Below are 57,671 nucleotides of genomic sequence, written 5' to 3' on the forward strand. Positions count from 1 at the left end.
CTACCGCGCGCTTAGAAGCAAGAACAAGAGCAACTGCAACTGCAATGTTTACAGGTCGAGAAGTCTACCGGAATAGTTAGCAGCCGACATCTTCACCGACTAGAAGAATGCTAGTTTACTCAACCAGGTGTGCTCGGTGTGCTTTTATGCCCCAGAACTTTCAGACAAACCCCAGGATTATCCCGCAGGCCGCGCCGGCACCCGTAAGACCACCCTCAACCCATCACTTCGGCTATCGAACTTCAGGCTGCCTGCACAGCGCTGCACGATTGCCTGGACAATGGCCAGGCCAAGCCCGCAGCCGCTGCTCTGACCATGACGCCAGAAGCGCTCGGTCAGGTGCCCGAGGTCGGCCTCGGCGATGCCCGGCCCGTGATCGCGCACCATGAAGCCCACCTGCCCTTCAGCTGCCTGTACCTCCAGCTCCACCGCCTCGTCACCGCCATGGCGCAGGGCGTTGTCCAGCAGGTTGCGCAGCGCCGCCACCGCTAGCGGTGCGGGCATGCTCAGGTAGACCAGGGCAGCCTCGGGCGGCAAGTTCAGGACGATCCTGCGGTTGTCACCACCCCCGGCGTCCTGCACCGCCTGACGCGCGACTTGCTCGGCACTGCACTGCACACCGTCGTCGAACGACAAGCTACCCTCGACCCGTGCCAGCATGAGCAATTGCTCCAGGGTCCGGTGCATGCGATCGGCACCCTGTTCGGCATGTTCGAGCGCTTGTTCGCGCACCGCGCCCTCGGTCATGCGGGCGACCTGCAGGTGGGTCTTGATGGCTGTCAGCGGGCTGCGCAGTTCATGGGCGGCATCGTCGGTCAGGCGTCGCTCGCGCTCGATGGTCTGGGCAATGCGCACGAACAGCTGGTTCTGGGTTTCCAGCAACGGCTGGAGCTCACTGGGCATGCCCGCCACCTGCAACGGCTCGACACTGTCGGGGCGCCTGCGGCGCAGGGCATCGCGCATGCGATTGAGCGGTTCAAGGCCCTTTCCCAGCCCGATCCAGAGCAAGCCCAGGCTGCCCAGCAAGGCCATCAGCACCGGCGCCGAGGCAGCGAGCAGGATGGACTGATTCAGGGCTTCGCGCTCCATGCGCCGGTCGGCCGTGGTGATGCGCACATCGCCATGGTTGTAAGTAAAGGTGCGCCATGAGGCATCGTCGATGGTCTGGTCACGAAAACCACTGCGCCCGTCATCCATGACGCCATCGTGCTTGTGGTTGCTGGCCAGGATTTCCCCGCGCAGCGAGCTGACCTGGCAGGCCATGCCGTCCGGTACGCTCAACTGGTCGGCCGCGTAGTGGGTACCTTCGCCCTTGACGCTGAGCGGCTGGGGCAGTTGGTCGATCAGGCCGGCCACCATGCGTGCAGATGCCACCAGGCGCTGGTCGAGGGAGAACATCATCTGCTGGCGCAGGTCGCGCAGCATCCAGGCGGCAGCCAGCGCCCAAATGATCACGAAAGCGCTGCCCAGGATCAGGCTCAAACGCACACGTAGGCTCATGTTGGCGTCTCGGTTGGCGCATTGGCAGGGCCCAGGCGATAGCCTAGCCCGCGCACGGTCTCGACGATGCCGTTGCCCAGCTTGCGGCGCAGGTGATGGATATGCACGTTCAGCGCATTGCTTTCCACTTCGTCGTTGAACCCGTACACGCAGTCCTTCAATTGCTCGCTGGATAGCACGCGCCCGGCGTTCTGCAACAGGGCCTGGAGCAAGGCTTGCTCACGACGGGACAGGTCCACGGGTTTGCCGGCCAGGGTCGCCTCGCAGCTGCTGGGGTCGTAACGCAGCGGGCCATGCTCGATCACGTTCACCGCACGGCCGGCGACACGGCGCAGCAGGGTGTGCAGGCGCGCGGCCAGTTCGCGCAGGTCGAACGGCTTGAGCAGATAGTCGTCGGCCCCCGCCTGCAGGCCGTCGACCCGGTCAGTGACCGCATCACGGGCGGTGAGCACCAGCACTGGCAAGGTCTCGCCTTGCTGACGAAGGCGGCGCAGCAGCTTCAGGCCGTCCTCGTCGGGCAGGCCAAGGTCGAGGATCATCACATCGAATTGCGCGGCCTGAAGCATGGCCCGGGCGCCGGCGGCATTGCCCACCCGGTCAACGGTCAGGCCCTGTGCGGCAAGGCCTGCACAGATGCCAGCAGCGATGAGGTCGTCGTCCTCGCAAAGCAGAACGTGCATGGGTGGGGGCTCCCGCAATGGTGTGGCCGGCATTGCAGCGTGAATGGATTAAGGGGGAATTATGGACGCAGGCACAGGGTTTGGGGAAAAGGATTGGGCGGGGATACGTGCAGATTGCCTGACAGTCAACGAGCGGTCTTGCCAGAGCGCCGGACCATGCGGTGCTTAACTTTGTGGGGTCAACTGTCATGCACCACATCTGGAGCCTAGCGGCTTCCCGTGTGGGAGCGGCCCTTGTGCCGCGATGGGCCGCAAGGCGGCCCCGGCACTATAAGCTGCGAAGCTTAAACCTTAAAACAGCGCACTCCCCCCATGGCTGATCCAGCCAGGCCCTTTTTACAGAGATCGCTATCTTCCAGATACAGCGCAGCACAACGTGCCCCGCCCTGCTCAACGCCCTAAGAAGCCCAGCGCCTGGGGCGTATCCACATCCATCAGCACCCCGGCATCTGACACCTCGATCACCGTGCAACTGGCGCGGTTGGCATGCACCACTGCTCTGGCGCCTTCGTCACCGGTCAGCCCTAACAGCGCCGGCCAGAACGCGCGCCCGAAGATCACCGGATGCCCCTGCTGCCCAGCATGACGCGGCAGCACGATGGTAGAAGTGTGGGCGGCCTCGGCTAACTGCCTGAGGGTCGCGGCCTCAATCCACGGCATGTCCCCCAGCAGGATGGCCACCGCCTGCGCATCGCTGTCAGCCAGGGCGGCAACGCCTGCCGCCAGGCTGTGGCCCATGCCCGAAGCCGCCTGGTCACTGACCACCCAACCACAGGCGGTACCCAGGTCGAAGTCCTCGCGGCCCTCGTGCTCGCGCACCACAACGCGCACATCCTCGAACACCGCCTCGGCCCGTTGTACACACTGGGCCAACAGGCCGCGCCCGTCGGGCAGCAAGGCCCGGCGCTTGTCGGCACCGAAGCGCCTGCTGCGCCCAGCGGCCAACACCAGCGCCGCCACCTTCACAAGGCGGCTCGGTCGAGGCCGTTGCGCACCCGCAGTACATCTGCCAACACCGCCAAAGCGATCTCGGCCGGTGTCTTGCTGCCCAGGTTGAGGCCAATGGGCGCATGGATACGGTCCAGCGCATCGGCATTCAGGCCGCCGATGCGTTGCAGCCGCTCGCGGCGCTTATCGGAAGTGGCACGCGAACCCATCACGCCGATGTAGAACGCTTCGGTGCGCACGGCCTCGAGCATGGCCAGGTCGTCGATCTTGGGGTCGTGGGTGAGCGCGACCACGGCGGTGTCGGCATGACAACCGCCATTGAAGATGAATTCCGAAGGCAGCTCGCGGCGTATCTCGATACCGTCGATCTGCACCCCGTCGAGCACCTCCTCACGTGGCTCGCACAGCACCACTTCAAACCCCATGGCTTTGGCGAATTCGGCGCAGTACTGGGCAACACTGGAATACCCCGCCAGCAGCAGCCGCTGGGCGGCACCCACGCGCAGGTGCACGCAGTCGCCGTCACGGTGCACACGCGGCCCTTGACCGGCAGCGTCCGCCAGCCCCTGGATGCCGCTGGGCACCTTCACCTGGCGCAGCACCCGGCGCTGACCCAGCAGCGCGCTTTCCAGCTGGCGCAGATGGTCTTGCACCTGGCAACTGGACGGCAGGCTTTCCACCAGCACGTCCAGCACGCCGCCACAGGGCAAGCTGACCCGCGAGCGCGGGTCGCTGCCATCGCCGTAGCGCACGATGGCTGCCGGTTGCACGAACTCGCCCAGGGCCACGCGTTCAAGAAAATCGTCTTCGACGCAGCCGCCGGACAACGACCCCAGCCACTGGCCCTGCTCGTTGACTGCCAGCAACGAGCCCGGCGCGCGGGGCGCCGAGCCGTAGGTGGCGAGCACGGTGCACAACCACACCGCCTGACCTGTGCTGGACCACTGCAACGCCTGACGAATCACCTGTAGATCGAGATGCTGCACGCTTTACTCCGCTTTCAGCTCGGCCAGCTGTTGTTCACTGAGATCACCGGGCAGCCCGCCCCATGCCTGACGCAGGTAGTTGACCATGTCGGTCACCTGGCGTTCATCGAGCTTATCAGCGAACCCTGGCATCGGCTGCATGCGCTCGAAGCCGGTGAACTGCTGTTCGCGGATTCCGTCGAGTATCACCTTGACCAGGTTGCGCGAATCGGCCTGGCGCAGCACCGTATTGCCCTGCATCGCCACGGCGATGTGCGGCTTGCCCTGGCCTTCCACGCCATGGCAACCGGCGCACACGTTCAGGTATTGCTGGCGGCCGCGCTGGGCACTGTCGCTCATCTGCGCCAGCGGCACGGGCGCGATCACCTTGGCCGCCGGGGGGTTGTCGCCCAGCAGGTAAGTGGCCATGGCGGCAAGGTCGGCGTCTTCCAGGTGCTGAGTGCTCAGGTGCACCACCGGGAACATCTCATTGAACATGCTGCCCTGGGCGCTGATCCCGTGCTTGAGGAACGTGGTGAGGTCCGGTTGCGACCAGCCGCGCTCGGCCAGGTCGGTGGCCAGCAGGCTTGGGGCGAGGTAGCCGTTGAGCAGACCGCCACTCAGGCGCAGGTCCTGCTGCAAGGCGCCGACCGCGTTGCGCGGGGTGTGGCACTCGCCGCAGTGCCCCATGACCTCGACCAGGTACTGGCCACGCTGCCAGGCGCGGCTGCTGCCTTCGACAGGCTGGGCCTGCACGCTCTTGCCGTACAGCATGTTCCAGCCGCTCAGACCCAGGCGCACGTTGAACGGAAAGCGCAGGGCCGTCTGTGGTGCCGGGCGATGGACCGGGGCGATGGTCTTGAGGTAGGCGAAGATTGCATCGGAGTCTTCACGCCGCATCAGGTGATACGAGGTATAGGGCATGGCCGGATACAGGTTGGCGCCGTCCTTGCGCTTGCCTTGGGTAACGGCCGCGAAGAACTCCTCGGCGCTGTAGTTGCCGATGCCGTACTGCTTGTCGGGGGTGATGTTGGTGCCGTAGATGGTGCCAAACGGCGAATGAATCGGCAGGCCCCCGGCAAACGGCGCCCCGCCCTCGGCCGTGTGGCACGCCATGCAGTCGGCAGCCCGGGCCAGGTACTGGCCGCGCTTGAGCTGGGCGTCATCACTGGCCAGCGCCGAGCACGTTGCGGCAAGGCCGAACGCCAGCGCCAGGGCGCTACGGAAAAAGCCCATGCTCAACCCTCCTTCACCAGGCCGAGGTCATCGAGCACCGTGCGCGTGGCCTGGTAGTAACGCACATAGCCGGTGCAACGGCAGATGTGGTGGCCAAGGCTGGCTTCGATACGTGCTTGCACCTCGCTCTTTTTCAGCGGTTGGCGCTGGGCGGTTTCCACCAGCACCGTGGCGGCGTTGACGAAGCCTGGTGCGCAGTAGCTGCACTGGAACGCGAACAGGTCGACGAACTTCTGCTGGATCGGGTTCAACGTAAGGTTGCCGGCCTCGTCCTGCTGGGCGTGGCCCTCGATGGTACGGACCTTCTTGCCTTCGAAGTAATGGGCGCCGGTGATACAGGTGCGCACTTCTTCGCTGGTACCGTCGGGGTTGTCGACGATCACCACGCAGGCGTGGCAGATACCCTGCCCGCAACCCAGACGCGAGCCGGTGAGGTTCTGGTGCTCGTGCAGGTAGTCGATCATTGCCAGGTCGTCAGGGACTTGGACCGGGCCGACCGGTTGACCGTTGAGGGTCAGTTGCAGTGGACGGTTAGCCATTGAGGGCCTCCTGGATACGGGCTGGGGTAATGGGAAGATCGCGTACGCGCTTGCCGATGGCATGGGCCACGGCATTGCCGATGGCACCGACGATCGGGATCATCACCACCTCGGCGATGCCTTTGGACGGGTCGGTGGGTGAAAGCGGCGGGAGGATCTCGCTGCTTTGCGTCCATACCGCCACATCACGCGCGTGCGGCAGGCGGTAGCGGTTGAAGTTCCAGTCGCCCTCCCCCGGCCCGCCTTCGTACAACGGCATTTCCTCGGTCAGCGCATGGCCGATGCCCATGGCAATGCCGCCTTCGAGCTGGCCCTTGACCAGTTCAGGCACCAACACGCGGCCGCATTCGACCCAACTGTGGTGATCGAGCACCTGCACCTGATGCGTGCCCTTGTTCACCTTGACCTCCACCAGGGTGGCGACCGGGCTGTAATAGGTGACCATGGCGTTGTTCAACTGAGTATCGGGGTAGGCGGGGTTCTGACGGTCGAGCAGGTGGTAGCCGCTGCTGGTCATCTGCGCCTTCTTGGCATTAGCGGCGCCGTCGCCGTACTTCACGGCCAACGCGTCGAGCGGGAAACGTTCACGCACGCCGTCGATGACGAAGTCGGACTCAGCCCAGCTCCAGCGGTTGAAGCCGTGCACGCTCACGCCTGTCACCAGGCCCATGGCATGGGCCTTTTCGGCCAGCTGCGCAAAGGGAATAGGCGCCAGGCCGTTGCCGGTCAGCTCACCGTTGACCCACACAGCGTTTTCCCGACGCACCACCAACGGGTTGGCCTGGCCGCCATGCGGGCCCTGGGTCCAGATAGCCATGGCAGCAGGCCATAGGCCGTGATTGAACAACGCGCGAGCTGCCTCGCGAGTGGCATGGCTGAAGTAGAACGCCGAGTTGGTCGCCGACGAGGGTGAGGCCAGTTTGCCAACCCAGCGCGGGTTACGCAGGGCGGCATCCTGTTCGGCCTGGCTGATCAGGTACGGGTTGCCGCTGGTGGACAGTTGCAGCTCGGGCCACTCGGTGACGGCCGTGAGCACGTCGTCGGCCGAACGGCCCAGGAAATCGCTGACCACCAGCGCCTGGGAGGTGGACATGCCGGTGCCCAGCTCGGTGCCGATGTGGCGCAGGCTGATGCGCCCGTCGCGGCTGAACTCGATGCTGGCCATCGGCGCTTCGGCGCCGGTGCCGAAGTCTTTCTGGCAGATGGCAAAGCCGGTGCCGTACCAGTGATCCGGGTCGCTGGCCTCGCGCCGTTGCTTGCGGGCATCACGTTCACGCCAGCCTTCGTGCTGAGCCGCCTTGTCGAGGATCTCGTGCAGGCGCAATGCACCGGCTGGCACCGCACCCTGGGTGTTCTTCATGCCCGACTTCAGGGCATTGTTGCGCCGCAGGTCGATGGCATCGACGCCCAGGCGGCCGGCCACTTCGTCGACCATCATCTCGGTGGCGGCCATGCTTTGCAGGGTGCCGTAACCGCGCATGGAACCGGCTTCCACTGCCCGCGAATGATAGGCAGTGACTGCCAGATCGTTCTGCGGCATGTAGTAGATCGACTGGGCAGCGGTCGCGCCCACGGCGGCGACGGAGGGGCTGTAGTTGATGCGACCGCCGCCGTCACAGCTCATGTCGGCACGGAAGATCTTGAAGCTGTTGTCCTTCTTGTCCACCGCCAGTTGGTAGCGGATGTCGAAAGCGTGGCGCTTGATGCCGCTCTGGAATTGCTCGTAGCGGTCGTTGGCCAGGCGCACCGGCACGCCCTCGCCGTACAGCGCCGCCACGGCAGCGTAGAAGACGAAGATGTTGTTGTCCTTGGAGCCGTAGCCAACGGTGTAGCCTGGGTGCATGTTCAAGTGCTTGAGGCCAAAGCGTGACGGCTTGATCATGTGCACGCATTCCTGCGCGGCCTCGAACGGGCACTGGGTCGCCACGACGAAATGCAGGGTGCCGCTGGCCACGTCGAACCAGCCGTTGCCGTTGTCTGGCTCCAAGGCCGCCGGCTCGATGGAGGGGGTCTTGAAGCGCTCGTCGAAGACCAGCCAGTCCTCGGGCGGGTTGGCCAGCTGTTCGGCCATGCGGTTGGCGTAGAACAGGCCCTGCTGGGTCAGGTCGCCGTGTTGGTTGGGCGACTTGGACCACACCGGCTTGCGGTTGAGGATAGTGGGAAACAGCGGCGAATCCTTCAGGCTGGAGAATTCGTCCTCGTCGAACGGGGTGGCACCGCCAACGCGCACGAAACGGAAACTGCCGTAGGGGTCACGCTGGTACAACGGCGCCTGGGCACCGTAGCGAATCACCTGGTCGTTGAATTGCAGCAAGCGCTTGGCCTGACGGAAGCGCTCGAAGTCGTGCCAGATCAGCAGCGCGACCGGATGGCCGATGAACATCGGTACCTTGCCAGGGGGCAAGAGTGGGTCTGGCGAATGCGCCTCGGGCCAGGCTATGCCGTCGCGCTCCAGGTCGGCAGCGGTGACGATGCGGTCCGGCTGCAACTCGGCACCCAGCAGGCTGAGGTCGTGGCCTTCGTAGAGGCGGTCGGCCTTGGTGGCCTTGAGCAACAGTGCATGGCCTTGCTGCGCAGGCCAGCCGGGCATGTCCTTGGCACGAATGTCACGGGCGAAGACCTTGTTGCCACAGACTTTCGACAACGCGTCGTTACGAAAGCGCGCCTTGCCATCATGGTTCATCCATTTGAGCGGCGAGGCGGTAACCCGGTCCTCCATCAGCGCGGCGAACGCCTGGCTGCCAAGCGGCGCCATCGTCACGCCGACGCCAGCGATCAGGCCGCCTTGCAGGAAGGTGCGCCGGGAAATATCACGGTTGGACATGCTTGATCCTCTGGGCAGCAGGGGGTGCTGCCCATGTGTTCTTAATTCTTGTGCAGGGGTCGAGAGGGTCGAAACCCTGTCGTGCAGGTCAGGAAAAACTGACTTGAATGTCAACTTTACCGCAATGACACCATCACAAGCAAAGTCAAGCTGACATTGTGTCGCGGTATTTCGCCCAACCCTGAGGTCAACCGTCTTGCGTGAACCTTATTCCCGCGTTAACAGTGGGTTAATCGCTCCTTGCCAGCATGGCCCCATTCCACGATCTGCCAAGGCAAACTCATGCGCGTTCTTTTGCTGTTACTGATGGTGCTGCTGGCTGGCCCAGCGCAGGCCAACCCATTCGCCACCAAGCCTGACTTTCTGCCCGTCGAACAGGCTTTCGTGCTGACCCATGACCGTCAGGCCGACGGCTCTACCCGCCTGTATTTCCTGATTCAGCCGGGCTACTACCTGTACCAGAAACGCCTGAAGTTCGACGGGCTGCCCAAGGCCCAGCATCCACCCCTGCCTGCGGGCATCAATCACCATGACGAATTTTTCGGCGACAGTACCGTCTACCGCGAACAGCTTGAGCTGACAGTGCCACCCGGTGCGCAGGGGCAGTTGCGTCTTGGCTGGCAAGGCTGCGCCGATGCGGGCCTGTGCTACCCCCCGCAGACGACGCTGATCGACCTGGGCGGCGAAGCTGCGGTCGCCGCCCAGGAAGCTGAACAGGCGAGCGATCAGGCGTTGGCCAGCGGCCTGCAGCACGGCAACCTGGCCTGGAGCCTGCTGGCGTTCTTCGGCCTGGGCCTGCTGCTGGCCTTTACGCCCTGTTCGTTACCGATGCTGCCAATTCTCGCCGGGCTGGTGCTGGGCAATGGTGCCAGTGCACGGCGCGGCTGGCTGCTGGCTGGCACTTACGTGCTGAGCATGGCCCTGGTGTATGCCGCCTTGGGTGTGGTGGCCGCGCTACTGGGCGCCAGCTTGCAGGCCTGGTTGCAACAACCCTGGTTGCTGGGCAGCCTGGCCGCGTTGTTCGTGTTGTTGGCCCTGCCCATGTTCGGCGCCTTCGAACTGCAATTGCCCGCTACCCTGCGCGACCGCCTGGACCGCGCCGGCCAGGGCACGCGCGGTGGCAATCTGTATGGCGCCGCGTTGCTGGGCGTGTTGTCCGGGCTGCTGCTGGGCCCCTGCATGACCGCGCCGCTGGCCGGGGCTTTGTTGTATATCGCCCAGAGCGGCGACGTGCTCCAGGGGGCGCTGGTGCTGTTCAGCCTGGGGCTGGGCATGGGGGTACCGCTGCTGCTGATCGTGACCCTGGGCAATCGCTTCCTGCCACGCCCTGGCGCCTGGATGAACCTGGTCAAAGGCATCTTCGGCTTCGTGTTCCTGGCCATGGCGCTGTACACGGTGCGCAGCCTGCTGCCAGCCAGCTTGCTGTTGGCCCTGAGCGGGGCCTGGCTGATCGCACTGGGCTGGACCGCCTGGCCTGCGTTGCAGCGCCTTCCGGCGCTGCGCATTGCGCCGTTGCTGGCGACCTTGTGGGGCGGCCTGCTGTTGATCGGGGCCGCTGCCGGCGGCAGTGACCTGTGGCAACCGCTGCGCCCCTTTGCGGGTGGGACTGCAGTCGCCACCGCCTCGCCTGCCCACGATGCCTTCGTCACCGTGAGCACGCCCGAGGCGTTGCAACGGGAACTGGACACGGCCAAAGGCCGTAACCAGTGGGTACTGCTCGATTACTACGCCGACTGGTGTGTGGCGTGCAAGGTCATGGAAAAGCAGGTGTTCAGCCGCAGCGACGTCCAGGCCGAACTGGCCGGCGTGCACCTGCTGCGCCTGGACGTGACCACCGATACACCGGCCAGCAAGGCGCTGTTGCAGCGTTACCAGGTGCCTGGTCCGCCTACCCTGATCTGGCTCGGGCCAGACGGCCAGGAGCGGCGGGCAAGGCGCATCACCGGAGAAGTGGATGCCGCCGCCTTCGTGCAACAGTGGACCCTTACCCGGAGCCAGGGCTGATGCTGACCGTGACCCTAGGACCACTGACCATGGCCCTGAACCATCTGGTGCTGCTGTGTGCCCTGGGCATCGCCAGCGTGGTTGGCTGGTGGGTGGCAAGGCGTGGCGGCGAGAGCCCCGAGTCCGCGCTGTTCAATCTGTTTCTGATCGGCCTGTTGTGCGCGCGGATCGGTTTTGTCGTGGCGTACTGGTCGATGTACCGAGGCGATCTGCTCCAGGTCATCGATATCCGCGACGGCGGTTTTCTGCTCTGGCCTGGGCTTGTGGGCATCAGCCTGGCCGCTGTGTGGCAAGGCTGGCGGCGCCCTGGCCTGCGCAGGCCATTGGGCTGGGCGCTGTTCAGCGGCGCCTTGTTCTGGGGGTTGGCCAGCTTTGGTAGCCATCTGTACAGCAAGGGGACCGAACTGCCTGCGATCACCCTACGCGACGCTGCAGGCGAGTCGGTGGCGTTGCAAAGCTATCGGGGCAAGCCGCTGGTGATCAATATCTGGGCAACCTGGTGCCCGCCCTGTCGTCGGGAAATGCCTGTGCTGCAACAGGCGCAAGGCGAGTATCCCCATGTGACGTTCCTGTTCGTCAACCAGGGCGAGACACCTGAAAACGTCAGCACGTTCCTGGCCACCACCGGCTTGAGCCTGACCCACGTGCTGTTCGACGGCACTGGCCTGCTGGCCCAGCGCGTCGGCTCCATGGCCCTGCCTACCACCCTGTTCTACGACGAGGGCGGCCGCCTGCTCGGCAGCCACTTGGGCGAGCTGTCGCGCGCCAGCCTGCGTCACGCCCTGGAATCCTACGAACGGGCCACCACGCCCGAACCTGCCGCACAAGGACATTGACCATGCGACTGCCTGCACTCCTCCCGCTCACCGTTTGCTTGCTTGCCAGCCCTGCCCTGTATGCCGAAGACCTGCCCAAGGCGGTCCAGCAATTGCAAAGCAAGGGCGCCGTGATCAAGGGCAGCTTCGATGCGCCCAACGGCCTGCGCGGCTATGCCGCCGAGTATCAGAACAACCCCCTGGCTCTGTACCTCACTCCTGACGGCAAGCACGTGCTGGTGGGCAGCCTGTTCGACGAGCAGGGCCAGGACCTGAGCGCCGCTCCACTGGAGAAGCTGGTGTACGGCCCCATGACCCAGGCGTTCTGGCAAAAGATGGAAAAGTCTGCCTGGATCGCCGACGGCAAGGCCGATGCACCGCGCAAGGTCTACCTGTTCAGCGACCCCAACTGCCCGTATTGCAACATGTTCTGGGAACAGGCCCGGCCATGGGTGGAATCGGGCAAGGTGCAGCTGCGCCACATCATGGTCGGTATCATCCGTGAGGACAGCCCAGGTAAGTCGGCAGCACTGCTGGCCGCGAAGGACCCCGCCAAGGCCCTGCAGCAGCACGAGAAAGCCGGCCGGGCGAGCACCCTCAAGGCTTTGGACAAAGTGCCAGACGACGTGCAGCAGAAGCTCGCCGCCAACATGGCCCTGATGCAGGAGATGGGGCTGCAGGCCACACCTGCGATCTTCTATCAGGACAGGGAAGGCAAGGTGCATAGCCAGCAAGGGGCGCCACGGCCGGAAATGCTAGGGACGATTTTGGGTAAGCGGTAACGGGGCATGAGCGCGGGATCGGCTTGGCGCGGTAGTCGATCCCTCATCGGCACAGACCAGAGCCCAAGCCTCGTTCGAGATTTTGCACCGCTTCGCTATCATAGGATTACTTTCCGTTGAGGGCTGAGGAATCTAAAAAAAACCCTTTCGACGGCAGCGCAATGACCGGGTTTCTAAGAATTTCGTACAGAGCCTAGAAACGAGAAATTGGATTGGGTACTTGAAGATTTGTACCCGCCCGATTATCGAGGCCATTAAGCGCTGCGCAAGCTGGGCCGATTGCAGCTTCACCTAGTATTTATGTCAGTTGTCGTGCGGCAGTCGTGTTGAGAAACTGGTAACCTACCTATCTGCCCACACAGGGTTTCTAAAATGATACTAAGTACTGACACTAAGTTGATGTTTTACCAGAACGGTAAGCTAATGACAGTGCGAGGAGACCGAAGCACACGCACCGCCTTCCGTGCGGGTCATCAACCTTTGGCAGAGACAAGCACTGACATTCAGTGCCATCCACTCCTGCTATTCACGGATGGGAAGGGTTCAGCACTTACAACAAAGAGCAGTCAACAATCAGAATCTCATGCACATTCCCCCTACGGACACACATCACCACCATCACGAACACTGACAAACTTCAACGGCGAAAACTTAGAACTACATACGCAATGTTACTTACTGGGTAATGGATACCGCGCTTTCAGCCCCTCTCTAATGCGATTCATATCACCTGATAGCTGGAGTCCTTTTGGGGCAAGCGGAATTAATGTCTATATGTATTGCGCAGGCGATCCGGTCAATTACACAGACAGCTCCGGACATATAAAGTTTTGGTTTGCGAGAAGAAATAAATCTAACGGAAATGTTATTCGCGCTCTGGTCGATGCGGCGAAAACCCATCAATCAATTTCAAAGGCCATAGTGCCTCCTAACTTCAGCGCACCACCAACCTATGATCAAGCCAAAGCAACCGCTATAACTAACCACTTTAATTCATTAGTAAAAGACGCTAGAGAGAGAAGCAAAGCTATTCCTATAGATCACCCTATTAACGGTTCGCGGCCTCCTCAGTATACGCCCAGACCTTACGCGGATCAGAGGACTTTGGACCTGACCTTGAGACACCTAGATACGACATCACCGCTTAGTCACATCGAATATGAAGCTCAAGTGGAATCGCTGGCCGCGGCCTCGTTTGCAGCCGGCATCGACACACATGGCCTGCCCCTTCCCGGCCGCGACACAGACACAATGTTCGCACAAGATTCCCTTTACCAAAAGTTAGTCCAAGCTTCGATTGCCTTGAAATTTCGGCGGTGGAAAACATTTTATCTTGAGAGCCACTTGTCATCTGTGCGATCTAATTAACTACACACCCACTGCATGAGAGCTGCCAACCGCACTAACCGCAACAGATTTGGGTGCCGCAAGCATGCCATCCGTGATGAGTTCAGGGAACAGCTCGAAATCGTTCCGATGCAGATCTGTGTGATCAAGCACATCCGTAAGATTTACGGTTGCCGTGACTTCGAAGCCGCACCAGTGACAGTCGACAAGCCAGCTCAATTGATCCAGAAGAGCTTGGCCAGCTTCAGCGTACTGGCCATGCTGCTGACCACTAAAGTACATCGATGGTCTACCCCTTCATTGTGACCACAAGGTACTGGGCCGCCAGGGCATCGATATTCCAAGGCACACGTTGGCGCGTTGAGTCATCCAGTGCAGGAACACTTCCAGCCGCTGCTGAACGTGATGCGCGACAGTTTGCTGGCCAGCCAGGTCATCTACTGCGACGAAACCCGTATTCAGGTATCGGAAGAGTCTGACAGTGAGCCACGCAGTCAACACTGGATGTAGGTACAAACGGGTGGCCTGCCAGGCAGGGGCCTGGCTGCGCCACGCACTGGAACAGCTAACGCATGCGTCGACAGTTGGTGACTACGAATCGCTGTTGCCGTGGAACTGTGAGCCCGTAATGCCACGATCTACTGAAACCTCACCTTGCGGGCAGGTGGGGTTCATGGACCGGCGCAGTGAACACGCTTGAGAAAGGTGAAGACGGGTAAGCGCTCCATAAACCCCACCTACTCAAAGATGGGGCGGTGCGTCAGCGATGCCCTTGACGCACGCAATTCCACGGCAGCAGGGCTTCGTAATTCTCCACCGAGGACGCCTGCGGCAGCTGTTCCAATGCGTGGCGCAGCCACGCATTAAGCTCTTGGCCGTTGGCTTTGGCGGTTTCGACCAGGCTGTAAAGCTGGGCGCTGGCAGAGGCACCTTTGGGCGTGTCACTCAAGAGCCAGTTCTTTCTACCGATGACAAACGGGCGAATGGCGCGCTCGGCAGCGTTGTTGTCGATCGGCAAGTATCCGTGTTCGACGTAGCGTTCCAATTTGCTCCAATTGCTGGCCAAGTAGCCGATAGCTTTGCCCAAGGCATTCTGCGATGTCACCTAAGGTTGCGTTTTCTCGACCCAGCTTTTCAGCTGAGTCAGCAATGGCAAACTGCGCTCCACGCGGGCAGCTTTACGAACTTCATCGCTGCTGTCCTTCAAGTCGCGCTCGACGCCATAGAGCTTGTTGATCAGGTTCAACGCGATGTCAGCGCATCCGGTCTTGCCCTTGGGCTGTACTTTTTGTGCCTCAACGAACTTGCGCCGCGCATGTGCCCAGCAGCCTAGGCGCTCAACGCCATCCTGCGCTCCGAGAGCGTTGTAGCCAGCATAATCATCGGTCATCACATAGCCGCGATACCCGTCCAGCAGGCGAGTCGGTACCTCCTGCGCTCGGATGGTGGAGTAGTCGAAAAGGATGACTGACTTATCGGGCGGGCCGCCAATTTGTACCCACATCCAGGATTGGCTACCCGGTTCGCGGTCAAGCTCTTTCAATACCTGTACCCGAGTCTCATCGCAATGAATGATGCAGCTATTCAACAAGCTGTCGCGCATCAGATTCAGCAGCGGCTGAAAGTGCTCGCCGCACTGGCTGACCCAACGTGCCAAGGTTTGACGCGAGATATCGATGCCGTGACGACCGAGCACTTTCTCGAAGCGATGAAGTGGCAGGCCGTCCACGTATTTGGTGGTCAACAACATCGCCAGCACGCTGGGGCTGGCCATGCTTTTTTCGATCATCTGAGCGGGTTTATCCGCAGTCACCGGCGCTGACTCGCAGTCGCGGCAGCCGTAAACCTTGCGGATGTGCTTGATGACCCGGATCTGCATTGGGACAATTTCGAGTTGCTCGCTGACTTCTTCGCCAATGGCGTGCTTGCGGCAGCCGCACGCACACGTCAGCTCGTGCTCAGGCAGTTCATGGAAGACCTCGACACGCGGCAGATCACTGGGCAGTGGCTTGCGTTTGCCGCGGCGCTTGCTCGGTGCAACAACTTCTTCATCAGAAGCCTCGTCAGCCGGCTCTGCCAGGCTTTCTGCTTCGTCAAAGAAAGGGAATTGGGGCGTAGCCGAATCGTTGGTCTGCTTTGTCTTACGGCCGAATAACCGCTGGCGGAGCAGCGCCACCTCTTCTTCCAGATGAACGATTTGCCCTTATCAGACGCGCGCTCATTGATCATTTGCTCAAGCAGTTGCTTGAGCAAAACCGGATCGTCAGGGAGGGTGTCGGGCATGGAAATCATGCCGCGGATTATACCGAATCAGGCGACGTAGCGAGGCATCAGAACTTGATGTGGGCGGTTGCGCCAGAGGTCGAAGCCGTCGAGTAGCCAGTTGAGTTCCTGGACGGTCAGGATAATGGCCTCGTCGGTGGGGTCAGGCGATGTTTTGAAGCGCTCCGAGTCGAGGCGCTTGAGCCAAAGGCAGAAGCCGTTTCGCTCCCAGTATAAGATCTTCACGCGGTTTCGCGTTTTGTTGAGAAACACGAAGAGCACGGGGTCGACCAACGCCACTTTGATGTCCAGTTCGACCAGTGCGGCCAGACCGTCAATGGACTTTCGAAAGTCGACTGGCTTGGGATAGAGGAAGACTTTTTCGACTTTGGCGTCGGGACACATCATGGCGCGCGGGCTCCAGAAAGAAATCGGGAGCACAGCATCCGGGATCAGCTAAGCGCTTTGAATGTGGGGTTCGTGGAGCGCTTACTCAACACGGACGTCCGTTGAAGAATCAAGGAATTTAACCTAACAGATGTCGAGTAGCCGGGCGCAATTGAGCGGAATGAACCAAGAGATATTTACAATTTGAAACGATTTGAAAGGCAATTTCCCTCCCCCTTCGTACCAGTTCTATTTATCTGAAAACCGAACCATCAGACGTAGCAAACCAATAGTTCCGACTACTAAAAAGGCAATGAGCTACTTCCAACGAAGATTTTTCCCACAAGTTGTGTGTTTCATGACCCATCACTAGGAAGACCCTCTCAGAAGAATCCTACTCCCCGAGAATTTTTTAAAGCACTATCCAGCCTGAACAAGAGAGAATAATAAAATATAAATTTTGACATTGCTGACCATTCTGACTAAACCCAGTTGACCCCGACTTCCGGGGCATTCTTAGGAGTTGTTATGGATATTCAATTTGGTTTTTCTCTGGTCAGCCTCAAGGGTGAAACAGGCTGTGATATGGAAGCCGAGTTCTTCGGTGGCTCAGGCGGCGCGGGTGGCTGTGGCGGGAGCGGTGGCTGCGGGGGAGGCGGCGGATGTAGCGGTGGAAGCGGTGGCAGCGGCGGTAGCGGTGGCAACGCACTCACTCAAGTGGAAGTAAACGACTGAACAATCCGCCAATAGGTATACCGGTGCCAGGGTGCGCCGGTATACCTCTGATCGAGACCTAGAATATGAGCTCAATAAGAATATATAACTACGAAATTCTTAACTTTGATCCAGAACCGGTGATTTTCTCGGCAGCAGGCTTCACACGCATCACTGAACCCAAATTGGTAACTGCATTAAACCACTTGACTGAATTTAATTCACAACTTATACATAACAGCGAACTTCAAGACCTCCTGACAAACAACTCACTCGAACCAGAACCTACAATCGAATTCCTGAAGTCTCTTTCAATCATCAAAGAATCACAGCAACCACCACACATTGAGCGCGTTATTTTGTGGTTAGACTGGAAATTGCCAAGCGCCGTTGAAGACTGGCTAACAGAAAGCAGTGGCGGATTACTGAGCATCGTACACAACTGCCAACTAAGCACCGAAAATCGAGTAAATCCTACATTATTCATTCTCGCTCACAGCAAGCTAAAGCCGGCAAGCGCGAGGAAAACTTATTTTGAACTAGCCAAAAATAATCCCGATGGTGCCATTAGCATTGGCTTCATCAGCAATCACTACTTCCACCTTACGGAAGCTTACGTACCCTCCATTGGAAATCCGTGTGCTTTTTGCACACTGGATAGAATTGCCCACTACGAAACTATTCGCGGGAGCAATCACCAGTGGAGCAAAATTTGGAAGTTTTGCAATACAAGCAACATCGATCTTCCGAGGACACATTTAAACCCCTTGCAGAGCGCTTTGATTCTAGGCGCCATTGGCGACTTTGCCTCGAGGTTCACCCACCTACCAAAATCAGGTATCACGCAGGACGCTTTCTTACTTTCAAAGACGTTAAATCTAACTGATGGATCACTCATAGAAGAAAGTAGCATTCACTGGCCGCTGTGCGAATGCATTGGAGATAAACCATGAGCCTATCACACGACCACTATATGAGATACATATCCTTCCAAACACTTGAAGAAACACTGACCTTTAATTCCAAAGGAAATTATGTCATAAACAAGATCAATCGCCACGCGACAAGACTTCATCAGATTCCTGATAAAGAACTTGCAGCAATGACAGGAAACGAATTACTCCTAAATGTCCTAGAAACTGATACTACACTTCATCCAGAACAGCTTGCCCCGCTACCCCCTGAACACCCACTTCACAGAAATGAATCATGCACGTATTTCTCACAGAGGGCGATTGACTTTTCACTCATCCAAGCACTGGCTGCACCCATTGTCAGAAAACATGATCATGCATATAAGCGTGGGTATCCTAGTGGAGGCGCCCTTTATCCTGTAGAGGTTTTTTTTGTAAACCTCAACCATGATTCAAATAGCTGGCCCGGATCATGCGACGTTTTACATCTTTTACCCAACTCAAGAAGCTTTGAAGTCCACAGTCCTGACATCAATATTGCCGATGTCACATCGGCTATTCTCCCTCTTGATCAAGAAATTGGAGCACCCTCGGCAGCACTTATCTTCTTCGCCTACCTTCCAAAAGCGCTATTCAAGTATAAACAGCGCGGCTATCGACTAGCAGCCATGGAGGCTGGCTCCATGTACATGCTGGTGGATTTGCAGTGCAAAGCGCTCAACCTCAGAAGTAGACCCTGGTCAGGATTTACCGACTATCAAGTGACGCAAGCTTTAAATCTCAATCCTGGGCTGTTTATACCTCTGTGCGTACAATTCATAGGGTGAAGCATGAATCATTATAATGAAATACATTTTCAGTTACTTCCCGATTTTGAATTTCATAGACCTGCTGCGGTTAAGCATCTACCTCACAGCGTAGAATGCGGGAGTCGTTGGCGTACGACTGGCTCAAGCGCCGGTTGGAACAGCGAGGTGGTCAAAGCCGCAAATGGCGAGCATTTAGAGCGTAAGCACTTTTATCTGGACATTGAGGTCAGCGATAAAAATCCAATCAGTCAAGGGCTGTATCCAAATGAGACCGCTGCGCTGACTTCAGCATTAGCTCAAACCGCAAAAGAAAACTCAAAGACCGAAATATCCTCGCATCGTTTTGACAGGACAGAGGTGTATCGAATCGTTGACCTCTCTCGCTGCTCGATACCTACAGCCCTCATCACACTAAACTCATGCTCAGACACTGATGACAACAGGTTTTATCCTAATAGAGATACCTGCGGATGTAGCGCACATTCAAATCTCGAATTAGCAATACTGGGCGCTATCAAAGAAGCACTGGAAAGACAGTTTCTTCTCAGATGCTGGCTGACAAAAACTTGTTCTAATGTCATCTCCTTGAGCGAAGCGACCTCGGCGCTATCCGGTCGCGCAAGCAAGAAGCTCCTGAAAGCGCTTTCTAACGCTGGCGACATCGCGCTCTTGGATCTTACAGATAAAAGATTTCCAGGTCGCTGTGTTCTAGCGTGTTATGGCGACGACTCAGCTAAACCTAAGCCTGTCAGATTCTGCGCCGGAATGTCCTACGCCTCTGACCTTGAAAGCGCACTGGAAAAATCTTTGATAGAGCTTTGGCAAACCTTTCGCTACATGCATTCATTCTCCTCCACAGCTAAAGATATCAATGCAATTGAAGATTCATATTTGCGCCACTTCTTATCATGCAATCGATACTCAACCTATAGCGCAATGACTTCCGTCACTTCCACATCTCCGAAGTGCGATAATGAGCATGCTCAGCAAAATTTTGATACTGCTACGCTTATGCGTACGCTAAAAACCCTTAAATTCGATGGTTATCTTTATGTGAGCACCACGGCCTGCGCAGAAAGCATTGTTTATTTCTGCAAGTACACATCTCCAAATCTCTTTCTACACATGAACAATTCGTCGCACTTCAACCTGCACAACAGATACTCTCAGGACTTCCAAGACCAATTCATCGTCGAACAACTCAACACCATGGTACCTTTCCCATGACAGCAAAAAAAACCATAACAAAACACACATCGGTCAGGCTTTTCCATATCTCCCTAATTCTTCTAAAAGAGCACATTAGAGACACCTCAAGCTTTTTATGGACTTCAGCTGCACCCTGCATGCTTTATTTCATTGTGGCCGGAAGCTCAAACTTACCCTACCTGAAACAAGCGGGTTGGTTCTATGCCTATATCTCTGCCAACGTCGCCTTTTTTGGATTCAGTTTTTACTTAATCGGCAGGCGAGAGAGCGGCTTTACCCGTTCTTTTATTTATCGGAAGAGGCCAATGCTATTTTTTCTTACCGCTCAAATGATCAGCTATGCGCTGATGAGCTTATTTTACGCATCGCTATTCTATTTAATCACCAAACCGTTACATGGCCCCTACTCACTACAAGAATACACGTTCATCCTTGCATGTTTTTCAACCAGTTATCTCGGCTTCACACTTATCGGTTTAATTATAGCCTCTCTCCCCCTCACGTTCGGCACGGCCGGCACCCTTTTCTCGCTTCTGTCATTCCTCATGCTCGTCTCGAGCTTTCTCGGCGCTGCCACCGTTGAGTCCCGGCACCCTGTAGTCATGCTCCTTAACCCACTAATTGTGAGCACCCAGCTTTTTCACGGCGACCTTGCTCTCGGAATGGTCTTCCCACCCTTATTCATGCTGTCCATCACAGCGCTCTACCTGACAGCCAAGCATTCTAGAATTCAACCGGTTTGGAGCCGTTACTGATGCGCCTACTGACCCTCACCGAACTTTCCTTCTCGTACCAAAAAAGGCTTTTGTTTCACAAGATAAATATCGACTTATCGCCCGGCGAAGCAGTGGGCATTCTAGGCTGCAACGGTGCCGGAAAGACCACACTGTTCGACATTATCAGTGGACTTCGGTATCCGACGGGTGGCGTGATTTGCAATAATGCTCGTCACCCCACCTACCTGACTCAGATCCTTACACCGCCTCCACAGCTTCGAATGGGGGAGGTTTACAAACTCATTACGCTTTTAAATATGCCAACATTGCTAAGCATTGATCAGGCCATCGTGCGCCTTGATGGGTGGTCTCCCGCATTGGGCCGGCGCTTTTCAGAGATTGCACAAAAAAAGGCGTCCAAATGCAGTTACGGGGAAGTGCGCAGCTTCATCAGCTTGACGCTCTTGTTGACGGGCAGTGACTTGATCATGCTCGACGAGCCGACCGCGGGGGTAGACCCTGAATTTCGGCATTATATTTGGTTGGGCATCAAGAGCGCCTGCCGTGAGGGCGCCAGCGTCATGATATCGTCCCATTACACACAGGAAATCGTAGATAACTGCACCCGCTTTTACATGCTTGCCCATCAACAACTTCAGGCATTCGATAACGCAGATCAATTGCTGGCTAGGTACCAAGCCAACTCACTGGATGAGGCGTTTATAAAGGCGCTAGCTGTATGATCGGTCACTCAAGTCGTTATCACAGGCGCAGTGAACACGCTCGAGAAAGGTGAAGACGGCAGCTTGCGAGGCCCCCTTGAGCCGCGACCCGAGCGAGCCAGCTCATGTCCTTAGGGCTGCGCAGCAGCCCCAAGGATTTCAGCCCCGCCAATTATCCGGCGTCGTCAGCCCTTGAACGAACGGGCGATTACCCATCGCCCGCCGCCCCTCACAACCCTTCCAACTCCGCCATCAAGTCACTCAACCGGTCCACCTTGTCTTCATCCAGGGCGCTGCCCTGCAGTCCCTCCACGTACACGGCCAATTCCGCCACCGTGCTGCACTCGAACATCGCCCGCAATGGCACGTTCAGCCGAAGTTGCTTCTGCACCCGCGAGGCGATCTGGGTGGCCAGTAGCGAGTGCCCGCCCAATTCGAAGAAGTTGTCGTGTACGCCAACCCGGTCGGCCTTGAGCACCTCGGCCCAGATACCGGCCAGCAGGCCTTCGAGCTCGCTGCGCGGTGCCTGATAGGCCTGGCTGTGCTGGTTGCCGATGTCGACGGCAGGCAGGGCCTTGCGGTCGAGCTTGCCGTTGGCGTTGTGAGGCAAGGCTTCGAGCCAGGCCCAATGCAGGGGCACCATGTACTCGGGCAGCTCGGCGCGCAGGCGTGCCTTGAGCTGAGCGAGCACGGTGTCGTCGCCCTTTAGCCCGTGGTGCGGCACCAGATAACCCACCAGATGCTTGCCGTTGACACCATCCTGCACGGCCACCGCTGCATCGCGGACCTGCGGCTGCTCGTGCAGCCGGGCTTCGATTTCACCCAGTTCGATACGGTAACCGCGAATCTTCACCTGGTGATCGACACGGCCCACGTACTCGAACACCCCGTCAGGTCGCTGGCGGGCCAGGTCGCCGGTGCGGTACACACGCTCGCCGGGTGCACCGTAAGGGTGGGGAATGAACGCCAATGCCGTGCGTGCCGGGTCGCCCACGTAGCCTCGCCCCACGCCCGTACCCGCCACGCACAACTCACCCACGGCGCCCAGCGGCACCAGTTGCTGTTCATCGCCCAGCAGGTACAGCCGGTTATTGTCGGTCGGGGTGCCGATGGGCAAGTAGCTGCCCTGGGTGGAGGCGGCATCGACACGGAAGAACGCCACGTCATCCGAGCATTCCGCTGGCCCGTAGGCGTTGACCAGGCCGATCCGTGGGTAACGCTGCAACCACTGCGCCACCAACTCCGGTGGCATGGCCTCGCCGGTTGGCAGCATCCAGCGCAGGCCGTCCAGCGCCTGGTGTTCGTTGGCAAGCATGCCCTGGATCAGCGATGGCACGCTCTCAAGGACGGTGATGCCGGTGGCCTGAACATGGGTGAGTAGGCCCTGGGGATCGTGGGCAATGACGTTGGGCACGATTTCGACCCGGGCGCCGAACAGCGGCGCGGCCAGGAACTGCCACACCGAAATGTCGAAGCTCTGCGATGCCGTCTGCGCGATGACATCGTGTTCGGTCAGCGCCAGGTAGGGCACCTTGCTCAGTTGGTTGTTGAGCATGCCGCGCTGTTCCACCATCACGCCCTTGGGCAAGCCGGTGGAGCCTGAGGTGTAGATCACGTAGGCGAGGTTGTCCGGGCCGCTGTAGACCTCAGGGTTGTGGCTGGCCGTGGTGCAGGTCTGGACGGTTTCCCACACCAGCAACTGGGGCCGTACGGCAGGGTCCATGGCTTGTAGCAAGGCCTGCCCCTGCTCGGCGCAGGCCGCGCTGCACACCAGCACTGGCGCGCGGCTGAGCTCAAGAATGCTTTGCAGGCGCGCAGTAGGCAGGCCTGGGTCCAGCGGCAGGTAACCGGCACAGGCCTTGAAGCTGCCCACGATCATGCCCAGCAGTGGCAAACCACGATCGGCCAGCAGGGCCACCGGTTGATCCACCCGGACACCCGCCTCGATCAGTGCATGGCCCAGGCGGTTGGCCGCCAGGTTCAGCCCGGCATAGTCGTACTCGGCGTCCAGGCACCGGGCCACGGTACGCTGGGGATGGGCGGCCACGCGCGCCTCGAACTGCGCGACATAGCTGTGCTCCAAGGGATAGGCCCGCTGGGTGTTGTTGCATGTCTGGAGCAAGAAATGCTGTTCCTCGGCGCCCACCAGCGGCAACGCTTGCACTTGTCCGTCGAAGCCCTGGACCAGCGCCAGGAGCAGGCGTTTGAATTCGGCCAGCAAGCGCTCGACCGTCGGGTAGTCGAAGTAGCGCTGGTCGAACGAGAGGTGCAGGCCCAGGTCATCACCTGGGTAACAGACCGCGGTGAGCGGGAAATTGGTGTGGGTGCGGCCTGAGTCGGAGGTGGCATCCAGGTGCTGGGCGTGGTCGAGCACGGCGGTTTCCACCGGGGCGTTCTCGAACACGAACAGGCTGTCGAACAAGGGCTGGCCCTTGGGCAGTTCGCTGCACGCCTGAATGTCCACCAGTGGCAGGTATTCGTACTCGCGCAGTTCCATGTTGCGCTCCAGCAAACCCTGCAACCACTGGCGCACACTGCACCCCTGGCCGGCCGCTGGCAGCTGTACGCGCAGCACCACGCTGTTGATGAACAGGCCGACGGTGCGCTGCATCTGCGGCATGCTCACCGGCCGACCCGCCACGGTCACGCCGAAGGCCACGTCGCGCTCGCCGCTGTAGCGCGCCAGCACCAGGGCCCAGGCTGCCTGGGCGAAGGTGTTGACGGTCAACTGGTGGGCCTGGGCCAGCTCGCGCAGGCGAGCGCCCTCACTGACCGCCAGGCGTGTGTAGCAATCGCCGACGATCATGCCGCTGCCCGCATGCTCATGGCGCAGCGGGCGGTCGCTTGGCAGTGCCGTGGCGCGCTCGAAGCCGGCCAGGTTGGCTTGCCACCAGGCGCGCGCGTCGTCCAGCCCCTGGCGCTGCAGCCAGCCGATGTAGTCGCGGTAGCGCGGCGGCACCGGTAGTTGCGCCTGCCGGCCCTCGCCCAGCGCCTGGTAGATTTCGAAGAAGTCGTTCATCAGCAGCGAGCGGCACCAGGCATCGATGAGGATGTGGTGGTTGCTCATCATGAACCAGTAGCGCGCATCGGCCACACGCACCAGGCGCAGGTGGAACGGCGGCGTGTGCAACACGTCGAAGCCGGCTTCGCGCTCCTGCTTGTGCAGGGCTTGCAAGCGAGCCTCCTGGTCGGCGTCGTCCAGGTCGCGCCAGTCCTGGTAATCCATGGCCAGTTGCCCGGGCTTGTGGATGATCTGCAGCATGGCCTCGCCACTGTTCCAGCTGAACGAGGCGCGCAAGGCTTCGTGCCGCGCCACCACCTGTTGCCAGGCCAGGGCGAAGCGCTGGGGGTCGAGCGCGCTGTTGATGCGATAGCGATCCTGCATGTAGTACAGGCCGGTGCCGGGTTCGAGCAGGGTGTGCAGCAGCATGCCTTCCTGCATGGGGGTCAGCGGGTAGACGTCCTCGATCAGGTTGGCTGGCACGGGCAGCGCGTCGATCTGCGCTTGGGTAAGGTGCGCCAGGGGGAAGTCCGAGGGGGTGTAGCTGCCCTGCCCGTCTGCCAGGCAATGGTCGATCAGCGTTATCAGCTCTTGGCGATAGGCGTTTGCCAGTGTAGCGATGGTGTGCGGTTCATAGCGTTCATTGCTGAATGTCCAGCGCAGTTGCAACGCACCGCCGTAGACCTGGCCATCGACACTCAGCCAGTTGGGCAGCGGCGCATCCGGGTCATGGGCCAGGCCCACCGGCGCGTCCACCGGCGTGAACAGCGCGCCGTCGTCGAACTGCTGGTCGAACTGCCCAAGGTAGTTGAAGGTGATACGCGCTTGCGCCAGGGCCGCCATGTGCTCGCGCGTTGCCGGGTCCGCCAGGTAGCGCAGCACACCGTAGCCAAGGCCCTTATGCGGCACTTGGCGCAACTGCTCCTTGATGTGCTTGATGGACGCCGCCAGAGCTTGGTCATCATCCCCTGCCAGGGGCGACAGGCTCAACGGGTAGGCATTGGTGAACCAGCCGACGCTGCGGGTCAGGTCCATGTCCTCGAACAACCCGTCGCGGCCATGGCCTTCCAACTGCACCAGCGCCTGTGGCTGACCCGTCCACTGGCATAGGGTGCGGGCAAGTGCCGTCAGTAGCAGGTCATTGACCTGGGTGTGGTAGGCCGCAGGCGCCTGCTGCAGCAACTGGCGGGTCTGCTGCGCATCCAGGCTGATGGTCACGGTACGGGCATGACGCTGCAAGTTGCCGCCTTGTGGATGATCGCAGGGCAGCTCATGGCGTACCTCGCCCACTTGCGCCTGCCACCTGCCCAGCTCATCACGCAGCGAATCGCTGCTGGCATAGGCGGCCAGCCGCGCCGCCCAATCACCTGGGGCATGGGTCTTGGCCGGCAGGGCCTGGCCTCGGTACAGCGCCTGCAGGTCTTCGAGCAGGATGCGCCAGGAAACGCCGTCGACCACCAGGTGATGGATGGCCAATGCCAGGCGTTGCTCACCCTCCCCGTCACTCACCAGCAAGCCACGGAGCAAAGGACCGCGCTGCAGGTCGAGGCTGCGTTGCAGGTCGGTGTACAGCGCCTGGCAATCGTCCAGGTCGGCGACCGTGGCCGACCACAGCAGCTGTTGATCATCAGGCTGGGCGTACTCGCCCTGCCAACGGCCAGCCGCATCGCTGAAACGCAGGCGCAAGCTGTCGTGGTGCTCGACCAGGGCGGCCAGCGCGGTTTGCAGCCGGGTCTCGTCCAGCGGCGTGCGGCATTGCAACAGCACGGCCTGGTTCCAGTGCTGCGGCTGCGCCAAGGCGCTGTCGAAGAACCAGCGCTGGATCGGGGTCAGCTGGGCGATGCCTTGGCGCAGGCCTTGCTCGATGCTGTCGGTGGCCTGCACCGGCTGCACGATGGCCGCCAGGGCCTGGATGGTCTGGTGCTGGAACAGGTCGCGCGGGGTAAATTGCAGGCCGGCCTGGCGCGCGCGGCTGACCACCTGGATCGACAGGATCGAGTCACCGCCCAGCTCGAAGAAATTGTCCTGAACGCCGACCTGATCGACGTTGAGCACCTCGCCCCAGACCTGCGCCAATTGCGCTTGCACCTCATTGGCCGGCGCCTGGTACTGCTGGCGAGCCTGGTCGAGGTCGGGCAGCGGCAAAGCGCGGCGGTCCAGCTTACCGTTGCCCATCAGTGGCAGAGACTCGAGCAGCACCAGGTGCGCCGGCACCATGTAGTCCGGCAGATGCTGATGGGCATGGGCCTTGACGGCCTCGCGCAGCTGTTGCTGGGCATGGGTGTCGGCAGCTGCGTACGGGCTTACAAGGTAGCCGACCAGTTGCCGTACGCCCTGCATGTCCACGGCGATGACCACCGCTTCATCCACATCGGCATGGGCCTGCAAACGGCTCTCTATCTCACCCAGCTCGATACGGAAGCCGCGGATCTTCACCTGCTGGTCGGCGCGCCCGATGTACTCCACCAGGCCATCCTGGCCCAGGCGCACCAGGTCGCCTGTGCGGTACAGGCGCCCGCCTGTGTGGCTGAAGGGGTCGGCGACGAAGCGTTCGGCGGTGAGGCCGGGGCGGTCGTGGTAGCCCTGGGCCAGGCCAGCGCCGCCCACATACAGCTCACCGATGCCACCCTGGGGCAACAGGGCCAGGTCGTCATCGAGGATGTAGGCCGTGCGTTGACCGATCACCCGCCCGATGGGCACGCTGCCCAGGTCGGCCGCCAGCGTTTGCGGGGCCAGGGCGGCCAGCGGCATGACCACGGTTTCGGTGGGGCCATAGGCGTTGAACAGCTGATCAGGGATGAAAGCCTGGCGGATACGCTGCAGGTGCTCGCCGGTCAATGCCTCGCCCCCGGTGATCACCAGGCGCACCGGCAGGCACTCGCCCTGTAGGGCCAGATGCTGGGCCAACTGACTGCCGTAGCTGGGCGTGAAGCCCAGCACGCTGACGTGCTGCTCTCGCACCAGCTGGCAGATCTCGTCGGCGCCCCATTGCCCTTGGGCACGGATGACCACGCGTGCGCCACACAGCAGCGGCACCCATAGCCGTTCGCTGGCCGCGTCGAAATTGATGGAATAGAAATGCAGCTCGCAATCGTCGCTGCGCATGCCGAACGCCTCGATCACCGCCTGGCAGTGCATGGCGAACTCGCCATGGCTGACCACCACACCCTTGGGTTTGCCGGTGGAGCCGGAGGTGTAGATCAGATAAGCCGGGTGCTGCGCCAGGCTCACATCGTCCAGCGGCGCCTTGCTGTAGGCACCCAGCGTCGGCTGATCGTCTTCAAGGCTCCAGCAGGCCAGGTGCTCCGGCAGCGGCCCGAGGTCCTGCAGCAAGCGGCGTTGACTGAGTAGCACGCCGACCTGGCTGTCCTCGATCATGTAGCGCAAGCGGTCCAGCGGGTACTCCGGGTCGAGCGGCACGTAGGTGCCGCCGGCCTTGAGTACAGCCAGCAGGCCGACGACCATGTCCAGCGAACGTTCGAGCGCCACGCCCACCCGCACCTGCGGGCCGACACCGCGCTCGCGCAAGGCACGGGCCAGGCGGTTGGCCTGCTGATCGAGCTCGGCGTAGCTCAGGTGCTGGCCGGCGAACGTCAGGGCCCGTGCGTGTGGGTCTTGGGCCGCCTGGGCCGCGAACAGCCCATGCAGCGTATGCCGCGCCGCACTGCTCGGCTCACCACGCAGCTGCGCAACCAGCCCCTGCTGTTCGGCACTGCTGAGCATCGGCAGCTCGCACAGGCGTTGTTGGGGCTTATCCAGCAGACCGACCAGCAACTGCTGCCAGTGCGCAGCCATGCGCGCGATGCGTGGCGCGTCGAACAGGTCCTGGCTGTAGGTCAGGCAGCAGCCCAGCCGGCCATCGAGGTCCGTGACCTCCAGATAGAGGTCGAACTTGGTGGCGGCTGCGTCGTTGACCAGGTAGTCCACCTGCATGCCGGCCAGCGTACGGCTTTGCTGGAAGGCCCAGCGCTGCACGTTGCACATCACCTGGAACAGCGGGTTATAGGCGCTGCTGCGCGGTGGGTGCAAGGCTTCGACCAGTTGTTCGAACGGCAGGTCCTGGTGGGACTGCCCCTCGATGGCTGCCTGGCGCACCTGCTCGAGCACCTGGGCACCGGTCATCTGGCCGTCCAGCTCGCAGCGCAGCACCTGGGTATTGAGGAAAGCACCGATCAGCCCTTCGCTCTCGGGGCGGATGCGGTTGGCCACCGGGGCGCCGATGCGCAGGTCGCGCTGGCCGCTGTAACGATGCAGCAGCACGGCCAGGGTAGCGGTCATCGTCATGAACAAGGTCAGGCCACGCTGGCTGTTGAAGGCGTGCACGCGCTGCACTAGCGCAGGGTCAAGCTCGAACCTGTAGAGCTCGCCCTTGTGGCTTTGCACGGCAGGCCGAGGACGGTCGGAGGGCAGCGCCAGTACCGGGTGCTCCTGGCCGAGGCGCTGTTTCCAGTAGGCCAGCTGGCGAGCGCCCTCACCGCTGTCCAGCCATTGCCGTTGCCATACGCTGTAGTCCAGGTACTGGACGGGCAAAGGTGCCAGCGGCGACTCACGGTCGTCGACGAAGGCTTCGTACAGCTCGCCCAGTTCGCGGGCAAAGATGTCCATGGCCCAGCCTTCGGTGACGATGTGATGCAAGGTGAGCACGAAGACGTGTTCGCGCTCTTGCAGCTTGACCAGGCAGGCACGCAGCAGGGGGCCACTTTCCAGGTCGAACGCTTGGTGTGCCTGCTGGTCGGCCAACTGTTGCAGGCTGTACTGGCGAGCAGCGTCGGGCAGTGCGCTGAAATCTTGCCAAGCCAGCTGCAGGTTGCTGTCGTCGGCCACGCACTGGTAAGGCACGCCCTCGATGCTGGGGAAGGTGGTGCGCAGGGTTTCGTGACGCACGATTAGCGCGTGCAACGCCCGCTCGAAGGCATCCACATGCAAGGTGCCGCGCAGGCGCGCCATGCCACCGACGTTGTAGGCCGGGCTGTTGGGCTCCATTTGCCAGAGGAACCACATGCGCTGTTGCGAATAGGAAAGCGGCACCGCCTGACGGCGATCCACGCGCGGGATGTCACCTTGCGCATTGCGTTCACCGCTTGCCTGGATGCGCGCAACTTCGGTACAGAAAGCGCCCAGCTCGCTGGCGTCGAACAAGGCCTTCAACGGTAGTTCGACGTCGCAGGCCTGGCGCGTGCGCGAGACGATTTGCGTCGCCAACAAGGAGTGCCCGCCCAAGGCGAAGAAATCGTCCTGCAAGCCGACCTGGGGCAGGCCCAGCACTTCGCACCAGATGGCCGCGACCTGTCGTTGCAAGGGGCTGTGCGGCTCGATGTGTTCACATTGCTGCCACACAGGCGCCGGTAATGCCTTGCGATCGACCTTGCCGCTCGGGCCAAGCGGCATCTGCGCCAGCCACATGAGCTGTGCCGGCACCATGTAGGCCGGAAGCTGCCCGGCGAGTGCCGCGAGCAGGGGGCCCGATTCGGCGGTGCCACTGTAGTAACCCACCAGTTGTGCACCTACGGTGTCCTGGTGAACCTGCACCACCGCCTGCTCGACGCCGGCCTGGGCCAGCAGGCAGGCCTGCACTTCTTCGGGCTCCACACGGAAGCCGCGGACTTTCACCTGGTGGTCCAAGCGCCCCAGGTACTCGAGCGCCGGGTACTGCACCAACCAGCGCACTCGGTCGCCGCTTCGGTACAGGCGCTGGCCGTTGCCGCCGGGCTGGGGCACGAAGCGCTCGGCCGTCAGGCCAGGGCGGCCCAGGTAGCCACGGGCCAGGCCCGTGCCACCCAAGTACAGCTCGCCGGGTACGCCAGGTACGCTCAAGTGCAGCTCATCGTCCAGCACCTGGCACAGCACATTGCTCAGGGGGCGCCCCATGGGCGAATGCCCACCGTCGCTGGCGGTGCAATGCCAGTGGGTGACGTTGATGGCGGTTTCGGTCGGGCCGTAACGGTTGTGCAGCTGCACCTGTGGCAGCACCTGCAACACCCGATCCCGCAGGGCGGCCGGCAACGCCTCGCCGCCAGAGAACAGGCGGCGCAGGCTGCTGCAGCCTGCGGCCAGGGGCTCCTGCACGAACACCTGCAACAAAGGCGGCACGAAATGCAGGGTCGTCACGCCATGGGCCTGCACCAGCGCTGCGATGCGCTGCGGGTCGCGGTGCTCACCGGCACCGGCAAGCACCAGCTTGCAGCCGGTGATCAGCGGCCAGAAACATTCCCACACCGAAACATCGAAACTGATCGGTGCCTTCTGCATCAGCACGTCGTCCGCGCCCAGTGCGTAGGTCGCCTGCATCCACTGCAGCCGCTCGGCGAGCGCCCCGTGGGTGTTGCCCACGCCCTTGGGCTGGCCGGTAGAGCCAGAGGTATAGATCACGTAGGCTAGGTTGTCGGCGTCCAGATGCAGCCGGGGCGGTTGGCTCGGCCAGTTGTCCAGGTGCAGTTGGTCCAGCGCGATCACGCCAACACCCTGCACGTGCGGCAAGATGGCCAATTGGCTGCTGTGGGTGAGCAGCAGGCCGGCGTTGCAGTCGGCCAGCATGTAGGCCAGACGCTCGGCCGGGTACTCCACGGCCAGGGGCACATAGGCGCCGCCGGCCTTGAGGATGGCCAGCAGGCCTACCAGCAGCCGGGGCGAGCGCTCGATGGCGATGGCCACGCAGGTATCGGGGCCAATGCCCTTGTCGCGCAGGTAATGGGCCAGGCGATTGGCCTGCTGATGCAGTTCGGCGTAGCCGAGGCTGCCGCCCTCCCACACCAGTGCGGTGCGCTGCGGGTGCAGGCGAGCCTGCTCGTTGAGCTGTTCGACCAGCAGCTGTGGCGGCTGTGCAGCCGGCGCTTGCCCCCAGCCCAGCAACCGTGCACGGCTCGCCTCATCCAGCAAAGGTACCTCGCCGATGGGCAGTTGCGGCGTTTCGCAGACGTGCTCGAACAGGCTCAACAGCTGCTGGGCAAGCCGCGCCACCGTGTCCTGCTCGAACAGCGCGCTGGCGTAGTCGAATGCCAGGCGCACACGGCCCTGATGGTCTTCTTCGCTGTGCAGTTGCAGGTCGAATTTGGCTTCCCGGCTGTGCCAGGGCAGTTCTTCGGCCAGCAGGCCTGGCAGGCGCCGCAACGCCGACAGGTCGCGCTGCTGGTGGTTGAACATGACCTGGAACAGGCCTTGCTCCCGGGCCTGGGGCAACGCCTCGACCAACTGCTCGAACGGCAGGTCCTGGTTGGCCTGTGCCTCCAGGGTGGCTTGGCGCACCTGGCCGAGCAATTCGGCGAACGGCAGCCGGCCATGGACCTGGGCGCGCAGCACCTGGGTATTGATGAAGAAACCGACCAGCCCTTGGCTTTGCAGACGCGAGCGGTTGGCATTGGGCACACCGACGCGGATGTCGGCCTGGCCGGTATAGCGGTGCAGCAGCGCCTGCCAGCCCGCCAGCAGCACCATGAACAGGCTGCAGTGGTGTTGATGTGCCAGGGCCTTGAGGGCCTGGGACAGGTGCGCGGGCACCTTCACGTTCAGGCGTGCGGCGTGGTTGCCACGGTCGCTGGCGCGGGGATGGTCGGTGCACAGGTCCAGGACCGGCACTGAATCGCCCAGCTGATCGCGCCAGTAGGCAAGCTGACGCTGGGCTGCACCCTCTGCCAACCACGTGCGCTGCCAGTTGCCGTAGTCGGCGTAACCCAGCCCGAGCGGAGCCAGCTTGGGTTCAAGACCCTGGCAATACGCCGCATAGAGGCGCGCCAGCTCGTCCATGAGCAGGGTGAGCGACCAGCCGTCGGCGGCAATGTGGTGCAGGGTGACCCAAAGCTGGTGATGCTCCTCGTCCAGATGGACCAGCGTCAGGCGCAGCAGCGGACCGTTCTGCAGATCGAACGGCAGGCACGCCTCGGCCTCTCGCTGGCTGTCGACCTGCTCAGGCGCTTGCCCCTGCAGGTCGAGCCGCTGAAGGTTCACCGGCAGGTGAGCCAGGATGCGTTGCACTGCCTGGCCGTCGACGTCGCTGAACACCGTGCGCAAGGCTTCGTGGCGGGCCACCAGCGCTTGCAGGGCGGCTTCCAGAGCAGGTTCATCCAGGGCCCCGCGCAGTTGCAGGCCAGCAGGGATGTTGTAGGCAGCCGACTGCGGCTGCAGTTGCCAGAGCAGCCACAGGCGGTTCTGCGCCAGCGACTGGGGCAGTGGCCTGTCGCGGGACAACAGCGCGATGGCCTCTGTTTGCTGGCCTTGGGCAAGGCTTGTGGCAACCGCCTGGGTATAGTCGGCCAGCACCGGGGCCTCGAAAAGGCTGCGCAGGCTCAGCTCGATGCCCAAGGCGTCGGCCAGCGCTGCCGTGACCTGGGTGGCAGCAATGGAGTTGCCGCCCAGCAGCATGAAATGATCGTCCGCCGCCACCGCCTCGACCTTGAGGATGTCGCACCAGAGACGGGCGATTTGCGCCTGCAACCCGTCGCCGGTCACGGCCTGGGTGGCCGGCAAAGCGGGCTGGGGAAAGCGCGCGTAGCAGTCGAGGGTGCCATCGTCCATGCGCAGGCGACAGGCCGAGCGCTGGAGTTTGCCGCTGGAGGTCTTGGGCAAGGCACCCGGGTTGAGCAACAGGACCACGGCCGGGGCCTGGCGGCAGGCATCGGCGACGACGTGACGAAGCGTTTTGATCAGTGCCTCGGGGGCTGTCGTCTTCTGCACGTTGCGGCTGATTTCCACCGCCACGCCAATGGCTTGCTCGCCCTCGTGCTCGACGGCGAAGACGGCCACCCTGCCCTTGCGCAGCGCAGGCACCTCACGCTCAAGGGTTTTTTCCAGGTCCTGCGGGTAGAGGTTCTGCCCGCGCACGATGAGCATGTCTTTCAGGCGACCGGTGACGAACACCTCGCCGCCGCGCATGAAACCCAGGTCGCCTGTGCGCAGCCAGCGCTGGCCATCCGCCTCGACGAACGTCTGGGCGCTGGCCTGGGCGTTGCGCCAGTACCCGTGGGCGATGCTTGGCCCGGCGGCCCAGATTTCCCCCACCTGGTTGTCCGCCAGCACCTGGCACTGCCCGGGTTCGACGATGCGTACCGCATGGCCTGGCTGTGGCCAGCCGCAGCTCATCACCACGCTGCCCTCGCCCGGCTCGGCGCGGTTTTCGGCAAAGGCCTGGGCATCGAGCGCCAAGGCGCCGATGCCCTCACCGCGGCGGCTGCCGCTGACGAACAACGTCGCCTCAGCCAGCCCGTAGCTGGCGAAGAAGCTGTGTGGCTTGAAGCCGCAGGCCTGGAAGGTGTCGGCGAAGGTGGCCAGGCTGTCCTGGCGAATCGGCTCGGAGCCCGAGTACGCCACCCGCCAGCGGCTCAGGTCGAGCCCGGCCAGTGAAGCCTTGCTGATCCGCTCGCTGCACAGGCGGTACGCAAAGTCAGGGCCGCCGCTGATGGTGCCGCCGTACTCACTGATGGCCTGCAACCAACGCAGCGGCCGCGCCAGGAAATAACCCGGCGACATCAGCACGCAGGGCACGCCGCTGAAGATCGGCTGCAGCAGGCCGCCGATCAGGCCCATGTCGTGGTAGAGCGGGAGCCAGCTGACGATCACGTCGTCAGGGTTCAGGTCGATACCGAAGCCGTGGCGGATCAGCTGTTCGTTCGCCACCAGGTTGCCGTGGCTGACCTGCACTCCTTTTGGCAGGGCCGTGGAGCCGGACGTGTACTGCAGGAACGCGATGTCATGGGGTTGCAATGCAGGCTCGCGCCAATCCGCCGCCCGTGCGGGATCGAGCCGGTCAACGGCCAGCAGCTCCGGGGCCTGCGCGGCTTGCAGCGCCTCCAGGCCCTGAAGGCTTTCTTGCAATCGCGCGATGGTCAGCAGCAGGCGCGGCTCGGCGTCGTCGATGATCGAAAGCAGGCGCTCCTGATGGTGCTGACGCGCGGACTCCGGAGGGTAGGCCGGCACCGCGATGACGCCGGCATACAGGCAGCCGAAGAACGCCGCCACGTAGTCCGGGCCGCTGGGAAACAACAGCACGGCACGGTCCCCGAATGTAGCCCGCGCCTGCAGCGCGGCGGCGATGGCGCGGGCGCGCTGGTCAAGCGCCTGGTAGGTGAGCACGGCCTGTTCGCCGGGCGCATCGGCCAGAAAGCGCAAGGCGATCTTGTCCGGGCTCTGTACGGCGCGTTGCATCAGGGCCTGGACCAGCGAAGTCGGGAGTTCGAAGGCATGCGTCATGGGTGTTCCTGCCGGTGTCGGGTTGTGCGGGCCGGTGTGGCCACCTGCAGGGGCGGACAGCATCAGCGGCCGGGGATGTACAGAGGGGAACGGATGGCGGGGAGCAGAAATTAACGAAGCGCGGGTCAGGTGGAAAAAGCCGGCCATGGCGAGTTAGCCAGGCGCACCTACAGCCGTGGCGCCATCCTGCGGGTACGCAAGCGGGTCGAGGCGAGACTTAGAACTGAAAGATACAGATACTAATTTCGTTTCGTATTTGACAATCATTATCATTCTGAATAGCTTGTCGCTCGTCCTAGGACGCGTCCTACACCCCAACGCGCTCTTTACCCTTTGCATCCAGGTGATTTCCATGGCGGAACAACTGTCCACAAGTAAGTGCGATTCACCACTGCTCCAAGCTTTCGTAGAAAACCGCAGCATCTTGCTCAAGATTGCCGCTCGCATCACCGGCTGCCGCTCGCGGGCCGAAGATGTGGTGCAGGATGCCTTCTTCAGGCTCGGCAGCGCTCCGCAGATCACCTCTTCGTTCAAGGCGCAGCTGAGCTATCTGTTCCAGATCGTGCGCAATCTGGCCATCGACCATTACCGCAAGCAGGCGATGGAGTTGAAATACGCCGGCAGCGAGGAAGAAGGGCTGAACGTCGTCCTGCAGAACGCCTCGCCCGAAGCCACCCACATCAACCTTGCGGCCCTGGACGACATCGCCCGCGCGCTGAACGAGCTGCCGCCACGCACGCGTTATGCGTTCGAAATGTACCGCCTGCATGGGGTACCGCAGAAAGACATCGCCAAGGAGCTGGGCGTCTCCCCTACCCTGGTCAACTTCATGATTCGCGATGCGATGGTGCATTGCAGGAAGATGACGCGGTAGGAACGGCGGGAAGGTGATTGGATGACTCGCTCCGGCTAGGCCGCTCCCATACGGGGGTTCGCTGGCCCTCAGATGCGGTCAAAGGCAGTTGCCTCCGCAATCGCGCTACTTCGGCCATACCACGATCACGGTAGGAGCGGCCTAGTGCCGCGATGGGCTGCGCAGCAGCCCCAGAGATGTGAGCATTATAGCTAAATGCCAGGGAGCGGCCTTGCCGGGGCGCATCCGCAAAATCACTGGTTTCAAGTGCGAGGCCAGGTAGTCGTTTGACCGCCTTCAGTACCACACTCAAATCAAAGCACAACGATCAAAAAACCGCTCCCGCCCCAGAATCATCAGCGCCGCCCGCTTGTGCGGGAAGTCGAATTCCTTGTCGCAGTGAAAGCACTGGTCCTGCATGTAGCCGATCATCCGCGCATTGTCGGCACGCGGCTCGGCGACAACGCGCTGGGTGCGCGGGTCGTCCAGGAACAGGTAGTGCACCAGCGCGCAGAGCCAACTGGCGACCTTATGCGGGCCGCGGTGCTGCTGTTCGCCCACCAGCATGTGGATGCCACGGTCATAATCGTCGGCCTGGTAGAACGGGGCGATGCGGTCTTCCTTGGCCCAATAGGCCTCGAAGTAGGCAAACGGCTGATCATCGAAGCAGCCGATCAGCGTGAGGGTATGGGGGTCCGCTTCGAGCTTGGCCAGGTACTCGCGGTGCTGCGCCAGGCTCCCCCCTTCCTGCCAGAACGCCTCTACCCGCGGCTCGTTCTGCCAGCGGTTAAAGCGCTCAAGGTCGTGCTCGATGTCCAGGGTGCGCAGCGATACCCAGCTGCCCAGCCGCGCATCGAAGCGCCGGTACACTTCGCCTCGTGGCTTGGGCGCTCGCAGCGGGTGTCGTTTACCAGCGGTGATGCGCATCTGTTGCGGGTACACCGCGGTCTGCGCATCACCCAGCCACGGCTGAGGCAACTGCCAGAACAATGCCCGCTCGCACAAGTACTGCCCCGATTGCTCGCCGCTCACCAACAAGCCAGAGGCCAACGCCTGGGTGGGCACTTCATGCAGCTGCCAGGTCAACGTCTGGCAGGTGGCGTGCTGGGACAACAGCCAGTAGCACGCCGCCCACTGCGCCTGGTAGGGCCGCTGCGAGCAGACGTATTCCACCTGCACCACTGGAGTGCCGTAAGTGTGCACACGCAAGGTGATCAAGGGTCGAGCTTCGAGCGACAGGCACAGCAAACCGTCGCGCTGCTCGGCGCTCAGGCTGCGCCAGCGTGGCGTGTGGGTTGTCTGCAAGGCGGCATCTGAGGGCATGGGCGATACTCGGTGACGTGAAAGGAAGGCTCACTCTGCAAGACGATGCCAGCTCCCCCGGATTTAGCCGCTGCCGTTGACGGGGCTACGGGCGCCCGGCAGTGACCGTGATGCCATAGGGTTCGAAAATGCGCGCCAGCTCGCCCTTCTCGCGCAGCGCCTGCAGCAACCCGGTGAAAGCAGTGGCTGACAACGGCCCACCTGCACGCAGCACGGCATAGTGGTGGTAGACCTGATCGATACGCCCCGATGCCGCCAGCCGGCCCTGACTGGAGGGGTTACGGGCCAGAAAGTCGGTGAGGTACGAGCGCGTCACCAGCGCGATGTCGGCGCGACCGGCCTGCACCATCAGCAGGTTGCTGTCGTGGGAGTAGGTCAAGGTAGCGTTGAAGGCTTTGCGCAGGTAGCTGGGGTCGGGATTGAACCCTGCAAAGGCATAGTGGTAGCCGTTGAACATGGCCAGGCGCTTGCCCTGCAGGTCATCCACATAGTGCGGGTCGGCCAGGCTGCTGGTACGCCCCACGAACACTTCGGCATCTTCAAGGCCCATGTCCACCGCCTCGTGCGGCACCTGCGCCCAACCCCATTGCGGGTTCTCGAACACCGCCATGTCGGTGCGGCCTTGCAGCAGGTCGCCAAAGCGTCGTTGCACCGAGGTGGGCACCAGCACAAAGCGATAACGGGGTTGCGACAGGTTCAGCGCGTCGATCAACTGCGCCAGCAGGCCAGTGCCCGCACCTTGCTCGGGACGCACGGTGTACGGCGGAAAATGAGCAGCCCCAACCCTGACCTCCACCCGCTCCACGGCCCGTGCCGACGGCGCCAGCCAGCAGGCGGCAGAAATAAACAGTGCGGACAGGACCTTGAGGCCGGGCGCTAGGGTCAAAACGAACACTCATCACATGCAAGAACGGAATCCGCTTACGCTAGGCGCTTTCCGGACCCGGCACAACCGCCGGGCCGCGCTCTTTATGCCAAAGCAGGCGGCAAAATGCCAGGGGTGTCGGGTGGCAGAACTTTGGCTACGCTCAAGCAAGATTTGGAAGGGAGCCTGACATGGGCCACTGGTTGGTGATCGACCTGGAAGCGACGACAGACGACGGCGGATGGCCGGTCGCAGACATGGAAGTGATTGAAATCGGCGCGAGCCTGGTGACTGGCGAAGGCCGCGAGGTCGACCATTTTCAGCGTTTCGTGCGGCCACGCAGGCGGCCTCAGCTGACGCCGTTCTGCCGCGAGCTGACCCACATCAGCCAGGCGAACGTGGACTCGGCCGCCCCCTTTACCGAGGTCTGGCCCAGTTTCGAACGGTGGCTGGCGCACCATCATGCGCAGTTGCAGGCCTGGGTGAGCTGGGGCGACTACGACCGTGTGCAATTGCTCCAGGAATGGCGGCAATATGGCCTGGACAGCGCCCTGCGGGCTCTGCCGCACATCAACCTCAAGCAGCGTTTTGCCAAGGCCCGTCACCTGCAGCGTCCCACCGGGCTCAACAGTGCCCTGCACATGGCCGGCATGCACTTTTGCGGCCAGCAGCACCGGGCCTTGGAAGACGCGCGCAACACTGCGCGCCTGCTGCCGTTGAGCCTGCCTAACGGTTGACGGGCGGCGCCTTTCAAAGCGGATGACGGCGCCAGTGGCCTTGGGCATACTGGCCAGCCTTTTTGCCCTCTTCTGTTACTGGAGTCGCCCATGTTCAAGGTCAACGAGTACTTCAACGGCACCGTCAAGTCGATCGCTTTCACTGGCGAAGAAGGCCCGGCCACCGTCGGTGTGATGGCCCCTGGTGAATACGAGTTCGGCACGGCCAAGCGTGAAATCATGCACGTGGTCTCGGGCGCGCTGATCGTGAAGCTGCCAGGCAGCGACGCCTGGGAAACCTTCGCTGCTGGTACCCAGTTCAACGTGCCGGCCGACAGCAAGTTCCAGCTGCAAGTCAAGGTCGAAACGGCCTACCTCTGCGAGTACCGCGACTAAGCCTGCCGCAGGCCGAGTACCTTCACTCGGCCGCATCCCTTGATGAACCACGGATCCGCCCACCGTGCATCGTCATTGCCCATTCAGAAAGCGCGCCACCTTGTCGGCCGCTGCCTGCAGGTGCTGTTCATGACTGAACCCGGAAGCCTTCAGGGGCTTTAGGTCATGATCGCCCGTCGCCAACCACTGCACCTCGATCGCAGGTGACAAGGTGTACCGCTCGACCGCCTCCCGATTGCCCAAGGCATCGCGCTCACCCTGTACGACCAAGGTCGGGGTCTGCAACCCGGCCAGGTGTTCGACCCGTGGCTTTTCCGGCTTGCCTGCTGCATAGAACGGATAGCCCAGGCACACCAGTGCATCGACTCCCAGCTCGTCGGCCACCAGGCTGGCCATGCGCCCGCCCATCGACTTGCCGCCGATCGCCAACTTGCCCGCGACCAATGGTCGCACCTGTTGGTACACCTCGCGCCAGCACTGCAGCAAGGCAGGCTGCGGATTGGGTGGTCTTTTACTGCCGCCTTGCCGACGCTGGGCCATGTACGGGAACTCGAAGCGCACCACGGCTACGCCACGGGACGCGAGCCTTTGCGCCATTTGCTCCATGAACCCGCTGTCCATCGGCGCTCCGGCGCCATGGGCCAGGATCAGGCAGGTCCGATACGGCTCACCGTACACCTCGTGTTCAGGTGTGCAGCGCAAGCCTGGGACATTTCCGACCTTGGCCCATTGATCCCCGTCAATGCAGGCATTTTGCCCATTACTCATGCTTGCCTCGCTCTATAGCCTGCCAATAACCGTGGATGGGAACCCATACATGAACACAACCAGCAGTACCGCCTATAACTACAAGGTGGTCCGCCAATTCGCCATCATGACGGTGGTGTGGGGAATCGTCGGGATGGGGCTCGGCGTCTTCATCGCCGCCCAGCTTGCCTGGCCTTTCCTGAACCTCGATCTCCCCTGGACCAGCTTCGGCCGCCTGCGCCCACTGCATACCAATGCGGTGATTTTCGCGTTTGGCGGCTGTGCGCTGTTCGCCACCTCCTATTATTCGGTGCAACGCACCTGCCAGACCACCCTGTTCGCGCCACGCCTGGCCGCGTTCACCTTCTGGGGCTGGCAACTGGTGATTCTGCTGGCTGCCATCAGCCTGCCGCTGGGTTACACCAGCTCCAAGGAATACGCCGAACTGGAATGGCCGATCGATATCCTGATCACCATCGTGTGGGTGGCGTATGCCGTGGTGTTCTTCGGCACCCTGATGAAACGCAACACCAAGCACATCTATGTGGGCAACTGGTTCTTCGGCGGTTTCATCCTGACCGTGGCGATGCTGCACATCGTCAACAACCTGGAGCTGCCTGTCAGCCTGACCAAGTCCTACTCGGTCTACGCCGGGGCCACCGATGCCATGGTGCAGTGGTGGTACGGCCACAACGCCGTGGGCTTCTTCCTGACCGCAGGCTTCCTGGGCATGATGTACTACTACGTGCCCAAACAAGCCGAACGCCCGGTGTACTCCTATCGCCTGTCGATCGTGCACTTCTGGGCGCTGATCACCCTGTACATCTGGGCAGGCCCTCACCACCTGCACTACACCGCCCTGCCTGATTGGGCTCAATCGCTGGGCATGGTGATGTCGCTGGTGCTGCTGGCTCCAAGCTGGGGCGGCATGATCAACGGCATGATGACCCTGTCCGGCGCCTGGCACAAACTGCGCAGCGACCCCATTCTGCGCTTCCTGGTGGTCTCCCTGGCCTTCTACGGCATGTCCACCTTCGAAGGCCCGATGATGGCCATCAAGACTGTCAACGCCTTGTCCCACTATACCGACTGGACCATCGGCCACGTGCATGCCGGCGCCCTGGGCTGGGTAGCGATGATTTCCATCGGCGCCCTGTACCACACCATCCCCAAGGTCTTCGGCAAAGAGCGCATGTACAGCATCGGGCTGATCAACGCGCACTTCTGGCTGGCCACCATCGGCACCGTGCTCTACATCGCTTCGATGTGGGTCAACGGCATCGCCCAGGGCCTGATGTGGCGCGCTGTCAACAGCGACGGCACGCTCACCTACTCGTTCGTCGAAACCCTGGTGGCCAGCCATCCAGGCTTCGTCGTGCGCTTCGTCGGTGGCGCGATCTTCCTCAGCGGCATGTTCCTGATGGCCTGGAACACCTGGCGCACGGTGCGTTCGCCAGCGCTGGATACCGTCCCTGCGAACGCCCAGCTGGCTTGAGGAGACCTGCCTGATGAAACATGAAGTCATCGAGAAAAACGTCGGCCTGCTGGCCTTGCTGATGGTCTTCGCCGTCAGCATCGGCGGCCTTACCCAGATCGTCCCATTGTTCTTCCAGGACGTAGCCAATACGCCGGTCGAGGGCATGAAGCCCTACACCGCGCTGCAACTCGAAGGCCGTGACATCTACATTCGCGAAGGCTGCGTGGGCTGCCACTCGCAGATGATCCGCCCGTTCCGCGCCGAGACCGAGCGCTACGGTCATTATTCGGTTGCCGGTGAAAGCGTATGGGACCACCCGTTCCTGTGGGGCTCCAAGCGCACCGGGCCAGACCTGGCGCGGGTCGGCGGGCGCTATTCGGACGACTGGCACCGGGCGCACCTGTACAACCCGCGCAACGTGGTACCGGAGTCGAAGATGCCATCGTATCCGTGGCTGGTGGCCGACCAGGTCGACAACAGCCACACCGACACCAAGATGCGCGTGCTGCGCACCCTGGGCGTGCCCTACACCGACGAAGACATTGCCGGCGCGCGCGAGGCGGTCAAGAACAAGACCGAGATGGACGCCCTGGTTGCCTACCTGCAGGTGCTGGGCACCTCGATCAAGAACAAGAGGTGAATGCGATGGAAATGGACATCGGCATGATCCGCGGCCTGGGCACCCTGGTGGTGTTGATCGCCTTCATCGGCTTGAGCCTGTGGGTATTCAACCGGCGCCGCGACCGGGACTTCGCCGAAGCGCGCCTGCTGCCCTTCGACGACGACCGCCTGCCTTCTGTCGAGCAGGCACCTGAAACCCGTGCAGCTGCGAGGAGCAAAGCACAATGACCGCCTTCTGGAGTACCTACATCAGCGTACTGACCATCGGCAGCCTGATCGGCCTGACCTGGCTGTTGCTCGGCACCCGCAAGGGCCAGAGCAACAGCACGACCGACCAGACCATGGGGCACAGCTTCGATGGCATCGAGGAATACGACAATCCGCTGCCCAAGTGGTGGTTCTGGTTGTTCGTCGGCACCCTGGTCTTCAGCGCAGGCTACCTTGTGCTGTATCCGGGCCTTGGCAACTGGAAAGGCATCCTGCCGGGCTACGAGGATGGCTGGACCGGTGTTAACGAATGGCAGAAGGAGATGGACAAGGCTGACGCCAAATTCGGCCCGATCTTCGCCAAGTACGCCGCCATGCCCGTGGAAGAAGTGGCCAAGGATCCGCAGGCATTGAAGATGGGCAGCCGCCTGTTCGCCTCCAACTGCTCGGTTTGCCACGGGTCCGATGCCAAGGGCGCCTATGGCTTTCCCAACCTGACCGACAACGACTGGCGCTGGGGCGGTGAGCCTGAAACGATCAAGGCGTCGATCATGAACGGCCGTCACGGCGTGATGCCGGCCTGGGCCGAGGTGATCGGTGAACAGGGCGTATCGGATGTGGCAGCGTTCGTGCTGACCAACCTCGATGGGCGCAAGCTTCCCGAAGGCGTCAAGGCCGACCCGGTCAAGGGCAAGGAGCTGTTCGCGAGCAACTGCGTGGCCTGCCACGGACCTGAGGGCAAGGGCACCCCTGCCATGGGTGCGCCGGACCTGACCCACCCGCAGGCCTTCATCTATGGATCGAGCTTCGCCCAGCTGCAACAGACCATTCGTTATGGTCGCCAGGGCCAGATGCCTGCGCAAGCCGAGATCCAGGGCAATGACAAGGTGCACCTGCTGGCGGCCTACGTCTACAGCCTCTCGCAGGGCGATGCAGCCCAAGGCGTAACGGTCAAGTAACGCACTCTTCGTCTTCCAGCCCCGCCCTACAGCGCCGCTTTAGCGGCGCTTTTCATTTGTGCGCCTCTAGCACCTCAGCCGGTTTGCGACACCCCACTTCACTCAAGACACGCCCTCCCGGTGCCCTGTCGCCAACTTTCCGGTCGCCCGAAAAAAGCCTGACCGTTCGATCAGAAAAAACCGAGAAACGGTACACATTACAAATATTTATTTGTGTACAATCCATGGCATCCCCCGTTCACTGCGTGCCATTGTCGAACAGGGCTGGACACGGGTCGGCGTACCAAAGTTGCGTTGCGGTAACCCAGGGGGTTTCCGATACTGATGCCGATTTCGACCAACAAGAACATAAAACCGTGGAACCTTAGAATGAGCACTGCAATCAGTTCGACTGCTTATAACTACAAGGTCGTCCGCCAGTTCGCCATCATGACGGTGGTGTGGGGGATCATCGGCATGGGCCTGGGCGTCTTCATCGCCTCGCAGCTCGTGTGGCCGCAGCTCAACCTGGACTTGCCCTGGACCAGCTTCGGCCGCCTGCGCCCGCTGCACACCAACCTGGTGATCTTCGCCTTCGGCGGTTGTGCATTGTTCGGCACCAGCTACTACGTGGTGCAGCGCACCTGCCAGGCCAGGCTGATCTCCGATCGCCTGGCGGCCTTCACCTTCTGGGGTTGGCAGGCCGTGATCGCCGGGGCCTTGGTCACGCTGCCCATGGGCTACACCACCACCAAGGAATACGCCGAACTGGAATGGCCGCTGGCGATCCTGCTGACCGTTGTCTGGGTGGCCTACGGCGCGGTGTTCTTCGGCACCATCGTCAGGCGCAAGACCAAGCACATCTATGTCGGCAACTGGTTCTATGGGGCGTTCATCGTGGTCACCGCGATGCTGCACATCGTCAACCACATCTCGTTGCCGGTCAGCCTGTTCAAGTCGTATTCGGCCTATTCGGGCGCGACCGATGCCATGATCCAGTGGTGGTACGGCCACAATGCCGTCGGCTTCTTCCTGACCACGGGCTTTCTGGGCATGATGTACTACTTCGTACCCAAGCAGGCCGAGCGGCCGATCTATTCGTACCGCCTGTCCATCGTGCATTTCTGGGCGCTGATCACCCTGTACATCTGGGCAGGCCCGCACCACTTGCACTACACCGCCCTGCCGGACTGGGCGCAGTCGCTGGGCATGGTGATGTCGATCATCCTGCTGGCCCCAAGCTGGGGCGGCATGATCAACGGCATGATGACCCTCTCCGGAGCCTGGCACAAACTGCGCACCGACCCGATCCTGCGCTTTCTGGTGGTGTCACTGGCCTTCTACGGCATGTCCACCTTCGAAGGCCCGATGATGGCCATCAAGACCGTGAACTCGCTGTCGCACTACACCGACTGGACCATCGGCCATGTGCATGCCGGGGCCTTGGGCTGGGTCGCGATGATCTCCATCGGCGCCGTGTACCACATGATCCCGCGCCTGTACGGGCGTGAGCAGATGCACAGCATCGGCCTGATCAATGCTCACTTCTGGCTGGCGACCATCGGCACCGTGTTGTACATCGCCTCGATGTGGGTCAATGGCATTACCCAGGGGCTGATGTGGCGCGCCATCAACGACGACGGCACCCTCACCTACTCGTTCGTCGAAGCCCTGCAGGCCAGCCATCCGGGCTACATCGTTCGCGCGCTGGGCGGCGCGTTCTTCGCCAGCGGCATGCTGCTGATGGCCTACAACGTGTGGCGCACCGTGCGCGCGGCCAACCCGATTCAGGCTGAAGAAGCCGCCAAGATCGCTGTCGTGGGAGCGCACTGATGAAGCACGAAGCCGTAGAGAAGAACATCGGCCTGCTGGCCTTCTTCATGGTGATCGCCGTCAGCATTGGCGGGCTCACCCAGATCGTCCCCTTGTTCTTCCAGGACGTGACCAACCAGCCGGTCGAAGGCATGAAGCCGCGCACCGCACTGGAGCTCGAAGGCCGGGACATCTACATCCGCGAAGGGTGCGTGGGTTGTCATTCACAGATGATCCGCCCGTTCCGGGCAGAAACCGAGCGCTACGGCCATTACTCGGTCGCCGGCGAAAGCGTCTGGGACCACCCGTTCCTGTGGGGCTCGAAGCGCACCGGCCCGGACTTGGCCCGGGTCGGTGGGCGCTACTCCGATGACTGGCACCGCGCCCACCTGTACAACCCGCGCAACGTGGTGCCGGAGTCGAAGATGCCGGCCTACCCGTGGCTGGTGGAAAACACCCTCGATGGCAAGGACACGGCGCGCAAGCTCCAGGTGCTGCGCACGCTCGGGGTGCCCTACACCGATGCCGACATCGCCGGCGCCCGGGATGCGGTCAAGGGCAAGACCGAAATGGACGCCCTGGTGGCGTACCTGCAAGGCCTTGGCACCCTCATCAAGAGCAAACGGTGACGGCGATGGATATTGGAATGATTCGCGGCCTGGGCACCGTGGTGGTGCTGGTGGCCTTCATCGGCCTGGCCCTGTGGGTGTTCAGCCCGAGACGGAAGAAAGATTTCGACGAAGCGACCCAACTCCCCTTTGCCGATGACCCCCAGGCCCGCCAACACGTCGAGCACGCACAAGAAAAGGCATCCAGGAGCAAGAAACCATGACAACGTTCTGGAGTGTGTACGTCACCGTTCTGACCCTGGGCACCATCTTCGCCCTGACCTGGCTGCTGCTGTCCACCCGCAAGGGCCAGCGCGAGGAAACCACCAGCGAGACCGTAGGCCATGCGTTCGACGGCATCGAGGAGTACGACAACCCGCTGCCCAAGTGGTGGTTCTGGCTGTTCGTCGGCACTATCTTCTTCGCCCTGGGCTACCTGGCCTTGTACCCGGGCCTGGGCAACTGGAAAGGCATCCTGCCCGGCTATGCGTACCTGGATAACGACAAGCAGGCCGAGTTCTCGGACGGTCAGGCCGGCTGGAGCGGTGTGCACGAATGGGAGAAGGAAATGGCCAAGGCCGACGCCCGGTTCGGGCCGATCTTCGCCAAGTTCGCAGCCATGCCCATCGAAGAGGTGGCCAAGGACCCGCAGGCCCTGAAGATGGGCGGTCGCCTGTTCGCCTCCAACTGCTCGGTCTGCCACGGCTCCGATGCCAAGGGTGCCTATGGTTTTCCCAATCTGACCGACAATGACTGGCGCTGGGGCGGCGAGCCGGAAACCATCAAGGCCTCGATCATGAACGGGCGCCACGGGGTCATGCCGGCGTGGGCCGAGGTGCTGGGCGAACAGGGCGTGGCCGATGTGGCCGCCTTCGTGCTCACCAACATGGACGGTCGCCGCCTGCCGGAGGGCATCAATGCCGACCCAGCCAAGGGCAAGGCGATCTTCGCCAGCAGCTGCGTGGCCTGCCACGGGCCGGAGGGCAAGGGCACCCCGGCCATGGGCGCACCGAACCTGACGCACCCGCAGGCGTTCATCTACGGGTCGAGCTTTGCCCAGTTGCAGCAGACCATCCGCTACGGCCGCCAGGGGCAGATGCCGGCGCAGGCGCAGTTGCAGGGCAACGACCGGGTGCATCTGCTGGCCGCTTACGTGTACAGCCTGTCGCACACGCCAGAGGCAGGCGATAAAAGCGAGTGAGGGGATTTTGGATGGGCAGCTGGCAGCCAGGCGAGGCGTGAACTCAGCAACCGGGTTCGTGACCCGGTTGCGCTGACCCTCTGCGCAACCGGATTGTTCAACAGGTGGGCAACAAATGCGTCACCGCCTGACCTGGATCAATTGACACTTCCCATATCACGTTTCACAAGATCAACCCAATGCGGCCAAAGGTCGCACCTCGGTCTGAACGTCTGCCAGGGGCGTATCATGGCCGCGCAGCGCTAGCAGATTGCGCGAGACTGCGGCCGGCATGTACTGGCCGCGGCATTTCTCCACTGCCGTGGGACATGATGATGAGCAAGCATATTCCGGTACATGATGTAACCCCGCCTGCCAGCACAGGAAAGGATTCCGTTGACCTCTACGCCTCGCGCGAAAAAATCTACACCCGTGCCTTCACCGGCCTGTTCAGACGCCTGCGCATGGTGGGTGGTGCGGTCTTGTTCTTGCTGTACTTCGGTACCGTCTGGCTGAACTGGGGCGGGCATCAGGCGGTGTGGTGGAACCTGCCGGAACGCAAGTTCTACATTTTCGGCGCAACCATCTGGCCCCAGGACTTCATCCTGCTGTCGGGCATTCTGATCGTGGCGGCCTTCGGCCTGTTCTTCATCACCGTGTTCGCAGGCCGGGTCTGGTGCGGCTATACCTGCCCGCAGAGCGTGTGGACGTGGATCTACATGTGGTGCGAGAAGGTCACCGAAGGTGATCGCAACCAGCGAATGAAGCTGGACAAAGCGCCCATGAGCGCCAACAAGTTCGCCCGCAAGTTCGCCAAGCACAGCCTGTGGCTGCTGATCGGCTTCGTCACCGGCATGACCTTCGTCGGCTATTTCGCCCCCATCCGCGAACTGGTGGTCGAGTTCTTCACGGGCCAGGCAGACGGCTGGGCCTACTTCTGGGTCGGTTTCTTCACCCTGGCCACCTATGGCAACGCCGGCTGGCTGCGTGAGCAGGTGTGCGTGTACATGTGCCCCTATGCGCGCTTTCAGAGCGTGATGTTCGACAAGGACACGCTGATCGTGTCCTACGACCCGCGCCGTGGCGAGACCCGCGGGCCGCGCAAAAAAGACGTGGACTACAAGGCCAAGGGCCTGGGCGATTGCGTCGACTGCACCCTGTGCGTGCAGGTATGCCCCACGGGCATCGACATCCGCGATGGCCTGCAGATCGAGTGCATCGGCTGCGCCGCGTGCATCGACGCCTGCGACAGCATCATGGACAAGATGCACTACCCCAAAGGGCTGATCAGCTATACCACCGAGCACAACCTGTCCGGGCAGAAGACCCACCTGCTGCGCCCTCGCCTGATCGGCTATGCCGTGGTGCTGCTGGTCATGATCATCGCCCTGGCCAGCGCCTTTGCCACCCGTTCGCTGGTAGGCCTGGACGTGAGCAAGGACCGCGTCCTGTACCGGGAGAATGCGCAGGGGCGCATCGAAAACGTGTATAGCCTCAAGGTCATGAACAAGGACCAGCGCGACCACGTCTACGTGCTCGATGCCACCGGCCTGCCCGACTTGATGCTTGATGGCTTACGGGAAATCCGCGTGGCCGCTGGCGACATCGTCAGCCTGCCCGTGCAACTGTCGGTGGCCCCGGAAAAACTGCCCTCGACCACCAACGAAATCACCTTCATCCTCAAGAGCGCCGATGACAGCGACGCCCAGGTTGAAGCCAAGAGCCGTTTCATCGGCCCGCAGATTCGCTAAGAAGGATGAACACCATGCCTGCCACCGCCGCCAGCCCCTGGTACAAGCACCTCTGGCCCTGGATCATCATCGGCATCCTGACCACCTCGGTGTGCCTGAGCCTGACCATGGTCAGCATCGCCGTGCGCAACCCGGACAACCTGGTGAACGACAACTACTACGAGGCCGGCAAGGGCATCAACCGCTCCCTGGACAGGGAGCTGCTGGCCCAGCAACTGGCGCTCAAGGCCAGCGTTCACCTGGACGACCTGACCGGTGAAGTAGACGTGCGCCTGACCGGCAGCAGCGACCCGCAGAAGCTTGAGCTGAACCTCATCTCCCCCACCCAACCGGCCATGGACCGCCGGGTGCTGCTCAGCCGTGTCGAACAGGGGCGCTATGTCGGCCAGCTGGAAGACAAGGTCGATGGCCGCCGCTTCGTCGAGCTGCTGGGCAGCGAAGGCGATCAGGTGTGGCGCCTGTTCGAAGAAGAGAAGGTTGAGCATGGCGTGACCCTAGAGCTGGGTGACGAGGCGCTGCAAGGCGCTCAACACCTGTGATCGTGCTCGCGGTCGACCTGTGCAAGGCAATGATGCGATGACCCAACCCAGCCCCTGCTACCACTGCGCTCTGCCCGTCCCCGCCGGTCGCGCGTTCACCGCCGTGGTTCTCGGGCAGCCCCGGGCCTTCTGCTGCCCCGGCTGCCAGGCGGTGGCCGAGTCGATCGTGGCGGGGGGCCTTGAGCACTACTACCAGCACCGCAGCGACAACAGCGCCAACCCGCAAGCCCTGCCTCGGCAGTTGCAAGACGAGTTGGCGCTATACGACCGCAGCGATGTGCAGCAGCGATTCGTGCGGCACGAGGGCGAGCTGGCCGAAGCCACGCTGTTGGTCGAAGGCGTCAGTTGCGCGGCCTGCGGCTGGCTGATCGACAAGCACCTGCGCAACCTGCCGGGGGTGGCCGAAGCGCGCCTGAACCTGTCCAATCATCGGCTGCTGCTGAGCTGGGACGATCGGCAATTGCCGCTGTCGCAGGTGCTGGCGGCGCTGCGCCGGATTGGCTACGCCGCCCACCCCTATCAGCCGGACCAGGCGGCCGAGCAATTGAGCCGGGAAAACCGCAGCGCGTTGCGCAGGCTGGGGGTGGCCGGGTTGCTGTGGTTCCAGGCGATGATGGCAACCATGGCCACGTGGCCGGAATTCAACATGGACCTGTCCGCCGAGCTGCACACCATCCTGCGCTGGGTGGCCTTGTTCCTCACCATTCCCATCGTTTTCTACAGCTGCGCGCCCTTTTTCAAGGGCGCGGCGCGTGATCTGCGCACCCGCCACCTGACCATGGACCTGTCCGTCTCGCTGGCTATTGCCCTGGCGTTCGGTGCCGGGATCTGGACGGCGGTGACCGGCAGCGGCGAGCTGTATTTCGACACGGTCGGCATGTTCGCCCTGTTTCTCCTGACCGGGCGCTACCTGGAACGGCGCGCCCGCGAACGTACGGCCGCCGCGACGGCGCAGCTGGTCAACCTGTTGCCGGCATCCTGCCTGCGTGTCGACGCACAGGGCCGCAGCGAGCGCATCCTGCTCAGTGAACTGCGCTGCGGGGACAGCGTGCAGGTGTTGCCAGGGTCGGTGATCCCGGCTGACGGGCGCATCGTGCAAGGGCGCTCGAGTGTCGATGAATCGCTGCTGACCGGCGAATACCTGCCTCAACCTCGCCAGGTGGGTGATCAGGTCACAGGTGGCACGCTGAACGTGGAAAGTGCCCTGCATGTGCAGGTGCAAGCCCTGGGCCAGGATTCGCGGTTGTCCGCCATCGTGCGCTTGCTGGAACGCGCCCAGACCGAAAAGCCGCGCCTGGCCCAGATCGCCGACCGCGCCTCCCAGGTGTTCCTGTTGTGTTCACTGCTGGCGGCCGTCGCGATTGGCGTGTGGTGGTGGCAAGTGGAGCCGCAGCGGGCGTTCTGGATCGTCCTGGCCATGCTGGTCGCGACCTGCCCCTGCGCGCTGTCGCTGGCCACCCCGACCGCGCTGACGGCGGCGACAGGCACGTTGCACAAGCTGGGCCTGCTGGTCACACGCGGTCATGTGCTGGAGGGCCTGAACCAGATCGACACGGTGATTTTCGACAAGACTGGCACGTTGACCGAGGGGCGCCTGACCTTGCGCAGCATCAGGCCGCTGGGCCGTGCAACGGCCGACACCTGCCTGGCCTGGGCCGCAGCCCTGGAAAACCGCTCCGAGCATCCCATCGCACGGGCCTTCGGTCAGGTGGCCACGCCGGCCGATGGTGTGCTGGCCGTGCCCGGTCTGGGCCTTGAGGGCGAGGTTGGAGGCCAACGCCTGCGCATAGGCCAGGCGAGCTTCGTCTGCGCTTTGAGCGGCACACCGCCGCCGGCGATACCCGAGCCACGGGGGCAGTGGCTGCTGCTGGGCGACCGCCGCGGCCCGCTGGCCTGGTTCGGGCTGGACGATCGCCTGCGCGAGGATGCCCCTGCCCTGCTCGCCGCCTGCAAGGCGTTTGGCTGGCGTACGGTGCTGTTGTCCGGAGACAGCTCGCCGATGGTCGGCGAGGTGGCCGCGCAACTGGGCATCGACGAGGCCGCCGGAGGCCTCAGGCCCGATGACAAGCTGGCGCGGCTCAAGGCCCTGCAACAGGCCGGGCACAAGGTGCTGATGCTGGGAGACGGGGTTAATGACGTGCCGGTGCTGGCAGCGGCAGACATCAGCATCGCCATGGGCAGTGCCACTGACCTGGCCAAGACCTGCGCCGACGCGGTGCTGCTTTCCAACCGGCTCCAGGCGCTGGTGCAGACGGTCTCGCTGGCGCGGCGCACTCGGCGCATCATCATCGAGAACCTGCTGTGGGCCAGCCTGTACAATGGCCTCATGCTGCCGTTCGCGGCCCTTGGCTGGATCACCCCGGTGTGGGCAGCGGTCGGCATGTCGGTCAGTTCACTGGTGGTGGTGCTCAATGCCCTGCGCCTGACCCGTATGCCTGCTGTTGCGCCTGCCCTGGCCGCGTCAGCACCTACCCCTGCGAGGAACCTGCCATGCCCGCCCTCTATGTGATGATCCCCGCAGCGCTGCTGCTGGTCGGCGTGGCCGTCTACATCTTCTTCTGGGCGGTGGACAGCGGTCAGTACGACGACCTCGAAAGCCCCGCTCACAGCATCCTCTTCGACGATCAGGATCCCCGTCACCAGGCCGCCGTCACGCCCGACCAAACGCCTGATTCCCATCCCGAGCCCCCGACGCGTGGCTGACCTGCTGCCCTTGCTGGGCTCGGCGCTGGTTCTCGGCCTGCTCGGAGGGGGTCACTGCCTGGGCATGTGCGGCGGCCTGATGGGCGCCCTGACCCTGGCCATTCCCCCAGCCCAGCGCGGCCGTCGCCTGCGGCTGCTGGTGGCTTACAACGTCGGGCGTGTGCTGAGCTATACCGTCGCGGGCCTGATGCTCGGTGTGGCGGGCTGGGCGGTGGCCAACAGCCCTGCAGTGCTGGTTTTGCGCACCATGGCCGCCTTGCTGCTGATCGCCATGGGCCTGTACCTGGCCGGTTGGTGGAGCGGACTGACCCGCATCGAGGCCATGGGTCGCGGGCTGTGGCGGCACATCCAGCCGGTGGCGTCGCGCCTGCTTCCGGTTTCTAGCCTGCCTCGTGCATTGCTGCTGGGTGCCTTTTGGGGGTGGCTGCCGTGCGGGTTGGTGTACAGCACCTTGTTGTGGGCTGCGAGCCAGGGGAACGCCTTGCACAGCGCAGCCCTGATGGCGGCATTCGGGCTGGGGACCTGGCCCGTGCTGCTGGTCACCGGGATGGCGGCCGGGCGGGTAAACAGGGTGTTGAGACGGCGCAGCGTGCGGGTGGCCGGTGGCATGCTCGTGGTGCTATTCGGTCTGTGGACACTGCCTGGGCCTCATCAACACTGGCTGATGGGCCACTGAAGCGCCAGGTGGCGCAGCACATGGCTTATGGCCACTAACCAGCCGTGACGACCGCGCATCGCCTGAGCTAGACGCACCGCCCTCAGGCCGTTTAGCGCTTGATACAAATCAACACAGATTCCTACAGACATCCCTAGACTCCGGAACATTGCTGCTCTTTCCGGGGACCGCCCTCATGCTCGACGACCTACGTTGGGACACCGACCTGATCCGCCGCTACGATCTGGCCGGCCCACGCTACACCTCCTACCCAACCGCCGTGCAACTGCACAGCGAAGTGGGCTCGTTCGACCTGCTGCACGCCCTGCGCGAAAGCCGGCGGGCCGTGCGCCCGTTGTCGCTGTACGTGCATGTGCCGTTCTGCGCCAACATCTGCTACTACTGCGCATGCAACAAGGTCATCACCAAGGACCGGGCACGCGCTGCCCCCTACCTGCAACGCCTGGAACAGGAGATCCAGCTGGTGGCTTGCCACATGGACAGCAGGCAACGTGTGGAGCAGCTGCACTTTGGCGGCGGCACCCCAACCTTCCTGAGCCACGTAGAGCTGCGTCAGCTGATGGCCACGCTGCGCCAGCACTTCAGCCTGCTCGATGACGATTCCGGCGACTATGGCATCGAAATCGACCCGCGCGAGGCGGACTGGTCGACCATGGGCCTGCTGCGTGAGCTGGGCTTCAATCGCGTCAGCCTCGGCGTGCAGGACCTGGACCCGGCCGTGCAACGCGCCGTCAACCGCCTGCAGAGCCTGGAGCAGACGCGGACCTTGATCGAGGCGGCTCGCACCCTGCAGTTCCGCTCGGTGAACCTGGACCTGATCTACGGACTGCCGCGCCAGACGCCCGAAGGGTTCGCCCGCACCGTTGAGGAAGTGATCCGCCTGCAGCCCGATCGCCTGTCGGTCTTCAACTACGCCCACCTGCCTGAACGGTTCATGCCGCAACGGCGCATCGAAGCCGGGGAGCTGCCCAGTGCAGCGGCCAAGCTGGACATGCTGCACGCCACCATCGAGCAACTGACCGCTGCCGGCTACCGCTACATCGGCATGGACCACTTCGCCCTGCCCGATGACGAACTGGCCGTCGCCCAGGAGGAAGGCACGCTCCAGCGTAACTTCCAGGGCTACACCACCCATGGGCACTGCGACCTGATCGGCCTGGGCGTGTCGGCGATCAGCCAGATCGGCGATTTGTACTGCCAGAACAGCAGCGACCTGGCCACCTACCAGGACAGCCTGTCCAACGCCCAGCTCGCCACCCAGCGTGGCCTGCTGTGCACCCCCGACGACCGCCTGCGCCGGGCGGTCATCCAGCAGCTGATCTGCCACTTCGAGCTGGACTTCGAGCCGATCGAACAAGCATTCGCCGTCGATTTTCGTGGCTATTTCAACGACCTGTGGCCGGAGCTTCTGACCTTGCAGCGCGACGGCCTGATTCGCCTGGACGACAAGGGCATTCGGATCCTGCCGGCTGGGCGACTGCTGGCCCGCGCGGTGTGCATGGTCTTCGATGCCTACCTGGCCATGCACAATCGCCAACGGTTCTCCCGTGTGATCTGAGCGAGACATTTGGCCGCACTCACCACGCTCCGGCCATGTGGCTCTTGGCACACAGGCGATCGGGCAATGCGCTGGCGGGTCTGACAGGTCATCCTGCTGGTCGCGGCCACTGGCCTACACCCTATGTCGTGGGTTACCCTTACGACTTATGTGTGCTTTCCCACAAGGATCGAGTCAAATGTCCGAGCCAGTCAAACTGCGCCCACACAGCCAGGCCCATTGCAAGGATTGCAGCCTGGCCCCCCTGTGCCTGCCCCTTTCACTCAACCTGGAAGACATGGACGCACTGGACGAAATCGTCAAGCGAGGTCGCCCTCTCAAGAAAGGCGAGTTCCTGTTCCGCCAGGGGGATAATTTTGGCTCGGTCTATGCCGTACGCTCCGGCGCCCTGAAAACGTTCAGCCTGAGCGACAGCGGTGAAGAGCAGATCACCGGTTTCCACCTGCCCAGCGAGCTGGTGGGCCTGTCCGGCATGGACACCGAGGCGTACCCGGTGTCGGCCCAGGCCCAGGAAACCACATCCGTTTGCGAGATTCCGTTCGAGCGCCTGGATGAGCTGTCGGTGCAGTTGCCGCAGCTGCGTCGCCAGCTGATGCGCGTTATGAGCCGCGAAATTCGCGACGATCAGCAGATGATGCTGCTGCTGTCGAAGAAGACCGCCGATGAGCGCATCGCGACGTTCCTGGTCAACCTGTCGGCGCGCTTTCGCGCCCGTGGTTATTCGGCCAACCAGTTCCGCCTGAGCATGTCGCGCAACGAGATGGGCAACTACCTGGGTCTGGCGGTGGAAACCGTGTCGCGCGTGTTCACCCGCTTCCAGCACAATGGCCTGCTGCGCGCCGAAGGCAAGGAAGTGCATATCCTCGACCCGATCCAGCTTTGCGCGCTGGCCGGTGGGGCAATGGAGGCCTGAGGGCTGCATTAGCAGGTATACTGGGCCATTCGTTTTCCCAGGATACCTGCAACAATGCACAGCGACGCCTTCGACCTCAAAGCCCTGATCCGTCCGGTAGTGGACTTCCCCAAGCCGGGCGTGATCTTCCGCGATATCACCCCACTGTTCCAGTCGCCGCGCGGGCTGCGCTATGTAGCCGATCAGTTCATCGAGCGCTATGTCGAGGCCGAGTTCAGCCACATCGGCGCCATGGACGCGCGTGGTTTTCTGATCGGTTCGATCATCGCCCACCAGCTGAACAAACCCCTGATCCTGTTCCGCAAGCAAGGCAAGCTGCCCGCTGACGTGCTCAGCGAGGGGTACCAGACCGAGTACGGCGAAGCCTTCCTAGAAGTGCACGCCGACAGCCTGTGCGAGGGCGACTCGGTACTGATCTTCGACGACCTGATCGCCACCGGCGGTACGCTCCTGGCCGCCGCCAACCTGGTGCGCCGTACGGGTGCGCAGGTGTTCGAGGCGGCAGCCATCATCGACCTCCCCGAACTGGACGGCTCGCGCCGCTTGCAGGCGGCGGGCGTACCGACCTTCTGCCTGACCGAGTTTTCCCTCAGCGAGCGCTGAGGGGGGACGGATGGGCGGCGATGGGGTTCAGGATCAACTTCGCCGCTGGAAGCCCTCTGTCACGGCACTGCCAGTCGAACCCGATCGCTGCCTCAGAGCGAAATAGGACGACGCCCTGCAAAAGCATGGGCCAGCGTGCCGCCGTCCACCAGCTCCAGCTCGCCGCCCAAGGGCACGCCATGGGCGATACGCGAGGCGACCAGACCTTTTTCAGCCAGCAACTGGGCAATGTAGTGCGCCGTGGCTTCACCTTCCACCGTGGGGTTGGTGGCAAGAATGACTTCGGTGAAGGTGCCTTGCTCCTGGATGCGTGCCATCAACTGGGGAATGCCGATCGCCTCCGGGCCCAGTCCGTCGAGCGGCGACAGATGCCCCTTGAGCACGAAATAACGCCCGCGATAGCCAGCCTGCTCGACGGCATAGACATCCGTCGGGCCTTCGACCACGCACAGTTGCGTGTCGTCACGCCGTGGGTCGGCACACTGGGGGCAGAGGTCCTGTTCGGTCAGGGTGCGGCATTGACGGCAATGTCCTACCCCTTCCATGGCCTGGGTCAGCGCCTGGGCGAGCCGCAGCCCCCCGCTGCGGTCACGCTCCAGCAATTGCAGGGCCATGCGCTGTGCCGTTTTCTGGCCAACGCCGGGCAGAATGCGCAAGCCGTCGATCAGCTGGCGGATGAGAGGACTGAAGCTCATGGGAAACGCCTGACAAGTCATTAAGAGGCGGTTTATACCCACCATGGGGAGTGGCGTCAAATCGGCACGGCGGCCATAAAAAAACCGCCGCTGTTACCAGCGACGGTTCGTCGGCACGCAAATGCTCAGAACGGCATCTTGAAGCCTGGCGGCAGTTGCATGCCAGCGGTCATGCCGCCCATCTTTTCCTGGCTGCTCTGTTCGATCTTGCGCACGGCATCGTTCAGGGCTGCAGCGATCAGGTCTTCGAGCACTTCCTTGTCGTCTTCTTCGGTCGACATCAGGCTCTGGTCGATGCTCACACGCTTGACGTCGTGGCGACCGGTCATCACCACGCTGACCAGACCACCGCCGGACTGGCCGGTGACTTCTGCATTGGCCAGCTCTTCCTGCATTTTCTGCATCTTTTCCTGCATCTGCTGGGCCTGCTTCATCAGGCCGGCCATGCCACCTTTCATCATGGGGAATACCTCGATTGGGTCATGTGATGCGGCCTGGCACTAGGCTGGCCGCATGGTTATCCGTTACTGGCCCTGACTGGCCAGGGCCTCTACAGGCTCAATAGTATCGTGCCGCACCTTGGCGCCAAACAGCTTGATCATCTGCTGGATCAGCGGGTCGTGCTCGATTGACGCCTCGGCTTCATGCTGGCGTTCAAGGCGCTTGCGGGCCGCGGCCTGGGCTGGCGTTTCCTGTTCGGGCCGAATCAGCTCGATGCGCAGGTTCAACGTACGCCCCAGGTGCTGGTTGAGCGCCTCGTTCAGGCGCCTTTGCTGGGTGGCGTTGAACAACGCGCCTTGCCCCGGGTCCAGGTGCAGGAGCCAGTCATCACCGTCGACGGCGATCAACGTGCAGTTGGCCGCGATGTTGCCTGTCATACCAGAGACAGGCAACTGCGGGAACAATTCCAGCCACTGCAAGGCTAGCCCGGTCGCCGGCTTGGCAGCGGGCAGCGGCTCGGCGGCGGCCTGGGGTTGTTCCTGGACGTGCTCGGCCAGCTCATCGAGGTAGCTGAAGCCCACCGGATCGCTTTCGCCAGCATAGTAGTCTTCGTCGAGCGGCGGCTCATCGTCGCGGTCCATGCCCACCGACGCGTACGCACCTGGATCGAACGGGGGTACGTCATCGTGGGCTGGCGCCTGTTGGGCAGGCGCAGGTTTTGCAGCAACGGGTGCTGGGGCCGGCTGGGGCTCCGGCACGGTCGGTGCGGCAGGCTCTTCCCATGGCAGATCGACAACCGGCGCAATGGGCTCAGGCACCGAGATGGCAGAGATTTCCGCCTCGAGTTCGCGGTCACGCTCAGCTTCGGGTTCATGGTCGGCCGTTGCTGGTGCAGGCACCTCGATCACGGGCGCTGACGGCGCCGACGCAACCGGTTCGCTTACCGGTTGCGCAACCGCTGCCGGGGGCGCCACCGGCTCGACGGAATCAGCTGTGGCCTGGCTGATCCCCACTGGCTTTAGCACCGGCCTCGGGGCCCCGTCCGCATCGGCAGGGCGGAACGCCAGCATGCGCAGCAGTACCATCTCGAAGCCACCACGCGGGTCGGGCGCCAAGGGCAGGTCACGCCGCCCTATCAGGCCCATCTGGTAATAGAACTGTACGTCTTCGGCCGGCAAGGCAGCAGCCAGGGCCAGCACGCGCTCCCGGTCACCCTGGCCGTTGTCCACCGCCTCGGGCAAGGCCTGGGCGATGGCCACGCGGTGCAGCACGTTGAGCATTTCGGCCAGCACCCCGGCCCAGTCCGGGCCCTGCTCGGCCAGGTTGCGCACGGCTTCGAGCAGTGCGCGTGCATCCCCTTCGAGCAATGCCTGCAGCACCCCGTACACCTGGCCGTGGTCCAGGCTGCCGAGCATGGCGCGCACATCGGCAGCCAGCACCTTGCCTTCACCGAAGGCAATGGCCTGGTCGGTCAGGCTCATGGCATCGCGCATCGA

At 62.4% G+C, this 57,671-nt stretch carries 45 protein-coding genes and 2 pseudogenes (1 of these 47 running past the window's edge); 31 read left to right on the forward strand and 16 right to left on the reverse strand.

The features are described from left to right. Positions 1-177: 177 nt before the first annotated feature. The 7 genes from ACF8R3_RS08720 to ACF8R3_RS08750 all read right to left on the reverse strand — a co-directional run bounded on the left by ACF8R3_RS08720 (position 178) and on the right by ACF8R3_RS08750 (position 8,692). Entirely contained in the window at positions 178-1,500 is a 1,323-nt protein-coding gene (locus tag ACF8R3_RS08720) for an ATP-binding protein (protein ID WP_196186618.1), read from the reverse strand. Continuing rightward, positions 1,497-2,180: a response regulator transcription factor gene (locus ACF8R3_RS08725; RefSeq protein WP_058604839.1), complete on the reverse strand. Its 684-nt coding sequence runs from the start codon at positions 2,178-2,180 to the stop codon at positions 1,497-1,499. The genes ACF8R3_RS08720 and ACF8R3_RS08725 overlap by 4 nt, the downstream gene beginning before the upstream one ends. Before the next feature lie 390 nt (positions 2,181-2,570). Further along, positions 2,571-3,146 carry a DUF2064 domain-containing protein gene (locus tag ACF8R3_RS08730; protein ID WP_392515463.1) on the reverse strand — a complete coding sequence of 192 codons (576 nt, stop codon included), beginning with the start codon at positions 3,144-3,146 and terminating at the stop codon, positions 2,571-2,573. Further along, complete coding sequence (locus ACF8R3_RS08735) at positions 3,143-4,114, reverse strand: XdhC family protein (protein WP_392515465.1); 972 nt, start codon at positions 4,112-4,114, stop codon at positions 3,143-3,145. The genes ACF8R3_RS08730 and ACF8R3_RS08735 overlap by 4 nt, the downstream gene beginning before the upstream one ends. Positions 4,115-4,117: 3 nt before the next feature. Further along, entirely contained in the window at positions 4,118-5,329 is a 1,212-nt protein-coding gene (locus tag ACF8R3_RS08740; RefSeq protein WP_078478839.1) for a cytochrome c, read from the reverse strand. A gap of 2 nt (positions 5,330-5,331) precedes the next feature. Continuing rightward, entirely contained in the window at positions 5,332-5,868 is a 537-nt protein-coding gene (locus tag ACF8R3_RS08745; RefSeq protein WP_023535868.1) for a (2Fe-2S)-binding protein, read from the reverse strand. Next, positions 5,861-8,692: a xanthine dehydrogenase family protein molybdopterin-binding subunit gene (locus ACF8R3_RS08750; protein ID WP_392515467.1), complete on the reverse strand. Its 2,832-nt coding sequence runs from the start codon at positions 8,690-8,692 to the stop codon at positions 5,861-5,863. The genes ACF8R3_RS08745 and ACF8R3_RS08750 overlap by 8 nt, the downstream gene beginning before the upstream one ends. A 282-nt stretch (positions 8,693-8,974) precedes the next feature. Here ACF8R3_RS08750 and dsbD point away from each other — a divergent pair, with 282 nt between their 5' ends. The 6 genes and pseudogenes from dsbD to ACF8R3_RS08780 form a co-directional block, all read left to right on the forward strand. Further along, positions 8,975-10,696, forward strand: coding sequence for a protein-disulfide reductase DsbD (gene dsbD, locus ACF8R3_RS08755; protein ID WP_392515469.1), 1,722 nt, complete (start codon positions 8,975-8,977; stop codon positions 10,694-10,696). Beyond that, complete coding sequence (locus ACF8R3_RS08760; protein ID WP_058638438.1) at positions 10,696-11,532, forward strand: TlpA disulfide reductase family protein; 837 nt, start codon at positions 10,696-10,698, stop codon at positions 11,530-11,532. Before dsbD ends, ACF8R3_RS08760 begins: the two co-directional genes overlap by 1 nt. 2 nt (positions 11,533-11,534) lie before the next feature. Further along, a complete protein-coding gene (dsbG, locus tag ACF8R3_RS08765; RefSeq protein WP_058638437.1) occupies positions 11,535-12,293 on the forward strand; it encodes a thiol:disulfide interchange protein DsbG in 759 nt (252 codons plus the stop codon). A 423-nt stretch (positions 12,294-12,716) separates the two neighbouring features. Next, on the forward strand, positions 12,717-13,661 hold the full coding sequence (locus ACF8R3_RS08770; protein ID WP_392515505.1) for an RHS repeat-associated core domain-containing protein: 945 nt from the start codon (positions 12,717-12,719) through the stop codon (positions 13,659-13,661). Positions 13,662-13,676: 15 nt separating this feature from the next. Beyond that, positions 13,677-13,946 (forward strand): IS66 family transposase zinc-finger binding domain-containing protein, encoded by a 270-nt coding sequence (locus ACF8R3_RS08775; protein WP_256675192.1) that lies wholly within the window; start codon positions 13,677-13,679, stop codon positions 13,944-13,946. Between the two features lie 33 nt (positions 13,947-13,979). After that, positions 13,980-14,150: pseudogene (locus tag ACF8R3_RS08780) on the forward strand (transposase); the annotation flags it as partial. Between the two features lie 250 nt (positions 14,151-14,400). On the opposite strand, the pseudogene tnpC reads toward ACF8R3_RS08780, so the two are convergent. Next, positions 14,401-15,932: pseudogene (gene tnpC / locus ACF8R3_RS08785) on the reverse strand (IS66 family transposase). Positions 15,933-15,950: 18 nt separating this feature from the next. Further along, positions 15,951-16,310 (reverse strand): IS66 family insertion sequence element accessory protein TnpB, encoded by a 360-nt coding sequence (tnpB, locus tag ACF8R3_RS08790; protein ID WP_392515471.1) that lies wholly within the window; start codon positions 16,308-16,310, stop codon positions 15,951-15,953. Positions 16,311-16,817: 507 nt separating this feature from the next. Between tnpB and ACF8R3_RS08795 the strand changes: the two genes are divergently transcribed. The 6 genes from ACF8R3_RS08795 to ACF8R3_RS08820 all read left to right on the forward strand — a co-directional run bounded on the left by ACF8R3_RS08795 (position 16,818) and on the right by ACF8R3_RS08820 (position 21,394). Continuing rightward, entirely contained in the window at positions 16,818-17,024 is a 207-nt protein-coding gene (locus tag ACF8R3_RS08795; protein ID WP_392515473.1) for a hypothetical protein, read from the forward strand. Positions 17,025-17,089: 65 nt separating this feature from the next. Then, positions 17,090-17,956 carry an McbB family protein gene (locus ACF8R3_RS08800; protein ID WP_392515475.1) on the forward strand — a complete coding sequence of 289 codons (867 nt, stop codon included), beginning with the start codon at positions 17,090-17,092 and terminating at the stop codon, positions 17,954-17,956. Continuing rightward, positions 17,953-18,744 carry a SagB/ThcOx family dehydrogenase gene (locus ACF8R3_RS08805; protein ID WP_392515477.1) on the forward strand — a complete coding sequence of 264 codons (792 nt, stop codon included), beginning with the start codon at positions 17,953-17,955 and terminating at the stop codon, positions 18,742-18,744. The genes ACF8R3_RS08800 and ACF8R3_RS08805 overlap by 4 nt, the downstream gene beginning before the upstream one ends. A 3-nt stretch (positions 18,745-18,747) precedes the next feature. Next, positions 18,748-19,953, forward strand: a complete 1,206-nt coding sequence (locus ACF8R3_RS08810) for a YcaO-like family protein (RefSeq protein ID WP_392515478.1) — start codon at positions 18,748-18,750, stop codon at positions 19,951-19,953. After that, positions 19,950-20,690 (forward strand): hypothetical protein, encoded by a 741-nt coding sequence (locus ACF8R3_RS08815; RefSeq protein WP_392515480.1) that lies wholly within the window; start codon positions 19,950-19,952, stop codon positions 20,688-20,690. Before ACF8R3_RS08810 ends, ACF8R3_RS08815 begins: the two co-directional genes overlap by 4 nt. Next, positions 20,690-21,394, forward strand: coding sequence for an ATP-binding cassette domain-containing protein (locus ACF8R3_RS08820; RefSeq protein WP_078478845.1), 705 nt, complete (start codon positions 20,690-20,692; stop codon positions 21,392-21,394). The genes ACF8R3_RS08815 and ACF8R3_RS08820 overlap by 1 nt, the downstream gene beginning before the upstream one ends. A gap of 208 nt (positions 21,395-21,602) precedes the next feature. Here ACF8R3_RS08820 and ACF8R3_RS08825 read toward each other — a convergent pair whose 3' ends face one another. Beyond that, entirely contained in the window at positions 21,603-34,553 is a 12,951-nt protein-coding gene (locus tag ACF8R3_RS08825; RefSeq protein ID WP_392515482.1) for a non-ribosomal peptide synthetase, read from the reverse strand. 352 nt (positions 34,554-34,905) lie between these two features. On the opposite strand from ACF8R3_RS08825, the gene ACF8R3_RS08830 reads away from it, so the two are divergent. Continuing rightward, a complete protein-coding gene (locus ACF8R3_RS08830) occupies positions 34,906-35,427 on the forward strand; it encodes an RNA polymerase factor sigma-70 (RefSeq protein WP_145256702.1) in 522 nt (173 codons plus the stop codon). 288 nt (positions 35,428-35,715) lie between these two features. On the opposite strand, the gene ACF8R3_RS08835 is transcribed toward ACF8R3_RS08830, so the two are convergent. Beyond that, positions 35,716-36,729 (reverse strand): GNAT family N-acetyltransferase, encoded by a 1,014-nt coding sequence (locus tag ACF8R3_RS08835; protein WP_058638575.1) that lies wholly within the window; start codon positions 36,727-36,729, stop codon positions 35,716-35,718. A gap of 85 nt (positions 36,730-36,814) precedes the next feature. After that, positions 36,815-37,615, reverse strand: a complete 801-nt coding sequence (locus ACF8R3_RS08840) for an ABC transporter substrate-binding protein (protein WP_058638574.1) — start codon at positions 37,613-37,615, stop codon at positions 36,815-36,817. 170 nt (positions 37,616-37,785) lie between these two features. Between ACF8R3_RS08840 and ACF8R3_RS08845 the strand changes: the two genes are divergently transcribed. After that, the gene (locus ACF8R3_RS08845; RefSeq protein WP_392515484.1) at positions 37,786-38,331 is read left to right on the forward strand and encodes an exonuclease domain-containing protein; all 546 of its coding nucleotides are present in this window, start codon (positions 37,786-37,788) and stop codon (positions 38,329-38,331) included. A 90-nt stretch (positions 38,332-38,421) separates the two neighbouring features. After that, positions 38,422-38,706, forward strand: coding sequence for a pyrimidine/purine nucleoside phosphorylase (locus ACF8R3_RS08850; RefSeq protein WP_058604821.1), 285 nt, complete (start codon positions 38,422-38,424; stop codon positions 38,704-38,706). A gap of 72 nt (positions 38,707-38,778) precedes the next feature. Here ACF8R3_RS08850 and ACF8R3_RS08855 read toward each other — a convergent pair whose 3' ends face one another. Further along, positions 38,779-39,474: an alpha/beta fold hydrolase gene (locus tag ACF8R3_RS08855; RefSeq protein WP_392515486.1), complete on the reverse strand. Its 696-nt coding sequence runs from the start codon at positions 39,472-39,474 to the stop codon at positions 38,779-38,781. Between the two features lie 49 nt (positions 39,475-39,523). Between ACF8R3_RS08855 and ccoN (ACF8R3_RS08860) the strand changes: the two genes are divergently transcribed. From ccoN (ACF8R3_RS08860) to ACF8R3_RS08935, 16 genes are all read left to right on the forward strand, one after another. Then, positions 39,524-40,948, forward strand: a complete 1,425-nt coding sequence (ccoN, locus tag ACF8R3_RS08860; protein ID WP_058604819.1) for a cytochrome-c oxidase, cbb3-type subunit I — start codon at positions 39,524-39,526, stop codon at positions 40,946-40,948. 13 nt (positions 40,949-40,961) lie between these two features. Beyond that, positions 40,962-41,570: a cytochrome-c oxidase, cbb3-type subunit II gene (gene ccoO / locus ACF8R3_RS08865; RefSeq protein ID WP_058604818.1), complete on the forward strand. Its 609-nt coding sequence runs from the start codon at positions 40,962-40,964 to the stop codon at positions 41,568-41,570. 5 nt (positions 41,571-41,575) lie between these two features. Beyond that, positions 41,576-41,779: a cbb3-type cytochrome c oxidase subunit 3 gene (locus ACF8R3_RS08870; protein ID WP_144967027.1), complete on the forward strand. Its 204-nt coding sequence runs from the start codon at positions 41,576-41,578 to the stop codon at positions 41,777-41,779. After that, positions 41,776-42,717 carry a cytochrome-c oxidase, cbb3-type subunit III gene (ccoP, locus tag ACF8R3_RS08875; protein WP_058638570.1) on the forward strand — a complete coding sequence of 314 codons (942 nt, stop codon included), beginning with the start codon at positions 41,776-41,778 and terminating at the stop codon, positions 42,715-42,717. The genes ACF8R3_RS08870 and ccoP (ACF8R3_RS08875) overlap by 4 nt, the downstream gene beginning before the upstream one ends. 369 nt (positions 42,718-43,086) lie before the next feature. Beyond that, on the forward strand, positions 43,087-44,529 hold the full coding sequence (ccoN, locus tag ACF8R3_RS08880; protein WP_058638569.1) for a cytochrome-c oxidase, cbb3-type subunit I: 1,443 nt from the start codon (positions 43,087-43,089) through the stop codon (positions 44,527-44,529). Next, positions 44,529-45,137 carry a cytochrome-c oxidase, cbb3-type subunit II gene (ccoO, locus tag ACF8R3_RS08885; RefSeq protein WP_023535925.1) on the forward strand — a complete coding sequence of 203 codons (609 nt, stop codon included), beginning with the start codon at positions 44,529-44,531 and terminating at the stop codon, positions 45,135-45,137. The genes ccoN (ACF8R3_RS08880) and ccoO (ACF8R3_RS08885) overlap by 1 nt, the downstream gene beginning before the upstream one ends. 5 nt (positions 45,138-45,142) lie before the next feature. After that, positions 45,143-45,340 carry a CcoQ/FixQ family Cbb3-type cytochrome c oxidase assembly chaperone gene (locus ACF8R3_RS08890; RefSeq protein ID WP_058604841.1) on the forward strand — a complete coding sequence of 66 codons (198 nt, stop codon included), beginning with the start codon at positions 45,143-45,145 and terminating at the stop codon, positions 45,338-45,340. Next, complete coding sequence (gene ccoP, locus ACF8R3_RS08895) at positions 45,337-46,317, forward strand: cytochrome-c oxidase, cbb3-type subunit III (RefSeq protein ID WP_078478851.1); 981 nt, start codon at positions 45,337-45,339, stop codon at positions 46,315-46,317. Before ACF8R3_RS08890 ends, ccoP (ACF8R3_RS08895) begins: the two co-directional genes overlap by 4 nt. 314 nt (positions 46,318-46,631) lie before the next feature. Continuing rightward, positions 46,632-48,047, forward strand: a complete 1,416-nt coding sequence (ccoG, locus tag ACF8R3_RS08900; protein WP_058638576.1) for a cytochrome c oxidase accessory protein CcoG — start codon at positions 46,632-46,634, stop codon at positions 48,045-48,047. Positions 48,048-48,061: 14 nt separating this feature from the next. Next, positions 48,062-48,586 carry a FixH family protein gene (locus ACF8R3_RS08905; RefSeq protein WP_058604812.1) on the forward strand — a complete coding sequence of 175 codons (525 nt, stop codon included), beginning with the start codon at positions 48,062-48,064 and terminating at the stop codon, positions 48,584-48,586. 37 nt (positions 48,587-48,623) lie between these two features. After that, positions 48,624-51,095, forward strand: a complete 2,472-nt coding sequence (locus tag ACF8R3_RS08910; protein ID WP_392515489.1) for a heavy metal translocating P-type ATPase — start codon at positions 48,624-48,626, stop codon at positions 51,093-51,095. Continuing rightward, positions 51,077-51,289 (forward strand): cbb3-type cytochrome oxidase assembly protein CcoS, encoded by a 213-nt coding sequence (ccoS, locus tag ACF8R3_RS08915; protein WP_058604810.1) that lies wholly within the window; start codon positions 51,077-51,079, stop codon positions 51,287-51,289. Before ACF8R3_RS08910 ends, ccoS begins: the two co-directional genes overlap by 19 nt. Further along, the gene (locus ACF8R3_RS08920; protein WP_392515491.1) at positions 51,282-51,965 is read left to right on the forward strand and encodes a sulfite exporter TauE/SafE family protein; all 684 of its coding nucleotides are present in this window, start codon (positions 51,282-51,284) and stop codon (positions 51,963-51,965) included. The genes ccoS and ACF8R3_RS08920 overlap by 8 nt, the downstream gene beginning before the upstream one ends. 175 nt (positions 51,966-52,140) lie before the next feature. After that, entirely contained in the window at positions 52,141-53,523 is a 1,383-nt protein-coding gene (gene hemN / locus ACF8R3_RS08925; RefSeq protein ID WP_058604808.1) for an oxygen-independent coproporphyrinogen III oxidase, read from the forward strand. 178 nt (positions 53,524-53,701) lie between these two features. Beyond that, complete coding sequence (gene fnrA / locus ACF8R3_RS08930; protein ID WP_058604807.1) at positions 53,702-54,436, forward strand: Crp/Fnr family transcriptional regulator FnrA; 735 nt, start codon at positions 53,702-53,704, stop codon at positions 54,434-54,436. A gap of 54 nt (positions 54,437-54,490) precedes the next feature. Continuing rightward, positions 54,491-55,039, forward strand: a complete 549-nt coding sequence (locus ACF8R3_RS08935; protein WP_023535921.1) for an adenine phosphoribosyltransferase — start codon at positions 54,491-54,493, stop codon at positions 55,037-55,039. A 92-nt stretch (positions 55,040-55,131) separates the two neighbouring features. Here ACF8R3_RS08935 and recR read toward each other — a convergent pair whose 3' ends face one another. From recR to dnaX, 3 genes are all read right to left on the reverse strand, one after another. Continuing rightward, positions 55,132-55,734 carry a recombination mediator RecR gene (gene recR / locus ACF8R3_RS08940; RefSeq protein WP_023535938.1) on the reverse strand — a complete coding sequence of 201 codons (603 nt, stop codon included), beginning with the start codon at positions 55,732-55,734 and terminating at the stop codon, positions 55,132-55,134. 125 nt (positions 55,735-55,859) lie between these two features. Next, positions 55,860-56,195: a YbaB/EbfC family nucleoid-associated protein gene (locus tag ACF8R3_RS08945; protein WP_023535908.1), complete on the reverse strand. Its 336-nt coding sequence runs from the start codon at positions 56,193-56,195 to the stop codon at positions 55,860-55,862. A 63-nt stretch (positions 56,196-56,258) separates the two neighbouring features. After that, positions 56,259-57,671, reverse strand: partial view of a DNA polymerase III subunit gamma/tau gene (gene dnaX / locus ACF8R3_RS08950; protein ID WP_196127032.1) — the 3' portion only. The gene runs 636 nt beyond the window's last position; 1,413 of the gene's 2,049 nt are visible here — the last part of the coding sequence; the start codon falls outside the window, past its right edge; the stop codon is at positions 56,259-56,261.

The organism is Pseudomonas sp. FYR_7, assembly GCF_043106155.1.
Lineage (GTDB): Bacteria > Pseudomonadota > Gammaproteobacteria > Pseudomonadales > Pseudomonadaceae > Aquipseudomonas > Aquipseudomonas parafulva_B.

Excerpts from the sequence above, each read along its gene's own strand:
- ACF8R3_RS08725 (WP_058604839.1), bottom strand. The coding sequence starts at position 2,180 with ATGCACGTTCTGCTTTGCGAGGACGACGACCTCATCGCTGCTGGCATC.
- dsbG (WP_058638437.1), top strand. The coding sequence starts at position 11,535 with ATGCGACTGCCTGCACTCCTCCCGCTCACCGTTTGCTTGCTTGCCAGC.
- recR (WP_023535938.1), bottom strand. The coding sequence starts at position 55,734 with ATGAGCTTCAGTCCTCTCATCCGCCAGCTGATCGACGGCTTGCGCATT.
- ACF8R3_RS08795 (WP_392515473.1), top strand. The coding sequence starts at position 16,818 with ATGGATATTCAATTTGGTTTTTCTCTGGTCAGCCTCAAGGGTGAAACA.
- ACF8R3_RS08935 (WP_023535921.1), top strand. The coding sequence starts at position 54,491 with ATGCACAGCGACGCCTTCGACCTCAAAGCCCTGATCCGTCCGGTAGTG.
- ACF8R3_RS08910 (WP_392515489.1), top strand. The coding sequence starts at position 48,624 with ATGACCCAACCCAGCCCCTGCTACCACTGCGCTCTGCCCGTCCCCGCC.
- ACF8R3_RS08825 (WP_392515482.1), bottom strand. The coding sequence starts at position 34,553 with ATGACGCATGCCTTCGAACTCCCGACTTCGCTGGTCCAGGCCCTGATG.
- tnpB (WP_392515471.1), bottom strand. The coding sequence starts at position 16,310 with ATGATGTGTCCCGACGCCAAAGTCGAAAAAGTCTTCCTCTATCCCAAG.
- ACF8R3_RS08750 (WP_392515467.1), bottom strand. The coding sequence starts at position 8,692 with ATGTCCAACCGTGATATTTCCCGGCGCACCTTCCTGCAAGGCGGCCTG.
- ACF8R3_RS08905 (WP_058604812.1), top strand. The coding sequence starts at position 48,062 with ATGCCTGCCACCGCCGCCAGCCCCTGGTACAAGCACCTCTGGCCCTGG.
- ACF8R3_RS08770 (WP_392515505.1), top strand. The coding sequence starts at position 12,717 with ATGACAGTGCGAGGAGACCGAAGCACACGCACCGCCTTCCGTGCGGGT.
- ACF8R3_RS08810 (WP_392515478.1), top strand. The coding sequence starts at position 18,748 with ATGAATCATTATAATGAAATACATTTTCAGTTACTTCCCGATTTTGAA.
- ACF8R3_RS08855 (WP_392515486.1), bottom strand. The coding sequence starts at position 39,474 with ATGAGTAATGGGCAAAATGCCTGCATTGACGGGGATCAATGGGCCAAG.
- hemN (WP_058604808.1), top strand. The coding sequence starts at position 52,141 with ATGCTCGACGACCTACGTTGGGACACCGACCTGATCCGCCGCTACGAT.
- ccoP (WP_058638570.1), top strand. The coding sequence starts at position 41,776 with ATGACCGCCTTCTGGAGTACCTACATCAGCGTACTGACCATCGGCAGC.
- ccoO (WP_058604818.1), top strand. The coding sequence starts at position 40,962 with ATGAAACATGAAGTCATCGAGAAAAACGTCGGCCTGCTGGCCTTGCTG.
- ccoN (WP_058604819.1), top strand. The coding sequence starts at position 39,524 with ATGAACACAACCAGCAGTACCGCCTATAACTACAAGGTGGTCCGCCAA.
- ACF8R3_RS08800 (WP_392515475.1), top strand. The coding sequence starts at position 17,090 with ATGAGCTCAATAAGAATATATAACTACGAAATTCTTAACTTTGATCCA.
- ccoN (WP_058638569.1), top strand. The coding sequence starts at position 43,087 with ATGAGCACTGCAATCAGTTCGACTGCTTATAACTACAAGGTCGTCCGC.
- ACF8R3_RS08805 (WP_392515477.1), top strand. The coding sequence starts at position 17,953 with ATGAGCCTATCACACGACCACTATATGAGATACATATCCTTCCAAACA.
- ccoP (WP_078478851.1), top strand. The coding sequence starts at position 45,337 with ATGACAACGTTCTGGAGTGTGTACGTCACCGTTCTGACCCTGGGCACC.
- ACF8R3_RS08830 (WP_145256702.1), top strand. The coding sequence starts at position 34,906 with ATGGCGGAACAACTGTCCACAAGTAAGTGCGATTCACCACTGCTCCAA.
- ACF8R3_RS08890 (WP_058604841.1), top strand. The coding sequence starts at position 45,143 with ATGGATATTGGAATGATTCGCGGCCTGGGCACCGTGGTGGTGCTGGTG.
- ccoG (WP_058638576.1), top strand. The coding sequence starts at position 46,632 with ATGAGCAAGCATATTCCGGTACATGATGTAACCCCGCCTGCCAGCACA.
- ACF8R3_RS08820 (WP_078478845.1), top strand. The coding sequence starts at position 20,690 with ATGCGCCTACTGACCCTCACCGAACTTTCCTTCTCGTACCAAAAAAGG.
- ACF8R3_RS08775 (WP_256675192.1), top strand. The coding sequence starts at position 13,677 with ATGAGAGCTGCCAACCGCACTAACCGCAACAGATTTGGGTGCCGCAAG.
- ACF8R3_RS08850 (WP_058604821.1), top strand. The coding sequence starts at position 38,422 with ATGTTCAAGGTCAACGAGTACTTCAACGGCACCGTCAAGTCGATCGCT.
- ACF8R3_RS08745 (WP_023535868.1), bottom strand. The coding sequence starts at position 5,868 with ATGGCTAACCGTCCACTGCAACTGACCCTCAACGGTCAACCGGTCGGC.
- ccoS (WP_058604810.1), top strand. The coding sequence starts at position 51,077 with ATGCCCGCCCTCTATGTGATGATCCCCGCAGCGCTGCTGCTGGTCGGC.
- fnrA (WP_058604807.1), top strand. The coding sequence starts at position 53,702 with ATGTCCGAGCCAGTCAAACTGCGCCCACACAGCCAGGCCCATTGCAAG.
- ACF8R3_RS08870 (WP_144967027.1), top strand. The coding sequence starts at position 41,576 with ATGGAAATGGACATCGGCATGATCCGCGGCCTGGGCACCCTGGTGGTG.
- ACF8R3_RS08815 (WP_392515480.1), top strand. The coding sequence starts at position 19,950 with ATGACAGCAAAAAAAACCATAACAAAACACACATCGGTCAGGCTTTTC.
- dsbD (WP_392515469.1), top strand. The coding sequence starts at position 8,975 with ATGCGCGTTCTTTTGCTGTTACTGATGGTGCTGCTGGCTGGCCCAGCG.
- ACF8R3_RS08945 (WP_023535908.1), bottom strand. The coding sequence starts at position 56,195 with ATGATGAAAGGTGGCATGGCCGGCCTGATGAAGCAGGCCCAGCAGATG.
- ACF8R3_RS08845 (WP_392515484.1), top strand. The coding sequence starts at position 37,786 with ATGGGCCACTGGTTGGTGATCGACCTGGAAGCGACGACAGACGACGGC.
- ACF8R3_RS08740 (WP_078478839.1), bottom strand. The coding sequence starts at position 5,329 with ATGGGCTTTTTCCGTAGCGCCCTGGCGCTGGCGTTCGGCCTTGCCGCA.
- ACF8R3_RS08720 (WP_196186618.1), bottom strand. The coding sequence starts at position 1,500 with ATGAGCCTACGTGTGCGTTTGAGCCTGATCCTGGGCAGCGCTTTCGTG.
- ACF8R3_RS08835 (WP_058638575.1), bottom strand. The coding sequence starts at position 36,729 with ATGCCCTCAGATGCCGCCTTGCAGACAACCCACACGCCACGCTGGCGC.
- ccoO (WP_023535925.1), top strand. The coding sequence starts at position 44,529 with ATGAAGCACGAAGCCGTAGAGAAGAACATCGGCCTGCTGGCCTTCTTC.
- ACF8R3_RS08760 (WP_058638438.1), top strand. The coding sequence starts at position 10,696 with ATGCTGACCGTGACCCTAGGACCACTGACCATGGCCCTGAACCATCTG.